The following is a 56378-nucleotide window of genomic DNA, read 5'->3' on the forward strand; positions in this document are numbered from 1 at the left end:
CTCAGTCTGGGCGCTGAGTTCCGTAACGAGGCCGACGGCGACGACGCCAAGGCCGCACAGCGTGTCGTGCGCCAATGGCTGGCGAAGAAAGGCATCATCGCGACGCACTTGGTGATGGAAAACGGTTCAGGCCTGTCACGCGCCGAACGGGTCAGCGCACGGGAGATGGCGCAGATGCTCCAGGCCGCGTGGAACAGCCCGTTTCAAGCCGAATTCATGAGTTCTCTGCCGTTGGCAGGCATGGACGGCACCATGCGCAAACGTCTGAAACGTACGGCCCTGCGCGGTGAAGCCCACATCAAGACCGGCACATTGAACACGGTTCGGGCGATCTCCGGATTCAGCCGCGACAGCAACGGCAATACTTGGGTAGTGGTCGCGATCCTCAACGACCCGCGTCCGTGGGGTGCTTCTTCGGTGCTGGATGAAGTGTTGGTCAGCCTGTACAACCAGCCGAAGCTGGCGAGCACGTCCATTTCGCTTCAGCAGTAATCTCCCGGGCCGGACTGTGCGCAGTCGTTCGCCGACGTGCGCACAGCCCGGTTGCCACCCCCCTGCCTACCCGTTGTGCGCCAACCCCGGCAAACCGGGAATCTGCTTGCGCAAGCCGATCAGATACGCCAGCAGCAGTAAACCGCGCTTGCTGACGGCATTGTCATGCACTTGATCGGACACTATCGCTATGCTCAGCGCCAAGCCCATCACAGGATTCACGCTGCCAATGAAGACGTCCAGCACCCAAACCCTCCGTCACTCCCTTCTCCTATCCGGGTTGCTCAGCGCACTGCTATCGGCAGCGCTGCCAGCCCACGCCGAAGACAGCAAACCCACGCGCGTGCGCGGCGCCATCACGGCGATCGAAGGCGATGCGCTGAAAATTCACAGCAATCGCGGAGAGGACCTGCAGGTCGTGCTGACCCCTGACACGCAGATTCGCGGCGTTACCTTGGCGCAGGTATCGGAGATCAAACCGGGCAGCTACATCGGCTCCGCCGCGGTGCCGCTGCCGGACGGTTCGCTGAAGGCGCTGGAGGTGCATGTCTTCCCGCCGTCGATGGCCGGCACGGGAGATGGCCATCGGGCCTTTGATCTGACGCCGGACAGCACGATGACCAACGGATCGGTCGGTGATCTGGTCGCCAGTAATGGCCGCACCATCACCGTGAACTACAAGGGCGGACAGAAGAAGATCGTCATCCCTGATGATGTGCCGATCGTCAACCTGGTGCCAGGTGATCGCAGCCTGCTCAAGCCCGGGGTGAAGGTGGTGCTGCAAGCGCAGAAAGGCTCGGACAACACGTTGACCGCGCTGTCGATTTCTGCCGGGGAAAATGGCGTGGTCCCGCCAATGTGATGCGTCCAATGTAAAGCGGCCGATGCGAACGGCTGCAGCGTTCAAACCCTGCGTGGGGCCGGCAGATGAAACCTCACCGCTCGGCACGCGCAGGTCATTGAATGCACAGTGAACTCAGAGACAGGTCGCGAGCACCGCACCACGCTGCTCGATCACCTTGGCGCCCGGTTTGGCGTAGAAATTGACCTTGGTCATGCCCGCCTTGCCCGCCACATCAGCGAAATACTCGCCTTCGGTGGTGTAGACCGTGAACGCGCCAGGCTCGCCTTTGGCCATGAACACGTCGGCCACGTCACCAAACAGCTGGACGTTGGCCCACGTGACCTTGATGCACTCGGCAACGGCGACCGCGGGTTTCTGGCTGGTGTAAACCTGCGCCGGGCCTGCCGAACGCGTTTGGTTCAGGCTCATGCAGCCCGTTAACATGATCAGTCCCACAGCGCCCGCCCAATGTTTCATACCAGTCCCATTCATCAAAAGTCCTTTTCGTTAAAAAAGGAGCGATGGTACCAGCAACCTCAAGCGAGCCCTATGGTAAAGCCGTCCGACCGTTCAATCATCCAGCCCGGCGGGCGGTGCAGCGGGCGCGGCTTTTCCGGGCTTGGCCGGCTTGCCCGACGGCGTTGCGGTCTTCGGCTCGGCGACCGGCGCAGGTTGAGCGGCGGCGGCCGCTTCTTTCTCGGCCATCGGCATCTGATCGATGGTGCCGAAAATCTCCTTCGGATCGATGGGGCCGTTGTGAGTCATTTTCTTCTCACCGTCCTTGCCCACCAGAATCACCTGAGCCTGCTTGTCTGTCTGAGCGCCAAGCTTGAGTTCGCGCACCAATGCCATGGTGGTCTGGGCGTCGAGGTCCTTGCCACCACGCTGACCGACCATATTGATGATGGTGTAAAGGACCATGTCACGCTTGGCGAAACCCTCCTTGTTGGCGGGTTCGTCCAGGCTTTTCTTCAGGCTCACCAACGTCGGGTCCACCGAACTCGACGCGATAACGATCAGCGGACGAGTCTTGCCGCGCTCCTGGGAAAGTGGGCCATCACCGTCGGCAGCCAGCAAGGGGCTCGACACGGCGAACAAAACGGCAAGGGTCAACGACCGGCTAAACATACACACCTCCTCTGGATTTCCATGCACTGATGATCGCGCATCATGGGAAAAGGTCCAGACGGTAGCCGGAAAAAAACCGGATTTATTTAGCGCTCTGCGACGGTTCGAGGGGTGAAATCGGGTCGAGACGTCCGGCCACAGGGGCTATGGCTGACTAGAGGAAGGCTGGCCTGACGCGGAGATTCAAGGCAATAAAATTTCAGGCAATAAAAAAGGACGAATCTTTCGATTCGCCCTTTTCGTCACCGCCCAGCAGAGCGGATTTGTTTGGTAGGCGCGATTGGACTCGAACCAACGACCCCCACCATGTCAAGGTGGTGCTCTAACCAACTGAGCTACGTGCCTGCTGTGGGTCGGCATTCTACGGATATTCAAATAGCTGTCAACGTCTTTTTCGCCCGGTAAGCCTATGAATATGCAAATTATTTAGCTGCGCAGTTCGGGCCGCCTGATTAGCCTTCGCAGTGGCTATCGATCAGCCCGGCATGCATTGCCATCAGCCGATGCGGCCACCTTTGTTATCACGCCGATGTCATAAGTTGGCCCTCTGCCGAGTCGACAGTGCCGCCTGTCGCCAGGATGGCACTACCCGCGGAGTTCAGGTGCCCAATCCACACAAGGAACCAAGACACGGAGATCACCTGATGAACAGATCCTTTGCTGTACTTGCACTGGGCTGTGCGCTGACATGCACCTCCCTTGCAGCGCTGGCTGGCGCGACATCGCCCGATATGGGCCCGCCACCGTCGCAAACCGGTATCGACCCACGCGTACAGGGCAGCGACCCGGCCCGCCAGGGCTCTGATGTGGACACGCAAACCAAGAAAGGCATCAGCATCGGCGGCGGGACGTCGATGAGCAACGGCACCGGCAATAATAACGATGCGGACCTGCCGGGTGGCGACACCACAAACGGCGGCGGCAGCAAAGGCTCGGGTTCGTCGAGTGCTGGCGGCGCGGGCGGTTGATTCCCGACCACGCACGGGAAACTGCAAAGGGCGCTTGAACAGCGCCCTTTTCGTGCCCGTCTCCCGCGCTTTGGTATAGTGCGTCGCCGCCGCGTCCGAGTCAGGGTCGCAGGACCGGCGTCATCAACAGTGGAGAGCGGCACCGTGGGCATGAAAAAATCAGCGCTGGAACTCAAGCGTGACCTGAGCACCATTGCAGCCAATCTGGAAAGCACTGCTGGCGAAATCAGCCGGTTGGCCGAACGGGTCAACGATGTCGATGTGGTCGCGGTGCTGCACTTGATGAATCAGCAGTACAAGGACGCTGACCGCCTGCGCGCTTATGTGGACGAGATCAGAGCGGGCCGTATTACCCGCGCCAAGCCGGAATGATCGGCAAGGGGAAACCCAAGAGATCAGGTTCGGGCAAAAAAAAAGGGTGACCCTGTCGGGCCACCCTTTTTCGTTACCGCCCAGCAGAGCGGATTTGTTTGGTAGGCGCGATTGGACTCGAACCAACGACCCCCACCATGTCAAGGTGGTGCTCTAACCAACTGAGCTACGTGCCTGCTGTGGGGCGGCATTCTACCGGGATTCGAATCGCTGTCAACTTCGTATCTTCGCTAAGCCTATGAATGTCCGAGCTATTTGCACCTGCGCTCACACATCGCGCCAAGTGATTGTGCCTGTGCCTCGGCAGCCAGTGCCTTGCCAGCGCCTCGTCGAGTCCCGCAAACCTACCGCGGCGGCTGGCCGGCCAATTTCATCTCAGGTAGGATCCGCCCATTCGTAAAAAATATAAAACAGGGGTTACAGGATGACGAACACGCCATACCCACAGTCCTACTATGCCGCTTCCGCCAATCCCGTTCCGGTTCGGCCTCGGCTGCAAGGGGACGTCGAGACCGACGTGGTCATCATTGGCGCCGGTTACACCGGGCTCTCCAGCGCCCTGTTTTTGCTGGAACACGGCTTCAAGGTCACCGTGCTGGAAGCCGCAAAGGTGGGTTTCGGCGCCTCGGGCCGTAACGGCGGGCAGATCGTCAACAGTTACAGCCGCGACATCGACACCATCGAAAAGAGCGTCGGGCCCAAGGAAGCGCAACTGCTCGGGCATATGGCCTTCGAAGGCGCGCAGATCATCCGCGACCGCGTCGCCCGATACCAGATCCAGTGCGACCTGAAAGACGGCGGTGTTTTCGCCGCGATCACGCCCAAGCAGATGGGCCATCTAGAATCGCAGAAACGTCTTTGGGAACGCTACGGCCACACGCAGCTGGAGCTGATGGACCAGCGCCGCATCCGTGAAGTGGTGGCGTGCGACCAATACATCGGCGGCATGCTCGACATGAGCGGCGGTCATATCCACCCGCTGAACCTGGCGCTGGGCGAAGCGGCGGCGGTCGAGTCCCTGGGTGGGGTCATTTACGAACAGTCGGCAGCGACCCGCATTGATCGCGGCGCCAGCCCGGTCGTGCACACCGCCGAGGGCAAGGTTCGGGCGAAGTTCGTCATCGTTGCGGGGAATGCCTATCTGGGCAATCTGGTTCCGGAACTGGCGGCCAAATCGATGCCCTGCGGCACACAGGTCATCACCACCGAGCCGCTGAGCGAGGAACTGGCGAGCACGTTGCTGCCCCAGGATTACTGCGTCGAGGACTGTAACTATCTGTTGGATTACTACCGGCTTTCCGGCGACAAACGCCTGATCTTCGGCGGCGGCGTGGTGTACGGTGCGCGCGACCCGGCGAACATCGAAGCCATCATCCGGCCGAAGATGCTCAAGGCGTTTCCGCAACTGAAGGACGTGAAGATCGATTACGCCTGGACCGGCAACTTCCTGCTGACCTTGTCGCGGTTGCCCCAAGTCGGCCGACTGGGCGACAACATCTATTACTCCCAGGGATGCAGCGGCCACGGCGTGACCTACACCCATCTGGCCGGCAAAGTGCTGGCCGAAGCCTTGCGCGGACAGGCAGAACGATTCGACGCCTTCGCCGGCCTGCCGCACTACCCGTTCCCGGGCGGGCAATTGTTGCGCACGCCACTGACGGCATTGGGTGCCTGGTATTACAGCCTGCGGGACAAGTTGGGGTTCTGACGGACCACGCCGGTAAGTCTCCCGGGCTCGGATGTCCGTCCCATTGTAGGAGCGCGCTTGCCCGCGAATGCCATCGATCTGGCGCTAAAGGGGCGACTGACCCACCGCGTTCGCCAGCAAGCCGGCTCCTACAGATCTCTGTATCCGACCAGAATTCATCGCTGATTAACGTCAGCGACTGACCTTGGCGTTCAGCGCCTTGACCGCCTCGCCCGCCGCCTGTTCCTGCCCGGCCTGGGCCAGATCATTGGCGGCTTTCAGCCAGCGCTCACGGTCCACCGGCACCGGCACCTGGCGCGGGCTCTGGATCAGCACGGCCCAGTTCCCCGCGTCGTTCCATTCCGAAGTAAACGAATCGAAGCTCGCCGTCACTCGCCCTGGCCCGGTGTAGATCAGCACCGTGCGCTTGTTCTGATCAAACCCGACCAGCACGCCGTAGCGCTGCTCTTTCCAGAACATGGAGCCGTCAGAAAACCGCACCATGACCGGGTACCCCGCAGACACTTGGGCCAGCAGGTCCGGGAGACCATGATCGACGGGATACACAACGAAGCCGTATTCGCGGGCCAGTTCCAGCATGCTGCGGTCAAGCTTGTCTTCAGCGCCCGGCAGTTTCAGCGGTTTTTCCAGCAGCCCCGGTGTGGTCTGTACCCCGTGCACCGTCAGCATGCTGGCCAGCGCGAACGGTGCGCTCTGGTAATCCTTGCCACGGAACGACGGCACTGCGTTGATTTCGACCCGGTCGGGCAGCGTCTTGTACATCGGCGGGTAGCCGGGCTTCCAGTTATGGGCATTCGAGCAGCCTGCCAAAACCAGCACGGCGGCGAGCGCCAGCCATTTGCGTCGACCTGCAACGCTATCCAATCGCGTCAATGCCCGCACGTTCTTCACTCACTTGACTGATGGCGACGGATCCCGAGATCCGGCCGGAACGCGGATGATAGAGCCGCCACCGGTTGCGGTATAGCCCGAAACGCTGTCAACGCGCGTGGATAGAACGAATCGGTCATGCAATTCCTACCATCGGTCAATTTTTGGCAACAACATGCAGACTAGACTGTCGGTTACTAAGAGACGAAGAGAAGAGCCGGAGGAAGCCATGAGCCTCGGAATGACCATTGTGATGTTGATCGCTGCCTGGCTGGCCGTTGCGGCCGCCATGTTGTGGGGGGTGATGCGGGTATCCCGTCGCCATCATCCGCATTATCGGGAAACCGAAGCCGCGAAATCCTTAGAGCGTGTACAGCGCAAAATCCATCATGTCACTGCGCACTGATGCCGTTGTGAATTGTTGATGTAAAGGACAAATGAAAACGGTCGGTAATGGCATTCCATTCCCGACCGTTTTTTATTGCCCTGCTTTCTGATACTCCGCCCTTATAGCCAGGCGGAGCTCACCTCAGCGTCAGACCTTCTGGCCCTGCTGCGCTTCAGCGTCCAGACGGCGCTGGCGGGACCGGCGAACCAGCATGTTCAGCACTTCAATCAGGGCCGAGAACGCCATGGCGGTGTACACGTAGCCTTTTGGAACGTGGGCGCCGAAGCCTTCGGCGATCAGCGTCATGCCGATCATGATCAGGAAGCCCAGGGCCAGCATGACCACGGTCGGGTTATCGTTGATGAACTTGGCGAGGGGCTCCGACGCCACCAGCATCACGACCACGGCGGCCACCACGGCGATGACCATGATCGGCAAGTGCTCGGTCATGCCGACGGCGGTGACGATGCTGTCGATGGAGAACACCAGGTCGAGCATCAGGATCTGACCGATAGCGGCCGCCATGCCCAGCGTAACGGTGCTGGAAGCGGCTTTCTCGGCTTCGCTCTTGATGTCGACACTGTGGTGGATCTCGGTGGTGGCCTTCCAGACCAGGAACAGGCCACCGGCGATCAGGATCATGTCCTTCCAGGAGAACGTCTGGCCGAACACTTCGACCACCGGCGCAGTCAGCTGGACAATCCACGCCACGGTGGTCAGCAGGCCCAGACGCAGGATCAGCGCCATGCTGATACCGATCCGGCGCGCCTTGGTGCGCTGATGAACCGGCAGCTTGTTGGTAAGAATCGAGATGAAGATAAGGTTGTCGATGCCGAGCACGATTTCCATGACGACCAGCGTCGCCAGAGCGATCCACGCCGTTGGGCTTGCAGCCAGTTCCAGAAGGTATTCCATATAAGCGAGTGTCCAGGATCAGTTCAGGGGATAGGGCGGCATTCTAGGGACGGAAACACTTCAGCAAAATTCGTATTTTTCAGGCGTATACTTCGGTTTTCCCGAAGTGACGGCGCCCATGCTCAATTACCGACAGCTGCATTATTTCTGGGTCGTGGCCAAGACCGGCAGTATCGTCCGCGCCTGCGAGCAATTGAACCTCACGCCCCAGACCATCAGCGGGCAAATCAGCCTGCTGGAGCAGACCTACGGCGTCGAGCTGTTCAAGCGTGTGGGCCGCCAACTGGAGCTGACCGAAACCGGTCGCGTCGCCCTGCCCTACGCCGAACAGATGTTCCAGCTCGGTGGCGAGCTCGAAGCGGTGTTGCGCGCGCAGCCCGACGAACAGCAAATCCTCTTTCGCGTCGGCGTCGCCGATGTCGTGCCCAAATCCATTGTCTATCGGCTTATCGCGCCAAGCATGGCGCTCAACGAACTGGTGCGCATCAGTTGCCGGGAAGACCAGCTCGAACGCCTGCTGGCGGACCTCGCCATTCAGCGCCTGGACCTGGTGATATCCGACAGCCCGATGCCCTCTCATCTGGACATTAAAGGCTACAGCCAGAAGCTGGGCGAATGCGGCGTGAGTTTTTTTGCCACCCGCGCCCTCGCGGCCCTCTACGGCGAGAACTTCCCCCACGGCATGCAAGGCGCGCCGCTGCTGGTTCCCGGCCAGCAGACGGTGGTACGCAGCCGTTTGATGCGCTGGTTCGCCGAGCAGAACATCCAGCCGAAAATCGTCGGGGAATTCGACGACAGCGCGTTGATGAAGGCCTTTGGCAAATCCGGCAGCGGGATTTTCATTGCGCCGAGCGTGATCGCCGATGAAGTGATCGAGCAATACGACGTTGAGCTGATCGGCCATACCGACGCCGTGACCGAGTCGTTCTATGCGATCTCGGTCGAGCGCAAGGTCAAGCACCCCGGCATCGTTGCGATTACCGAAGGCGCACGCCGCCAGTTGTTCCCGGACTAGACGTCGCAGGCTGCCGGGCGTGGGCGGACGGTCATCAGCAGCAGGGCCAGCAGGATCGACAACAGAATGATGCCGGCCGCCGCGAAGCCCAGACTGCCAAGGCCCAGATGATCGATCACCCGACCACCGATGATTGCGCCTATGCCGATGCCCAGATTGGCCCCGGCGATGTTCAATGAGGCGGCAAAGGCCGGAGCCTGTGGCGCGGCTTTCATCAGCCGGACGTGGCTGACCAGGAACAGCGCCGCCTGGGTCGCGCCCCACACGGCCAGCGCCAGTGCCAACGCAGGCAGGGAGTGCATGCTCGGCACCACCATGACCATGCCGCCGATCATGAACGTACAAAAGGTCAGGCTGGCAATCAGCGGGTGGCGATCCACCAGCCGCCCGCCCAGCGAATTGCCCAGCAAACCCACCGCGCCGAAGCCCATCAGGCACCAGCCGACCACCGTGCCGTTGAACCCGGCAAGGCGCTCCAGCATATCCGCCAGGTAGGTGTACGCGGTGAACATGCCGCTGAAGACCAGCACCGACAGCAGTACGTGACCCTGCATCAACGGGCTGCGCAGAATGCGGAACTGGCTGCGGAACGAGGCCTGATCCTTGTGCACGCTGCGGGGCAGGTAAATGAACAGCAGCAACGCTTTGGCGAACGCCATCACCGCGAGGATGGCGAAGGCGCTGCGCCAGCCGATGGCGTCCGAGATCAAGGTGCCGACGGGGATGCCGAACACGGTGGCGCAGACAATACCGAAGCCGATCTTGGCAATCGCGCGGCCGGCATGGTGCGGTCCGACGATGTCCACGGCGGTTTCGCTGGCCAGGGCCCAGAACACCGGCAACCCGAGGGCCGGGATCAGCCGCGCGGCGGCCATCACCCAGATATTCGGCGCCAGCGCTGCAACGACGTTTGAGACGCCGAACATGATCAGCACCGAAATGAACAGGCGCTTGCGCTCGAAGCGCGAGAAGTACGCGGTCAGGAACGGCCCGAAGCAGGCCACCGTGAAGGCGAACAGCGTGACCAGCAAGCCGGCCTGGGGAATGGTGACGGCCAGGTCACGGGCGATGGCGGGCAGCAGACCGACGATGACAAACTCTGTGGTCAGCACGGTAAAGCCCGCGGCCGACAGCAGGTAAATGGGGAAAAACATGAAATCTCCAGAACGACAAAACGACCAGTCCTCGCGGAGCGGTCGATCGGATGTGGCTTGAATCAGGACGCGGAGGGTAACAGCGCCGGGCGCTTGGGAGCCAGGCGCCGGACGAAACACATGTCGCTGCCCGCGCTCAGACGGGCAGCGAGGTCTGTCAGTAAGCGCCCATGTAGTCGCGTTTGCCGACTTCCACGCCGTTGTGGCGCAGCAGGTCATAGGTGGTGGTGACGTGGAAGAAGAACTGCGGCAGCGAGTAATGCAGCAGGTAGGTCTGGGTGTTCAGACGCTTTTCCTTGTCGGTGCCCGGGCGCAGCACGATCTCACGCGCCTCGTTGCCATCGACCTGTTCGGCCTTGATCGTGTCGAGGAACGCCAGCACTTTGGTCAGCAGCGCTTGCAGGTCGGCGAAGGTGGTTTCGGTGTCTTCGTACTTCGGCGGCTCAAGGCCGGCCAGTCGTGCGCCGGCGCCTTTGGCGAAGTCCACGGCGATCTGCACCTGACGCACCAGCGGGAACATGTCGGGGAACAGGCGCGCCTGCAGCAGGGCATCGGGCTGAATATTTTTGGCGGTGGCGTGGGCTTCGCCTTTGGCCAGAACGGCGCCGAGGGCGGTGAGCATTTGCTTGAAGACAGGAATGGAAGCGGCGTAAAGAGAAAGGGTCATGGCAGTTCCTCGGAAAATGAGTCGCACGGCGGCGGACGCGAACGCGGCTTGTCTTTTACCTCATCCACCCCCTACCCTCATAGCCTTTTCAACGCCTGGGGAATGGGTCATGTCTGACGAGCTGGATTCCGAAAACACCGTTGAAGCCTCGGATGCGCTGCAGCTGAGCAGCACCGAAGTGCGCATTCTGGGCTGCCTGATCGAGAAGCAGGCGACCAATCCCGAGACCTATCCCCTGACCCTCAACGCGCTGGTGCTGGCCTGCAACCAGAAGACCAGTCGCGAGCCGGTGATGAACCTGACGCCCGGCCAGGTGGGGCAGAGCCTGCGCGCGCTGGAAAGCCTGCAACTCACACGTCTGGTCATGGGCAGCCGGGCGGACCGCTGGGAACACCGCGTCGACAAGACGCTGGAACTGGTGCCGGCGCAACTGATCCTCACCGGCCTGCTGTTGCTGCGCGGCCCACAGACCGTCAACGAACTGCTGACCCGCAGCAACCGCATGCACGATTTCGAAGACGCCGACGCCGTGGTGCATCAGCTTGAACGGCTGATCGGGCGCGGGCTGGCGGTGTTGATCCCGAGACAGGCAGGCCAGCGCGAAGACCGCTACCTCCACGCACTGGGTGATCCGGCCGACAGGGAGACCATTCTCGCCGCCCGCGCGCAACCGGCGGAGCGCAGCAGCGGCGGCCATTCGGGCAGCTCAGGTGGTTCAGCACTCGCCGAGCGGGTCGAAGCACTCGAAGCCCGCATCGCCATCCTCGAAGAACGGCTGGCGAATCTAGACGGTTGAAGGCGGCCTGACAAGCTGGCACTGACACAACGCGTTCCCGGGCAAGCGCTCCTACAGGTTTTGCGTTCGCCCAAGACCATGATCGCTGCCGATATCCATTGTAGGAGCGCGCTTGCCCGCGAAGACGTCGTGTCAGAATTGAAAGTGTCGACTGACACAACGCGTTCGCGGGCAAGGTGGAACGCCACCCCGGTCACTCCTACAGGTTTTGCGTCCGCCAAAGACCATGACCGCTGCCGAGATCCATCGTAGGAGTGAGCTTGCTCGCGATCGCATTTTGCCACGCACAGATGCGTGTAATGGACGACCTTCTTCGCGAGCAAGGTGGAACGCCACCCCGGTCACTCCTACAGGTTTTTGCGTCCACCAAAGACCATGACCGCTGCCGAGATCCATTGTAGGAGTGAGCTTGCCTGCGATCGCGTTTTGCCGGGAAAAGATGCACGTATTTGACGACCGCCTTCGCGGGCAAGCGCGCTCCTACAGGTTTTGCGTCCACCAAAGATCATGAACGCTGCCGAGTTCCATTGTAGGAGTGAGCCTGCCCGCGATCGCGTTTTGCCACGCAGAGATGCATGTAATGGTCGACCGCCTTCGCGAGCAAGCTCACTCCTACAGGTTTTGAGTTCGCCCAAGACCATGATCGCTGCCGATATCCATTGTAGGAGTGAGCTTGCTCGCGATCGCATTTTGCCACGCACAGATGCATGTAATGGACGACCGCCTTCGCGAGCAAGGTGGAACGCCACCCCGGTCACTCCTACAGGTTTTTGCGTCCGCCCAAGACCATGACCGCTGCCGAGATCCATTGTAGGAGTGAGCTTGCTCGCGATCGCGTTTTGCCACGCAGAGATGCATGTAATGGACGACCGCCTTCGCGAGCAAGCTCACTCCTACAGGTTTTTGCGTCCACCAAAGACCATGACCGCTGCCGAGATCCATTGTAGGAGTGAGCTTGCCTGCGATCGCGTTTTGCCGGGAAAAGATGCACGTATTTGACGACCGCCTTCGCGGGCAAGCGCGCTCCTACAGGTTTTGCGTCCACCAAAGATCATGAACGCTGCCGAGTTCCATTGTAGGAGTGAGCTTGCCCGCGATCGCGTTTTGCCACGCAGAGATGCATGTAATGGTCGACCGCCTTCGCGAGCAAGCTCACTCCTACAGGTTTTGAGTTCGCCCAAGACCATGACCGCTGCCGAGATCCATCGTAGGAGCACGCTTGCCCGCGAAGACGGCGCGTCATTGGGTAAGCGGCAGACGCATCAGCCCCGCGAGAATGCCGCGGCTGTCTGGTACTGCTCCTCGCTCGGCGTCACGCCGGTGTAAAGGATGAACTGCTCCAGCGCCTGAATTGCCGCAACCTGGTCGCCGGTGATCAGGCGCTTGCCGAGGCGCTCGGCCTCGACAATGAACGGCGTGCGAGCCGGGGTGGCGACGACGTCAAACGCGGTGTCGGCCTGCTCGATGGCGGACACCTCAAACGCCAGCGCATCGGCCTGGTCGCCCGCCATCCCCAACGGCGTGACGTTGACCAGCAGCGGTGGGCGCTCACTGCCCAGTTCGGCTTGCCACGCGAAGCCGCAGGTCTGTGCGAGCGCCCTGCCCGCCGGCTCGTTGCGGGCCACGATCAATCCGTCGGTGAAACCGGCGTCGCGCAGGCCACAGGCGACGGCCTTGGCCATGCCACCGCTGCCGCGCAGGGCGAAGCGGGTACGCGGAACCTGATGGGTGTCGACCAGTTGGGCGATGGCGATGTAATCGGTGTTATAGGCTTTCAAGTGGCCATCGGTATTGACGATGGTGTTGATGGATTGAATGGCGGCGGCGGACGCATCCAGTTCATCGACCAAGGCGATAGAGGCCTCTTTAAAGGGCATCGACACGCCGCACCCGCGAATGCCCAATGAGCGCATCCCTGCGATGGCTGCCGGCAGGTCGTTTGGCGAGAAAGTCTTGTAATAGAAGTTCAAGCCCAACTGTTGATACAGGTGGTTATGGAAGCGCACGCCGAAGTTGCCCGGACGTCCGGCCAGCGACATGCACAACAGCGTTTCCTTACTGGCAGTGACCAACATGAAATCTCCCGAATGGTATTAGAAGACGCCTGGGGAAAGGCGTAGAATCGCAGCGCTCTGGCGCTCATTCTTCACGACCGCGCCAGCCATTGTCATGAAAGTTATCGAATACCTTACACAAAATTTACCCAACGGCTTCGCAGATATTTCCGAAACCGTTGTCTGAGAAGTTATCCCGTGGCAGTGCCTGAGCGTAACGCAGGCTCGCGACAACGGGACTGAACACCGAGGAACAGTCATGATTCGTCAGATCCCCAAAGTTGCCTTGTTGTTAGGCGCCCTCGCCCTCGCAGGCCAGGCTGAAGCCCATGGCGGCGGCCCGGGCTGGGGTGGAGCCGCCGTGATCGGTGCGGTCGTCGGCGGTGTTGTCGGCGCGGCAGTGGCGTCCGGTCCGGCTTATGCGGCACCCGCTCCCGTGTATTACTCGGCCCCGGCGCCCGTCTATTACGCGCCACCGCCACCGCCACCGGTTTATTACCAACCGGCTTATGTCGTTGAACGCCCGGTCGTCTACGGACCGCGTTACTACGGCCCGCCACGTTATTACGGCCCACCACCGGGCTACTACCACGGTGGCGGTCGCTGGTAACAGCGGTTTGCCCCCGGCCGGAGGGCTGTCGATTCAAGGTCGTCAGCCCTCGCCCAACAAAAACCCCGCCTCCCCGGCGGGGTTTTTGTTTCCAAAGCATTTATGTCGGCCCTCTGCACGGTTTTGCGCACGAGCACCCACCACTGTCCCTACCTGCTCATCAATGACGACTATCGAGAACGTTGATTTCTGCATCAACCGGTCGCGCCGTACAGTAGCGCCATAGATTGATGGAGGCACTTATGACCAAGGTTCAAATCATGTCGGTTGTCGGCAGCGCAGTACCCGCCCAGCTTCGTGAGCGCGGTCTGTTGGCGTGCTGGTACTTGATGCAGAACGGCGAGCCGGTCAGCGGTCCATTGCCTTCACTGCCGGTGGCGCAGGCGCTGTCGCAACAACTTGAATGCCGCTCGCTCAACAGCTGAAACCTTATTCGCTCTTCCTTGTGAATCGTGCGTTGCTCCGCACACCCCTTTAGCCCGCCTCTTTAATGACGCGGGCTTTTTTTTGCCCCAGGAATGGATGTTTTAGGGGCCGCGCTGCGCGTCAGGGCTGCAATAAAAGGCAATTCGACCCTTTTAAATACAGGCTTTTTGGATCCGCCACCTGAACCTGAGCCATACGACAGCGCTTTATTATCGAAACCCCACGCCAGCCCATCGACATCTTCAGAAACTTGCTCCTAAAATGCGCCGAACTTGTTGTCGTGCTTGAAGAAAGTCCGACGTTTTATGCTCTGTCCATCATTAAGTGAGCTTTGCTCTTGAAAATTCGCCCAACCGTCATCGGCCTATTATTTGCACTTACAGGCTGCGCACTTTCCACCGTCACACTGGCCAAAGAATCACCGGCCATCAATCGTGACCCGGCCAATCTGCACCTGGCCTCCGGCAGCGCCATGATTACCGACCTGCAAACGGGTCAGGTGCTGTATGCAAGCAACCCCGACATCGTCGTGCCGATCGCTTCGGTGACCAAGCTGATGACCGCGATGGTCACCCTCGACGCCAAGCTGCCCATGGACGAGATGATCAAGGTCGACATCTCCCAGACCGCCGAAATGAAAGGCGTGTTCTCCCGGGTCAAGCTCGGCAGTGAGCTGAACCGCCACGATATGATGCTGATCACCCTGATGTCGTCGGAAAACCGCGCTGCGGCGAGCCTGGCCCACAGCTACCCGGGCGGTTACCCGGCATTCATCCGGGCGATGAACGCCAAGGCCAAGGCGCTCGGCATGAACCATACCGTGTACATGGAGCCCACCGGGCTGTCGGTCTACAACGTTTCCACGGCGCGCGACCTGACCAAGCTTGCCCTCGCCGCACGCAACTACCCCATGCTGCGCGAGCTGAGCACCACGCCGGAGAAAACCGTGACCTTCCGCAAGCCGAATTACATCCTCGGCTTCAGCAACACCGACCATCTGGTGCGTAAATCCAACTGGGACATCAAGCTGACCAAAACCGGTTTCACCAATCAGGCCGGCCACTGCCTGGTGCTGTTGACCAGCATGGCCAATCGTCCGGTGTCCGTGGTGATTCTCGACGCCTTCGGCAAATACACCCACTTCGCCGATGCCAGCCGCATGCGTCTGTGGATGGAAACCGGCAAGAGCGGCCCGGCACCGGAAGTCGCGCTGCAGTACAAGAAAGAAAAGAATCAGGTGATGAGGCAGAAGGGTTTGCAGGCGTCGGAATAAGACCGCCCGCTACGCTCAGTGGGAACCCGCCGGGCTCCCGTTGACTACTGACTCGCCCGCGCCATGCGCTTGAGTATCACCACCATCCCCACGCCCAGCCCGGCCATGCCGATGAGCAACGCCGGGTAGCTGATCCACCACGGGATGGGCGTGGTCATCATGCTGTATTCCGACATCCCGCCAATCCCCGCCACCAGATTCAATGGCAAGAACACCACGTTGATCAACGTCAGCTTGCGCAGCAGGTTATTGGTGTTGTTGTTGACCAGATTGCCCCGTGCGTCCATCAGGCTGGCGAACACGGTGGAGTAGATATTCGCCTGTTTATGGCACTGCTCGTTCTCGATGATCATGTCTTCGATCAGCGCCAGACTGTCGCCGGAAAACTGATGCTTGTGGGCGTGATTGCGCAGGCGGGTCAGCACCGAGCCGTTACTGTCGATGGCGTTGATGTAATACACCAGGCTTTCGCTGAGGTTGAACATCTGTACCAGATGGCGGCTGTCCATCGACGCATTGAACTGCTGCTGCAGTTCCCGGGCGATCATCTTGATCACTTTGAGGTGACCGAGATAATGATGGATGTTGTGGAACAGCACCTCCAGCAACACGTCCAGCAGCGTGTGCATCGGCCGGTGGGGTCCCAGGTCGCTGATCTGCTTGCTGTCGGCGCAGATCAGCACCATGTGATGAGGGCTGAGCAGCACCCCGAACGACGACACGTCAAAGGAAAACGTGTCCTTGCCCGAGTAGTTTTCCGGGCGCTTCCAGATCATGAACAGCGCGTCCGGATGAAACTCGATGCGCGACACCTCGTCCGGATCCAGCGCCGAGGCCAGGGCGTGGTCGTCGAGGTTGAAGCGCTCCAGCAGCAGCGTCTTTTCCGCTGCGTCCGGGTCGCTGAACCACAGCACGCTCGCTTCGGCTTCAGGGCATTCCCGTAACCTGCCCGCCTCCAGGCGGTGGCCTTTGATCACCGGCCTAACCCGCCAGACCGCGACGTTTGATGTCGAGGCGGCGAATGAACTCTTCCAGCACCAGCGCGTACAGATCGTCCTGCAGCCAGGCGTCTTCAATACCCGCGTCGAGGTTGGGGTTGTCGTTGACTTCGATCACCACTACGCGATCCCCGGACTGCTTCAAGTCAACGCCATACAGCCCGTCGCCGATCAGGTTCGCGGTCTTCACCGCCAGATCCACCACCGCCCGCGGCGCATCGTGAACCGCGAGGGTGCGGCACTCGCCGTTGATCTCCGCGTCGATGGCCTTATGGTTGTAAATCTGCCAATGCCCCTTGGACATGAAGTACTGGCAGGCAAACACCGGCTTGCGGTTGAGAACGCCAATGCGCCAGTCGTATTCGGTGTAGAGGTATTCCTGGGCCAGCAGCAGTACCGAGTGTTCGAACAGCTCCCGCGCCGCTTCCTGCAATTGCTGCGCGTCCTGCACTTTGATCACACCTTTTGAGAAGCAGCCGTCGGGGATTTTCAGCACCAGCGGAAAGCCCAGTCGTGCCGCAACATGCTCCAAATCATCCGGTCGCTCCTTGTAGAGGATTTCCGTGGCCGGCATGCCCAGCTTATGGCTCTTGAGCAGGTCGGTCAGGTAGACCTTGTTGGTGCAGCGCAGGATCGACGCCGGGTCATCCATCACCACCAGCCCTTCGCTCTCGGCCTTCTTGGCGAAGCGATAGGTGTGGTTGTCCACGCTGGTGGTCTCGCGGATCAGCAGTGCGTCGTATTCGGCCAGGCGCGAGTAATCCTTCTTCTCGATCAGCTCCACGTCCACGCCCAGTTGCTGGCCGACGCGGATGAAGTTGTCCAGCGCCTTGCGGTTCGACGGCGGCAACGCTTCCTGCGGGTCATGCAGAATCGCCATGTCGTAGCGGTAGGTGCGAGGCGAACGGGGCTGGCGCCAGATCTTGCGACTGAAACTGTCGAGGGACTGGGCGAACTGGTCCTGCTGATGATCGCGCAACCGGGTCAAGGCGCCGGTCTTGATGCCGACGATGTGCCAGTTGTCGCGCTTGCGAAACTCCACGAGCAGGATCGGCGCCGGAAACGCTTCGAACAATTGCCGGGCCAGATCCTGCAACGGGGCGAGATCGGTCTGGCCGAAATACAGGCTCAGGGTGAAGCCTTCGGTTTCGTCATAGGGATGGTCCCGCAGCGCATGTTCGAGGCGCTTGTCGAGGTCATCCAGGGCCAGGCCGTAGAGGGATTTGCGGGTCAGCTCGCTGATGGTCTTCACCGACGGAATCACGTGGTGACCCCGGGCCTCGGCCAGCAGCGAGCAGTAATAACCGTGGCCCAGATAGCGGTAACTGCGGCACAGGTTGATCACCTGCACCCGCTGACTGGCATTGACCTGGGGCGGATTTTCCAGATAGTCCTGGGCGCTGATCAAGTGTTCGCTGGGCAAGTAAGACGACCAGTCTTCGAGCCGCTCCACGACAATCAACAGTTGGCTTCGGGTTGAAACAGGTTTCAGCAGATTGACATTAAAAGTTGCCGAACGCTGAGGTTGTGCTGATACTTCGTCGGTCTTCACCGGCACCGCATTCATGAGTTGATCCTTCGGGAAACAGTCCTTTCTATAAAACATGGCTTTGTAGAAATGTCCCGTTTCGTTACTCACTCTTTACGGTGTCGGACATGAACTTTATATACCGCCTCGCCCAGCCTGCCGATGTGGATGAACTGTTGGTGCTGGAAAACCAGTGCTTCGAATCCGACCGGCTGAATGCCCGCAGCTTTCACTGGATGGTCACACGGGCCAATGCGCGATTGATCGTGGCGCAGGGTGATCAGCCCGAACAACGCCTGGCCGGTTACGCGCTGGTGCTGTTTCATCGCGGCACGTCCCTGGGCCGGCTTTATTCCCTGGCGATCAGCGACGATGCCCGGGGTCAGGGCCTCGGGCAGCAACTTTTGGCCCAGGCCGAACAGCATGCCCTTGAGCGTGAGTGCGCCTATCTGCGCCTTGAAGTCCGGCCGGACAACGCTCCGGCGATTCGCCTGTACGAGCGCAACGGCTATCGCCTGTTCGACCGCATCGACGACTACTACGAAGACCACGCACCGGCACTGCGCTACGAAAAACGCATCCGCGAACACGCCACCGGCGTTGCCCGCCACGTGCCGTACTACCCGCAAACGCTGGACTTCAGCTGCGGCCCGGCGTGCCTGCTGATGGCGATGAAAGCCCTGCAACCGCCGCGCGTCATGCAGCGCCACGAGGAGCTGCAGATCTGGCGCGAGGCGACCACGGTGTTCATGACCTCGGGCCATGGCGGTTGCAGCCCACAAGGTTTGGCGCTGGCCGCATTGCGCCGGGGGTTCGAGGTCGGCCTGCAGGTGTCGGTGCGCGGGCCGTTGTTTCTCGCCGGCGTGCGCAGCGAAGAAAAGCGTGAAGTCATGCGTCTGGTGCACGAAGAGTTCAGCCGCGAACTGGCCGGCAGCGCGGTCCGTCAACTGGGCAGTGCGCCGCTCAATCTCTGGCAACTGCAACAGGACAACGGTCTGGCGCTGGTGCTGATCAGCAGCTATCGGCTGACCCGCTCCAAGGCGCCGCACTGGGTGCTGGTCACGGGGTGCGATGATGATTTCGTGTACTTGCACGACCCCGATATCGATCACAGCCAACAGCGTCAGGCCATGGACTGCCAATACATGCCGGTCAGTCATAAAGAGTTCGCCGGGATGAGTTGCTTTGGCGCCGACAAACTTCGCGCGGCCGTTGTTCTTTATCCGCAGGAGCGTCCGCAGGTGCAGGCGCCTATATAAACGGCGTCAGGCAAGGCGCTGTTTGCGTAAAGATCCCGTCGTATTGATTGCAGTTGCACCGGCAAACGGAATCAATAGGCGCCCGGCCTTTAGGCGATGGGTGGAGTAAGCGTGATGGATAACTCGGTGATCGGTCTGGTGATTGTTTCGGTGATAGCGGTGTTTGGCCTTTCGGCGTTTTACTTTGACTTCGTTCATCCGCGTCGCAAGCCACGCCTGGAAAAACGACGCAACCTGCAGAAATGAGCGAAGACGCCCCCGACGGATTATTTTTCTTGCCCCACTGGATCGCTCAAGGCGTAACGCCAACGACCCGCTAAGCTTGAAACGTTGACGCTTGCTTTGCACATCGCTCGGGGGAGTTGAAACATGCTCATCAAATGGGTACTGGCTGCGTTGCACCTGCTGGCGTTCGGTTTTGCGATAGCGGCGGTGCTGGCAAGGGGACGGGCGCTACGGCGATTGCGCACCGATGATCCGCGATCGTTCAGGGATGTGTTCGTGGTGGACAACATCTGGGGTGTCTCCGCCGGGATTCTGCTGATCACCGGGGCGTTTCGGGCGTTCGGCGGACTGGAGAAAGGCTCGTATTACTACCTGCATCAGCCCCTGTTTCACCTGAAAATGGCGGCGTTCGTCGCCATGCTCGCGCTGGAAGTGGTGCCGATGTTCGCGCTGATCAAATGGCGCATCGCATTCAAGAAGAACCAGCCCATCGATACATCCCTGTCGCGCCGGTTCGCACGGATCAGCCACATGGAAGCGCTGCTGATGGTCATCATCGTCATTGCTGCGACGGGCATGGCGCGGGGAATCTTGTTGAGTTGAACCTCAACGCGGCGCAAAACCGGCAGGAGCGCTTGCCCCGCGATGGTGTAGGAGCGTGGCTTGTCCCGCGATCTGGCGCAAAGCGGCAGCAAACCGATTGAATGCGCTGTGTCAGACAGGACCGGGGCCGTCTGATTTTACTGCCGCTGTGCGCCAGATCGCGGGACAAGCCACGCTCCTACAGGTTGGCGTCAGATCGCAGGACCCGCCACGCTTCTACGCAGATGCGCGTCAACTCACCCAGCAATACATCAAGGTCAGGTTCGCGCCCGAGATCAGTCCGAACAGCCCCCAGGCCAAGGTTTTGGTCAGGCGGCTGTTGGCGAACGGCCCCATCAATTGCGGGTCGCTGGTAAAGCGGATCAGCGGCCACAGCGCGAACGGCAACTGCAGGCTCAGGACGACCTGGCTCAGCACCAGCATCTTGCCCACTGCACCATCGCCAAACCAGATCACCCCGATAAATGCCGGAATCAACGCCAGCCCGCGTGTCGCCAGACGACGTTGCCAGCACGGGATCTTCGCTTTGAGAAACCCTTCCAGCACCACCTGGCCGGCGATTGTGCCGGTGAACGTCGAGCTCTGCCCCGCCGCCAGCAGCGCAACGCCGAACAGCACGCTGGCCACGGCGCCGCCCACCAGCGGGTCAAGCAAATGGTAGGCGTCCTGAATTTCGACGATATCGGTGTGGCCGGTGCCGTGGAACGCGGCAGCCGCCAGAATCAGAATGGCGGCGTTGATCACCAGCGCCAGGCTCAGGGAGGCGATGGTGTCGACCCGAGCGTAACGAATGGCGCTGGCCTTGCTTTCGACAGAGGTGCCGTTGACCCGGGTCTGTACCACCGATGAATGCAGGTACAGGTTATGAGGCATCACCGTCGCGCCGAGAATGCCAATGGCGATGTACAGCGGCTCCTGATTGCTCAGCATCTCCCACGACGGCTTGAGCCCCGCGACGACGTCCGGCCAGAACGGTTTGATCAGCACCAGTTCGATAAAGAAACACGTCGCGATGGTTGCGATCAGCCCCAGGACAATGGCTTCGAGACGCCGGAAATTGGCGCCCTGCAAGGCGAGCACGATGACGGTGTCGAACGCTGTCAGCGCCACGCCGGTGGTAATCGACACCCCCAGCAGCAAATGGAACGCCAACGCCGCACCCAGCACCTCTGCCAGATCGGTGGCAAGGATCGACAGCTCGGCGAGAATCCACTGGCCCATGCCGACCCGACGGCTGTAACGCTCGGAGGACAGCTGCGCCAGATCGCGGCCGGTGGCGATGCCCAGGCGTGAACACAGATTCTGCAGCACCATGCCTGACAGACTCGCCAGCACCACCACAAACAACAGCGAATAACCGAAGCGCGAACCGGCTTCGATGGCAGTGGCCCAGTTGCCGGGGTCCATGTAGCCGATGGAGATCAACAGGCCGGGGCCGACGAACAGCATCAGCTTGCGCAGGAAAGACGCATTGGCGGGAATGGCGACGCTGTCGGTGGTCGCCGACGGGCAAAATGGCGCGGTGGCCGTGGTCGGGAGTGTGTACTTCACGGGAATCCGAAACGTGGTGGCGGTCAGCCCCGGAGCTTAAACGCGCAGAAATGTTTTGTCTTGAATCTCTGGGGCACTAACATGCTGCGTCTCACCGATCCGGAAAAAACAATAATGCATGCCGCTTCTGATAGCCCTGATCACGCCCGCCCGACCCAGGACGGACTCGACCCGATACGCGCTGCGCGGATTTCCGCCCGCATCGACCGACTGCCCGCCGTCGCCACGATCTGGAAGCTGGTGGCGCTGCTGTCCATTGGCGGATTCTTCGAACTCTACGATCTGTTTCAGACCGCCTACATCAGCCCCGGCCTGATCCGCGACGGGCTGTTCGCCACCGGGGCGCAGGGCGTGTTCGGCTTTTCCGATCAGGCGGCGTTCGCGTCGGCGACCTTTCTGGGGCTGTTTCTCGGCGCCAGCCTGCTGAGCCCGATCGCCGACCGCTACGGCCGCCGCGCGATCTTCACCTTCGCGTTGATCTGGTACACCGTCGCCACGGTGCTGATGGGCATACAGACCTCGGCGCTGGGCATTATCTGCATGCGCTTTCTGGTGGGCATCGGCCTGGGCATAGAGCTGGTGACCATCGACGCGTACCTCTCGGAACTGGTGCCCAAGCGCATGCGCAGCTCAGCGTTCGCCTTCGCGTTTTTCGTGCAGTTCCTGTCGGTGCCGTCGGTGGCCTTGATGTCCTGGTGGCTGGTCCCCCAGGACCCGTTCGGCGTCGCCGGCTGGCGCTGGGTGGTGTTGGCCAGCGCCGTGTTCGCGCTGTTCATCTGGTGGCTGCGCTCGCGCCTGCCGGAATCACCGCGCTGGCTGGCGCAACACGGCCGCTTCAGCGAAGCCGAAAAGATCATGGATGACCTCGAAGCCCGCTGCGTCAAGGACCACGGCCAGGCGCTGGACGAACCGGAAACCCACAACGTCGCCGTCGAAGGCAAGGGCCGCTTCGCCGACGTCTGGCAACCGCCGTATCGCCGTCGCGCGCTGATGCTGATTGTGTTTCATGTGTTCCAGGCGATCGGTTTCTTCGGATTCGGTAACTGGCTGCCGGCGCTGCTGTCGGGTCAAGGCGTGAGCGTGACCCACAGTCTGGCGTATGCCTTCGTCATCACTCTGGCCTATCCGCTGGGGCCGTTGTTGTTTGTGAAGTTCGCCAACCGTTTCGAGAATAAGTGGCAGATTGTCGGCTCGGCCTTGGGCTCGATGATTTTCGGTACGCTGTTCGCGCAGCAGACAACGGCGGCCGGACTGATTTTTTGCGGGGTGATGATCACGTTCTGCAATGCGTGGTTGAGTTTCAGTTATCACTCGTACCAGAGCGAGTTGTTCCCGACCAATATCCGCGCCCGGGCGGTGGGGTTCTGTTATTCGTTCAGCCGTCTGTCGACGGTGTTCAGCAGTTTGTTGATCGGGTTGTTTCTGGATCACTTCGGCACGCCGGGGGTGCTGACGTTCATCGTGATGAGTATGTTGATTGTGATCATTACGATTGGCGGGTTTGGGCCGAAGACGCGGAATCTGGCGTTGGAAGATATTGCTCATTAGCAGCGGCGTCATTTTCACAGCAGCCAAGATCAAGAGCGTCTGCCTAAGGGCAGACTGTTTCGCCTTCGGCGAGTTACTTGGAAAAGCACCCCAAGTAACCAAGGGTGCTTGCTCCTGGTTGGGCCCTTCGTTCCTCAGGGTTCCTTCACTCCGGTCTCGCTCCGTGGGCACGCTGCCATCCGCCATCCATGGCGGGGGGCAGCTCTCGCCGCATCCATGCGGCTCGGCCCACTGCGCGAGACCTGCGTTCAGCCTGCACCCAAGTCGCGATTGGCGGTGACCGGACTTTTTGCGTATGAAGATCAAAAGCAGATCAAAAGCAGATCACAAGCAGATCAAAGGCTTCCCGGCTGAAGCCGGTCCTACTAACAGCACGGTGTGTCAGTTGATTGATCGTTCCCACGCTCCGCGTGGGAATGCATCCTTTGACGCTCCGCGTCACTTCACCGGCCTAAATGGGCGTCGTCTGCGGGACGCGGAGCGTCCGAGGCGGCGTTACCACGCGGAGCGTGGGTAAGATCCGTCGTCGTACCTGACAGAACGCATTTTTTCTGTAGGAGCCGGCTTGCTGGCGAACGCGGTCCGTCAGGTATGAATGCATCGACTGACAGAATGCATTCGCCAGCAAGCCGGCTCCTACAGTGTGAGCTGGGTACAGTCAGTGGGACCGGCTTCAGCCGGGAAGCCGTTGATCTGCTTTAAAAGCGCTTTTGATCTTCGTACACAAAAGGCTCAGTCACCACCAATCGCGACTTGGGTGCAGGCTGAACGCAGGTCTTGCGCAGTGGGCCGAGCCGCATGGATGCGGCGAGAGCGCCGTCAGGACAGGGATGTCCGTTCGGCGCGGGCCCACGGAGCGAGACCGGAGTGAAGGAACCCGACGAAGTCGGGCCCAACCAGGAGCAAGCACCCTTGGCTGCTCTTTAAAACCGAGAGGGGGGTGCTTTTCCAAGTAACTCGCCGAAGGCGAAACAGTCTGCCCCCAGGCAGACGCTCTTGATCTTAAGAATCGTGATCTTGATCTGAAAAACCTACCGAATCCCCAATCGCCTGGCCAGCCGACTCAAATTCGCCCGATCCACATTCAGCTCCCGCGCCACATCCGCCCATCTCCCGTCATGCCGCTCCAACGCCTCCCCGATCAACTGCTTCTGAAACCCGTCCACCGCCCCCTTCAACCCCTCGCCCGGCTGAATCACCGGCATGGCGCCATTCACACGCAACACAGCAGGCGCAGCCGCCCCTGACTCCTCAAGCCCCAACACATCCGCCTCGATCGTCAGAATCCGCGGCCGCTCCCCATGCACCGACAACGCCTTCAGCACCGCGCGGCTGATCAAGTGCTCCAGCTCCCGTACGTTCCCCGGCCATGGGTACGCCAACAGCATCGCCTGCGCGTGCGCACTCATGCGCAAACTGCGCAGCCCCATCCGTGCCCGGTTCTCCTCGAGGAAATACCCCGCCAGCAGCAACACATCGCGACCGCGCTCGCGTAACGGCGGCACCACCAGTGGATAAACGCTCAGTCGGTGATAGAGATCCGCGCGGAAGCGACCGGCGCGCACTTCTTCTGCCAGGTCACGATTGGTCGCGGCGATGATGCGCACGTCCACCCGATGCTCCTGATCGGAGCCGACCCGCTGCAACTGACCGCTCTGCAGCACCCGCAGCAACTTCGACTGCACCGGCAGCGGCAGCTCGCCCACCTCGTCGAGAAACAACGAACCGCCGTGGGCCAGCTCGAACTTGCCGCTGCGCCCGCTGACCGCCCCGGAGAACGCGCCTTTGACGTGACCGAACAGCTCGCTTTCCACCAACAGTTCGGGCAGCGCGGCGCAGTTGAGGCTGATCAGCGGCTTCGTCGCCCGCGCCGACTGCAGGTGAATGGCCTCGGCCACCAGTTCCTTGCCCACGCCGGTTTCGCCGGTAATCAAGACCGTCAGCGGGCTGTTGCCCACCAGCTGGATTTCCTGCTGCAAACGCTTGTGCACCGGGCTTTGCCCGATCAACTCACGGGGCCCGCGTCCGCCAGCGGCGCGTTTGTAAACCTCGGCCAGCTTGCGTTGATCCTCAAAACCGCGCGCCAGCTGGCTGATCCGTTCACTGGCCATGACCGTTGCCGCTGCAAGGCTGGCAAACGCCTGGAGATTACCGAGATCGACCCGGCCAAAGCGCGCCGGATCAAGGGAGTCCAGCGTAATCACCCCCCACAGCGTGTTCTGCACATACAGCGGGCAGCCGATGCAATCGTGCACTTCGAGGTCGCCGTGCACACCTTCGACCAGCCCGTCGTAAGGATCCGGCAGGTCGCAGTCGGTGGAAAAACGCGTGGGTTCGCGGTTTTGCAGAATGATATCCAGCCGCGGGTGCTCCCCCAGCCGGAATCGTCGCCCCAGGGAGTCCGGGCTCAAGCCCTCGACCGATAGCGGCACCAGCACCTCATCTTCCAGTTTGAGCAGCGCCACGGCGTCGCACGGGAATAGCTGGCGCAGCGAGCGCAGCAGACGTCGGTAGCGCTCATCGTCCGGCAGGTCCCGGGACAGGTCGGCGACCAGCGGAATCAGCGCCAGCAGCAATGGATGGGTCATGAAAGCTCTCGGTCATGGGATGGGGAGGGAGTGCGGGCCCGAGTCATTATGACTGCGATGTGAGTCGAAACGACAGCGCCGTCTACCCGTCTCCTGCCGTCCATCCCACAGCAGGCAGTTTCAACACAGCCAGGCAGAGATCGCCGAATTAAACACGGCACTAAACCGGCACGCCCGCGAAGTCATTAGTTGGTCGCCAATTCCCCGGCAGCGCCTGTCTCTTTCATGAGAAACGACCTCACGGACTTTCCTCGAAAACGCGCCATTTAATTCTGACGCCACCCCACCGACGTGACAGCCGAGGCCCTTTAATTTAAATGAAGTTGTGAAAATTCTATTTTGTTTATAGTCCGGTGACCCTACAGGAGCACTCACTATGGCCAGAATTCAGGGACGAGTTCTTGAAACTTCCCCTCCGTTGGTAGTTGATCTCGACGGCACGTTATTGCGCTCGGACCTGCTCATGGAAACGGCCATGGCGTTTATTCGAGGGCAGCCGCTGAAAGCCCTGAACATGCTCGGCTGGCTGTTCAAAGGCAAAGCCGCGCTGAAAGAAGGCCTGGCCCTCAACACCGAAATAGACGTCTCCGTGTTGCCCTACGATCCGCAGATCATCGAGATGATCCAGCGCGAACGAGACACCGGTCGCATGGTGGTACTGGCGACGGCAAGTCATGTAAGCCTCGCCGAGCGCATCGCCGAACACCTGCAGTTATTCGATCTGGTGCTGGCCTCCAATACCAACCGCAACTTGTCCGGCAACAACAAGCGCGACCTGTTAGTTGCGCACTTCGGTGAGGGTGGATTCGATTACATCGGCAACTCGAAAGATGACTTGCCCATATGGGACGTGTCCCGCCAGGCCTATGTGGTCAATCCCGACAGAGGCGTGGAAGCCAAGGTAAAAGCGCAAGTCCGCGTCGAGCCCACCATCCGCAGCAACACGCCCAACCTGCGGGACTGGCGCAAGGCCCTGCGCTTGCACCAGTGGCTGAAAAACGCCCTGATCTTCGTGCCATTGCTGGCCTCCCATCGCCTGGCGCAATTCGAGTTGATGCGCGACGGCGTCATCGCGTTTCTGTGCTTTGGCCTGTGCGCCTCCAGCGTCTACATCCTCAACGATCTGCTGGACCTGTGCGACGACCGCCATCACAAGAGCAAATGCAAGCGGCCATTCGCCAGCGGACGTCTGTCGATCAAGGCCGGGCTGGTGATGGTGCCGACGCTGCTGGCCATGGCCTTCGGCGCTGCGCTGTTGCTCCTGCCGTGGCAATTTTCAGCGGTGATGGCGGCCTACTACGGCCTGACCCTGACCTATTCGCTGAGGCTCAAACGCCTGATGGCCTGGGACGTGATTGCCCTGGCGATGCTCTACACCGCGCGGATCATCGCCGGCGTCGCGGCGTTCAGCCTGACCCTGACGTTCTGGATCCTCGCGTTTTCGATGTTCATCTTCCTCAGCCTGGCGATGGTCAAGCGCTACGCCGAACTGCGCGATGCCCGCGTCCGTGAGGTGAACACCCTGGCCCGGGGCCGCGGTTACCACCCCGGCGACCTGGACATGATCGCCTCGCTGGGGGCGTCGTCGGGTTACCTCGCGGTGATGGTGCTGGCGCTGTACATCCAGGACGCGAAAACCACCGAGCTGTACGTCACGCCGCACATCATCTGGCTGGCCTGCCCGCTGCTGCTGTTCTGGGTGACGCGGGTGTGGATGCTGACCCACCGCGGGCAGATGAACGAAGACCCGGTGGTTTTCGCCATCCGCGACCGCACCAGTCAGCTGATCGGTGCCGCGTTTCTGATGATGTTCTGGATCGCCGCATGAGCACGCCGTTGTATTCCTGGGGACGCTTCCCCCGCCGTCCGCAACGCGGTCACGGTTGCGTGTGGCTGGACGAACTGCCTGCGCAGATGGACCGGGTGATCGGCGCCCACCGCAGCAGCCTGCCCTACGGCAACGGCCGCAGTTACGGCGACAGTTGCTTGGCCGCCAGCGATGAAGTGCTGCACATGCGCTCGCTGGATCGGCTGATCGAAGCCGACTGGAGCACGGGTGTGATCAAGGCCGAGGCCGGCATCACCCTGGCCGAAGTGCTGGCCGTGGCCATCCCCCAGGGCTGGTTTTTGCCGGTGACACCGGGGACCCAGTTCGCCACCCTCGGCGGTGCCATCGCCAACGACGTTCACGGCAAAAACCATCATGTGCGGGGCACCTTTGGCCGCCACGTGCTGGGCTTCGGCCTGTTGCGCCACGGCGAGCCGGAGGTGATCTGCTCGCCTGCCGATCATCCAGCCCTGTTCGCCGCGAGCATCGGCGGCCTCGGTCTGACCGGGGTCATTCATTGGGCGCAGATTCAGCTGATGCCGATCCGGGCCAGCCAGATCGACACCACCACGGTGCGCTTCGCCAATCTGGCCGAGTTCTTTGCGCTGTCCGCCGAACTCGATGCGCGTCATGAGTACAGCGTCGCCTGGGTCGACTGCCTGGCGAAGGGCGCGGAGACCGGACGCGGTGTGTTCATCGTCGGTGATCACGCGCAGTACGGTTCCCTTGAAGTCGGCCAGCGCAAGAAACTCAGCGTGCCCCTGACGCCGCCGGTGTCACTGATCAATAAAGTGTCCCTGAGCGCCTTCAACACCCTGTACTGGCACCTGCACCCCAGCCAGCGCAAGCAGGGCCGCAGCACGTATGAACCCTTCTTCTACCCCCTCGACCGGATCCTGCACTGGAACCGGATTTATGGCCGTCGCGGTTTTCAGCAATACCAGTGTGTGGTGCCTGCGGCGAATGCCGAAGCGGCCATGGGTGAACTGCTGCGCACCATCGCCGACGCCGGCCAGGGTTCGTTCCTCGCCGTGCTCAAGCGCTGCGGCGATATCGCCTCGCCGGGCCTGCTGTCGTTCCCGCTGGAAGGCACCTCCCTGGCACTGGATTTTGCCCAGAGCGAGTCGCTGGAAAGCGTGCTGTTTCCGCGTCTGGACGACATCGTTCGCGCCGCCGGCGGCCGGTTGTATCCGGCCAAGGACGCCCACATGAGCGGCGCCGATTTCCGTCGCGCCTACCCCGCCTGGGAGCAGCTGGAAGCGCTGCGCGATCCCTCTCTGATGTCCCGTTTCTGGAGCCGTGTGATCTTATGAAAACTGCAGTGAAGAAAGTCCTGATCATCGGCGCCACCTCCGCCATCGCCAGCGCGTGCGCACGGTTGTGGGCCACGGAGGGCAGCGATTTTTTCCTCGTGGCGCGCAACGTCGAGAAGCTGCAGCAGACCGCCGCCGACCTCAAGGCGCGCGGGGCGACCAACGTCACGCTGCACGAGATGGACGCCAACGACATCGAGGCGCACCCGCTGATGATGGGGCGTTGCCTGACAGCCCTCGGCCAGATCGACATCGCCCTCATCGCCCACGGCACGCTGCCCGACCAGAAGGCCTGCGAGCGCGACGTACACATGGCCCTCAAGGAATTCGCCAACAACTGCACCTCGGTGATCGCCCTGCTCACCGTGCTCGCGATGCAGTTCGAAACCCAGCGCTGCGGCAGTCTGGCGATCATTTCTTCGGTGGCCGCTGACCGGGGGCGCCCCTCCAACTACCTCTACGGCAGCGCCAAGGCGGCGGTGTCGACCTATTGCGAAGGCTTGCAGGCGCGGCTGTTCAAGGTTGGCGTGCACGTCACCACCATCAAGCCGGGCTTTGTCGACACGCCGATGACCCAGGGCCTGTCGTTGCCGGCGGCCTTGCTGGCGCAACCGGCGCAGGTCGCCCAGCGCATCGTCAAGGGCATCGCCAACAAAGTGCCGACGCTCTACGCACCGGGTTTCTGGGCGTTGATCATGCTGGTCATTCGGTCGATCCCGCAGCCGGTGTTCAAGAGGCTGAATCTATGAGCGAAGCCGTATCTGAGCCTTCGCACCTGTCCGGCTGGCGCTATCGCGCGGTGGTGCTGTCGGTGGTCGGTTCGGCGCTGGGCTATCTGGGCTTTTCGCTGTGGGGCGGCTGGCAGGCGGTGGGCGCCGCGGTGAGCGAGGTCGGTCTGGTCGGCATCTTCATCGCGCTGTTCATGTCGTCGGTCAATTACGGCCTGCGCTTTGTGCGCTGGCAGACCTACCTGAAGGTGCTCGGCCATCCCATGCCCTGGCGGCCGAGCCTGAACATTTATCTGGCCGGCTTTGCCCTGACCACCACGCCGGGCAAGGCGGGTGAAGCGTTGCGCGGCGTGCTGCTCAAACGCTGGGGCGTGCCGTACCCGCAGAGCTTCGCGGCGTTTTTCAGCGAGCGGCTGTCGGACCTGTTCGCGGTGGTCTTGCTGACCTTGTTCGGCCTGTCGCTGTACCCCCAGGCGTGGCCAATGATCGTGGTCGGCGTGGCGCTGGTCGCGGTCGGGCTGGTGGTGCTGTCGCAACGTCGCCTGCTTGAGCGGATCACCGAAAAGGTTCCGGCCGGTGGCGGCAAGGTGCTCGGCCTGCTGCGCCATCTGCTGCAGGTGCTGGTGCATGCGCAGCAATGCCATCGCCTGCGCCTGATGCTCGGGCTGACCGCACTGAGCGTCGTCGCCTGGAGCGCCGAAGCCCTGGCGTTCGACTGGATTCTGAAATGGATGGGCGCGGACATCCCGCTGACCTTCGCGGTGTTCGTCTACGCCCTGGCGATGCTGGCCGGCGCGGTGAGTTTCATGCCCGGCGGGCTCGGTGGCGCGGAGGCGGTGATGGTCGGGTTGCTGGTCTGGAAAGGCATGGACAGCGCCGACGCCGTGGCCGCCACCGTGCTGATTCGCCTGGCCACGCTGTGGTTCGCCGTGGCCATTGGCGCGGTGATGCTGATCAAGCTCAAAAGCGAGGCGACGACGCCCCGGGCTCAACCGATTCAATAACGCTTTTCGACAGGATTAAAGGGACAGGAGTGCAAGTCATGGTGGCAGCAGTACGTTATCGAGCGTTGTTCGGCATTCCCCTGGTGTTGGCGGTGGCCGCCATCCTCTGGAGTTTTCTGGCCTCCAGCGGACCGATTCAGTGGATGGATAACGGCATCTTCATCGCCGACGCCTCGGAGGGCCGCTACTTCAGCGAAACGCTCGGGCCGCTGGATCACCCGTTGTACCTGTTCGTCACCACCGCATTGTTCGCGAATTTCGGCCCGCTGATGCTGAGTTTCATGAACTCGATGCTGCTGATCCCGCTGGGCTGGGCGATCTTCCGTCTGGCCAAGGGCGTCGGCGCGACGTCGCAGCAAGCCTTGCTGGCCATTGCCGCTGCGGTGTTGTGCCACTGCGTGTTCTGGGTCTCGACCAAGGCCGAGGTTTACCTGCTGCACACGCTGCTGGTGACCCTGGCGTACATGGTGCATTTCCGCGATAAATCGCGGCTGGGGCTGCTCACTGCGCTGTTCGTCATCGGCATGCTCACAGGCCTCGCAGCCGCCATTCATCAACTGACGTTTATCGTGTTGTTTCCGCTCTATGTACAGCTGCTCTGGCAGCACAGGGCGCGGGTTTTGCTGACGATTCCGGGTTTTGTGCTGGGCTTTGCAGTGGCAATACCCGGTGTTTTGCAGGAGATGCAGAACGGCCTCAGCCTCATCGATATCGGCCACCGTTACCTGATCGGCATCCCCGACAAAACCACCGAGCAAAGCTGGCAGGGTTCGTTGTTTCGCTTTGATGACATGTGGCACGAGAAGAACTCGGTGGTGCTGCTGATGCTGTCGCTGCTCGGCCCGCAACTGGTGGCGCTGGTGCTTTTCCCCAAGAGCCGGCGCTTGCGACTGTTGTGGTGCGCGGCAGTGCTGAACTTCCTCTTCGCGGTGTCCTACAACGTCACCGATCGCTTTACGTTTTTCCTGCCGGGCGCCGTGCTGTTGAGCATCATCGGCGTGATCCATGTGCAGGCGTGGCTGGCGCGACACAACGCCGCCGTTGTCGCTTACGCCCTGCCCTTCAGTGGCCCGGTGACGCTCCTGGCGGTGTACGCGATTTATGCCGGCGGCGTCGTGGCGTTGCCGACCCACAAGGAAGCGCTGCCTTTCCGTGACGATATCCATTACTTCATGGCGCCGTACCTGCGGGATCGTTCGGCGGAGGCGTTCGTGCACAGTTACGAAGAATCGGCTCCCGCAGGCGCGCTGATCGTCGCCGACTGGACGCCCAACGGCGCATTGCGTTCGGCCCAAGCCAGCGGCCTGCTCAAGGGCCGGACGATTGCGCTGTGCGAAGGCGCGCAGGATATCGAGTCATACCTCAACGGCCCCGGCGCCTTCCTGGCGCGGACCAGCTACTGCACGAGCATTTCGGATCGCTTTGATCTCCAGACGTTGGCGGTGGGATACGGGCTGCGCGCGAAATGACTAAACCGCGTTGATCGTGGATGACCGTTCGTCGGGACGAATGCACCTCTTGTGTTGCACGGTTGACCAATAGGTATCCATGACAACAAAGGGATTCACATCATGATCAAGACTAAATTGACTGCCCTGACACTCGCTGGCCTGATGGCTGTTGCTACCGGTTCAGCGTTCGCTGGCTCCACAGGCCCGACCGACCCGATCGACAAAAACGGTCCGAAGCCAAGCACCTCGACCAGCGGCCAGAGCAGTGACGGCAGCTCGCCAGGCACTTCGACCCCGGGCACCAAAGGCATGGGCAGCACCAACGGCACCAACCGCACCGACGCTGACGGCGGCGGGATGACCAACGGCAGCGGCATGGGCGGCAGTGGCGGCGGCACCGGTGGTGGCGCGAGCGGTTCCAGCGGCAGCAAATAAATCGCTCTGGTGACCGCTTGGCCTTGAGCGAGATGCGCCGAGCAGCACAGAATACGATGAAGGGCCGAATGTGATTCGGCCCTTTTTTCGTTTCCGACTTTTTGTTTTCGATTTTTTTCCGAAGGAAGGCGATTGGCCCCCTGATCTTTTGGTTGATTGGATGTGGGCGCATTGCATCAGTGGGCTTAGCGTAGGGCTTATCAATCGCTGCCGGATGATCCGCTCATGAAACCGCTCATACACCTCGCCGTCCCCCTCTGCTGTCTGGCCTTTGCCGGGCTATTGTCCGCCGGCAGCGCCCAGGCCCACGATGCAGAACACGAAAAGGTCACCGTGCTGGAAGAGCACCCGATGCTCAACGCGCCAGGTAAAAAAGCCATGGCGCTGACCGTCGAGTACACGCCGGGCCAGGCCTCCATCGCCCACAGTCACAGCGGCAGCGCGATCGCTTACGTGCTGGAAGGCGAGGTGATTTCGAGAGTCAACGACGGCAAAGCGATCACCTATAAGGCAGGCCAGACGTGGTACGAACCGGCCGGGTCGAAGCACTACGAATCGCGAAACGCCAGCGCGACGAAGCCTGCGAAATTGCTGGTGTTCATTCTGCTGGACGACAAGGCCGACATCCTCACGCCCCTGCCGAAGTGACGTTGAGGGTGATCCGACAGGCCTCTTCCCGGCTGAAGCCGGTCTCACCACAGGACCGCGTGCTGTCAGTGGGACCGGCTTTAGCCGGGAAGGCGTCGGATGCCGCACCGCATACTGGGTGGCGTACACACGCCCCATCAGCGACGCCAACCAATGTAGGAGCGCGCTTGCCCGCGAAGGCGTCGGCGTGTTCAGCACAAATAGCAGCTGATACACCGCGTTCGCCAGCATGCCGGCTCCTACAGTGATTCTGGTTAAATGGGGGATTTGCGTCGGCTGCAACACGTGTAGGAGCTTGCCCGCGAACGCGATATGTCAGACGCTAAAGATGCAGCGCATGCACTGGCCTCTTCGCGGGCAAGCGCGCTCCTACAGGTGTCCGCGCACTGTCAGGGGGGACTGCAGTGGTCAATCAAACTGGGCTTATCCCGGCTGAAGCCGGTCCCACTACGTGATGGGCTAAATTTTCCGCCGCCGCTGTCGATACGCTATTCGTAGAGCCCGAATATCGGGTCGGACCGAATCAGTGAAAGGCAAAAGTATGTACACAAACATTTTTCTGCTGGTAGAGCATGGCCGCGATCAAGGTGAAGTTTCTGTTTTGGGTTGGTTCGATGACGAACGCGCCGCGCAGGACACCGCCGAGGCCATGGAGTGGAAAGCGTATCGCGACGAAGCCAAGCGTCATCACCAGTGGTCGAGCAAACCCCTGCTGCCGCCGGACCAGAATCCTCATCGACGGTTCTGGGTCAAAGGCATCTCGAAATTCAGCCATACACCGGCACCCCGTTCATGGGCGGTGCATTGATCGCACGTTTGTAACGCTTCAGGGTAGCGGGCGTACGCCTGATGTGTCCCGCTACATCCATTCCCATCAGCCTGGACGGACGTCACGCACCTGAGATAGCGTGCGGCTACCACCGACTCCCAGGCGTCCACCCACATGACCGATCGTCAACTCATCGTCCCGGACAACATGCGCTTACTCGCCGAACGCGCGGGTTATGCCCCTGCCGTCAAGGTCGGCAAAACCCTCTACTGCGCCGGGCAGGTCGGTCGCACCCACGAGTTAGATGTCATTGAGGACCCGGAGCAGCAATTTCTCGCAGCGTGGGAAAACCTGCGGCGGGTACTGGAAGCGGGAGGATGCACCTTCGAAGACGTCGTCGACCTGACCACCTACCACATCGATCTACACGTCCATATGCCCGTATTCAGGGCGGTGAAGAACAGCGTCTTCCCCCGTGGCACTTGTGCGTGGACATGCCTGGGCGTCAGCGATCTTGCAAAGCCTGGCCTGCTGGTGGAAATCAAATGCGTCGCGGTGCAGCGCTGATCATGAAGGGGGTGCCTTGCGCGGGACATGCAAGGCGAAAGGGCTCGGACAACGCAGGCTGACCCGCCGGGTATTCCGACACGTCAGCCTGGCCATTCGCGTTACCGCGCGGTGATTTTCCAGGCGCGGTGGATTTTGCCGTTACGTGCAAAGTCCGGATCGACCGTGTGCTGGGTGATTTCCTCCACCGCGTAACGCCCCACCAGCGTCTCTTCGAGCTGGAATTTGCGGAAGTTGTTGGAGAAATACAGCACGCCGCCCGGCGCCAGGCGCGCCATCGCCAGGTCGATCAGTTGCACCTGATCGCGCTGCACGTCGAACACGCCTTCCATGCGCTTGGAGTTGGAGAAAGTAGGCGGGTCGATGAAGATCAGGTCGTACTCTTCGCGACTGGCCTCCAGCCACACCATCACGTCGCTCTGCTCCAGACGGTTCTTGTCCGAAAAGCCGTTCAGCGACAGGTTGCGGCGCGCCCAGTCCAGGTACGTTTTCGACAGGTCGACGCTGGTGGTGCTGCGCGCCCCGCCCTTGGCCGCGTGAACGCTGGCGGTTGCGGTGTAGCAGTAGAGGTTGAGGAAACGCTTGCCCGCCGCTTCACGCTGGATGCGCATGCGCATCGGCCGGTGATCGAGAAACAAACCGGTGTCCAGGTAATCGGTGAGGTTGACCAGCAGCTTCACGCCGCCTTCGTTGACCTCGTTGAATTTGCCCTGGGCGCTTTGGCGCTCGTACTGCTTGGTGCCGCTCTGGCGTTCGCGACGCTTGACCACCACGCGGCTCTTGTCGATGCCGAGCGCCTGGGGGATGGCGGCCAGGGCGTCGAACATGCGGATCGAAGCCTTTTCCGGGTCGATGGACTTCGGCGCGACGTATTCCTGAACGTGGACCCAGTCGTGGTACAGGTCGATGGCCATGGCGTACTCGGGCATGTCCGCATCGTAGACGCGGTAGCAATCGATGCCTTCGCGCTTGACCCACTTGCCCAGCGCCTTGACGTTCTTCTGCAAGCGATTGGCGAACATCTGCCCGCCTTCGCTCAGGCGCGGTTGCTCGATGACCGGCGCAGGGGCCGGCGTCGGCTTGATCGGGTTGCCATTCTTGTTGTACTGGCGCTCTTGCGGCTCGTCCGGCGCCTGATCGTAAGCGGCTTGATCACGCTCGGCCTGGCGCTGCTCGGGAGTGCGGCGCTCGCCAGTCACGAACTGATCCGGCAGCACTTTGATCAACAACAGCTTGCACGGCAGTGCGCCGTTCCAGAACGCGTACTGCTTGTGGCTGCGAATGCCCATGCGCTTGCCCAGGTCGGGCGCGCCGGTGAAGACTGCCGCTTCCCAGTTCAGACAGGCCTGACGCAGACGCTCGCCGAGGTTCTGATAGAGGTACAACAGGCTGGCTTCGTCGCCAAGGCGCTCGCCGTACGGCGGGTTGCAGATCACCAGACCGGTCTGGTTCTGGTCGGGACGCGGCTCGAACGTCGCCACTTCGCCCTGATAGATCTTGATCCACTCGCTCAGGCCGGCGCGCTCGACGTTGTTGCGGCCTGGCTGAATCAGACGCGGGTCGGCTTCGTAACCGCGAATCCACAGCGGCGGCCTGGCCAGACCCGCTTGCGCACGCTCCAGTGCTTCGTCATGCAGCTTGCGCCAGATCGCCGGCACGTGGCCCAGCCAGGCAGAGAAACCCCAGCGCTCGCGCTTGAGGTTGGGCGCGATGTCGGCGGCAATCATCGCCGCCTCGACCAGGAAGGTACCCACGCCGCACATCGGGTCAGCCAGCGCGCCGCCTTCAGCGGCAATGCGCGGCCAGCCCGAGCGGATCAGGATCGCGGCGGCCAGGTTTTCCTTGAGCGGCGCGGCGCCCTGCTGCAGACGGTAGCCGCGCTGGTGCAGGCTGTGGCCGGACAGGTCAAGGGACAGAATCGCTTCGCCCCGGTCCAGACGCAGGTGCACGCGCAGGTCCGGATTGAGTTTGTCGACCGACGGACGCACGCCGTCTGCCGTGCGCAGGCGGTCAACGATGCCGTCCTTGACCTTCAATGCGCCGAAATGTGTGTTGTCGATGCCCGAACCGTGACCGCTGAACTCCACGGCCAGCGTACCTTCAGCTTCAAGGTGGTCAGCCCACTCGATATCGTGCACGCCGTGGTAGAGGTCCTCGGCGTCCTTCATCGGGAAACGCTTGAGGACCAACAGCACCCGGTTGGCAAGCCGCGACCACAGACACAGCCGGTAGGCGGTCTCCATGTCGGCGGTGCCGCGGATGGCGGAAGTGTGTTCGCGGGTTTCCTCGAGACCAAGGGCGGTGGCTTCCTCAGCCAGCAAGCCTTCGAGGCCTTTGGGGCACGTGAGGAAAAGTTCGTAACGGTCCGACATGAGTATTCCAGAGCCTTGGGCTATAGCGGCCGGACAACGCATTGTCCGGCCCGATTCCAACAGACGCCTTTCAAGGAGGACGCCTGCGCGGCACACAGTTTGTGCCTGTCCCTCACACCGATACATTTCGAGTGCGACGGTCCGCCAGCACATGAGCGCCGACGTTTTGATGTTAAAAAACCACTATTCAGCACGACGGCGGCTGCAATAAAAAGTCACATCGCTGACCCTTCGTCGTTTTTCCGCTGACTGCAAACGGCCAGCACTCGCAATTGCGAAACACTTGCACTGCCACGGCAAAGCCCCGTTTAAAAGGGGTCCCCGCACAAAACACTTGTCAAACGAGTGGTTGCTTATGGTCGTAATGCCTGAATGGTTACGTTCTTATGACAAAACGATCATTCACAGCGCATCTTTCATTGGTTAGAAATCAACCAAGGTCATCGCCGCAACGGCGGTGGCATCAAGCCCGCGACGCCGGCAGCGGGCCGCTAAGGGCAGAAAATTTTCTGCCCGACCTCAATCTGAGGTCTCCAGGGACATTACAGTCAACAAACGAGGGCAACACCCTATGAGAAGACTTAAGCGTGATCCGATGGAAAGAGCATTTTCGCGCGGATACCAGTATGGCGTATCCGGTAAATCCCGTGAGCTTTGCCCATTTACTCTACCGTCAGTGCGTCAAGCCTGGATCAATGGCTGGCGAGAAGGACGCGGCGACAACTGGGACGGTATGACCGGCACTGCGGGCATTCACAGACTCAACGAACTTCACGCGGTCGGCTGACGCAACCCTCACGTTACAGCCTGACCTAAAGCTTCTTCGACATGCTTGACCGATTCACCATTACCACGCACGCCCCACCCGGGCGGCGGGCTCAAGCCCAAGAGGGGTTCCAGTCGGAACCCCTCTTTTCGTCCGGATGAAGCGGGATGGATCAGCGGGACATCGCCGCGATCGCGTCCACCGACTCGCGAATCAGCGCCGGCCCCTTGTAGATAAAGCCCGAATAAATCTGCACCAGACTCGCCCCGGCAGCGATCTTCTCGGCTGCGTGTCTGCCTTCGGTAATGCCACCGGCCGCAATGATCGGCAAGCGCCCGCCCAGCTCACCGGCCAGCACCTTGACGATGTGCGTGCTCTGCTCGCGCACCGGCGCGCCCGACAGGCCACCCGCTTCGTCGCCGTGGGGCAAGCCTTCAACCCCCTGGCGGCTGAGGGTGGTGTTGGTCGCGATCACCGCGTCCATGCCCGACTCCAGCAACGCGCCGGCAACCAGTACGGTCTCTTCATCGCTCATGTCCGGTGCAATCTTGATGGCCAGCGGCACGCGTTTGCCGTGAATCAGTGTCAGGGCTTCCTGGCGCAGACGCAGGGCTACGAGCAGTTGCTTGAGCGAGTCGCCGAATTGCAGGCTGCGCAGGCCCGGCGTGTTCGGCGAACTGACGTTGACGGTGATGTAACTGGCGTGGGCGTAGACCTTGTCCAGGCAGATCAGGTAGTCATCGACGGCGCGCTCAACCGGGGTGTCGACGTTCTTGCCGATGTTGATGCCCAGCACGCCCTTGTATTGCGCGGCCTGCACCCGGCTGACCAGATTGTCGACGCCCAGGTTGTTGAAGCCCATGCGGTTGATGATGGCTTCGGCGTGGGGCAGACGGAAAATGCGCGGTTTGGGATTGCCCGGCTGAGGCCGTGGCGTGACGGTGCCGATCTCGACGAAACCGAACCCCAGTTGCGAGAAGCCGTCGATGGCCGCGCCGTTCTTGTCCAGCCCCGCCGCCAGCCCGACCGGGTTGGGGAAGCGCAGGCCCATGACGGTCACCGGCAGCTGCATCGGCGCCTTGTTGAACAGGCCGTTTAGCCCCAGACGCCCGCCTGCTCCGATCAGATCGATGGACAGATCGTGGGAAGCTTCCGGGGAGAGTTTGAACAGTAACTGGCGGGCCAGGTTATACATGGGCGGGCGCGGCTCGATTGCGGCTGGGATCAGCGGCGGATTATAAACGCCGGCGCAGGCGAAGCGCGAGGCATGTCGAGAACTTTGCTGACTGACCTGCTCGCCGCTGGCATATCGCTTGCTTTAAGTGCTGTATCGACTCGATCCAATGGCGGAGCGAGACACAGGACAATGACGTCGCTGTCGCCGCGGTTCAATCGGGGCGAGGCGGCGTTTTTTTTGGACGATCGGCGGCGTTGAAAGGCGCGTCGGCCTCCACGCGGAATGGCACTCATGAATGACACGCTCACCCCCTCGCAGGCCTGGGTCAACGGCAGCGATGCACCGGAGCTGGCCAGCGTCGACCTCGGTTTCATGGCGCTCACCGACAGCGCCTCGCTCATCGTCGCCGCGACCCAGGGCTTCGCCCAGCCCTATGGCCTGCACATCAACCTGCACCGCCAGCCATCGTGGGCCAACCTGCGCGACAAACTGGTCAGCGGCCAATTGCATGCGGCCCACAGCCTCTACGGCCTGGTCTACGCCGTGCAACTGGGACTGGCCGGGCCGGCAAAGAACATGGCGGTGCTGATGGGGCTGAACCAGAACGGCCAGAGCATCAACCTGTCGCGGTCACTGCAGGAGGCTGGTGTGACCACTCCTGATGCACTCGATCGACGCACGCACCAAAGCGACTCAAAACTGACCTTCGCCCAGACCTTTCCCACCGGCAATCACGCCCTGTGGCTCTATTACTGGCTCGCGAGCCAGGGTATTCATCCGCTGCGCGATGTCGACAGCGTGGTGGTGCCGCCGCCGCAGATGGTCGAGCACTTGCAGGCCGGGCGTATCGACGGCTTTTGCGTCGGCGAGCCTTGGGGTGCCAGCGCCGTTCAGCAAAACCTGGGCTTCACCCTCGCGACGTCCCAGGCCATCTGGCCGGATCACCCGGAGAAGGTGTTGGCGTGCAGCCTGGAATTCGCCGAGCAGTACCCGAACACGGCGCGGGCGCTGGTGATGGCCGTGATTGAAGCCAGTCGTTTCATAGAAGAGAGCGCTGACAATCGCCGAAGCACGGCGCAGTTGCTCAGCGCCGCCGAGTACGTCAATGCTCCCGTCGGCGCCATCGAATCGCGGCTGCTTGGCGAATACGACGACGGGCTCGGCAACCGGTGGCACGACCACCACGCTATCCGCTTCCATGGCGACGGTGAGGTGAACATGCCGTGGCTTTCCGACGGCATGTGGTTCATGACCCAGTTCCGCCGCTGGGGCTTGTTGCGCGAAGACCCGGATTACCTCGGCGTCGCCCGCAGCGTCCAGCAACTGGGCCTGTACCGCAAGGCCGCCGAAGCACTGGGCGTCGCCGTGCCGCCGTCGCCCATGCGCAGCAGCCAGCTGATTGACGGCAAAATCTGGGACGGCAGCGACCCGGCGCGTTACGCCCGCAGCTTCAAGCTGCACGCGCTGGCCGATGCGGCCCTCGTTCATGCTGATCGCTGAGGAGACGCCAAGATGCTGCGAATCCTGCTGATCAACGACACCCCTAAAAAGGTCGGTCGCCTGAAAGCGGCGCTGACCGAAGCCGGTTTCGAGGTGATCGACGAATCCGGGCTGATCATCGACCTGCCGGCCCGGGTCCACGCCGTGCGCCCGGACGTGATCCTCATCGACACCGAATCGCCGGGCCGTGACGTGCTGGAGCAAGTGGTGCTGGTGACCCGCGATCTGCCACGCCCGATCGTGATGTTCACCGACGAGCACGACCCCGTTGTGATGCGTCAGGCGATCAAGTCCGGGGTCAGCGCCTACATCGTCGAAGGCATTCACGCCCAACGCCTGCAGCCGATTCTGGACGTCGCCATGGCCCGCTTTGAAAGCGATCAGGACCTGCGCGCGCAACTGCATGCCCGCGATCAGCAACTGGCCGAGCGCAAGCGCATCGAGATGGCCAAGGGACTGCTGATGAAGATGAAGCAGTGCAACGAGGAAGAGGCCTACACCCTGATGCGACGCCAGGCCATGAGCCGCCAGCAGAAGCTGATTCAGGTGGCAGAGCAGATCATCGCCATGAGTGAGCTGCTGGGCTGAGCGCATCCAGGCCCGGACGACCTCGGCGTGAATGGCTACACCCACTCTCTCTGTAGAGACCGGCTTTGGGTAGGCCGAAAGTTGGATGCCTTACCAAGGTCCACTGTAGGAACGCGCTTTCCCGCGAACGCGGTGTGCCTGTGACGAACCCATCGCCTGACACTCTGCCTTCGCGGGCAAGCGCGCTCCTACAGGTTGAGTGGCCGACGCCATTTGCTCGTTTGACGCATGCCTACTGCATGAGCCGGCTTGCTGCGGGCCGCGATCGGACGAACCCATTGTGGCAGCTGACGACTGAGCCGCTGACCCACCGCCCCCACTGCCCCACTGCATTCGCCAGCAAGCCAGCATCTGCCGGCTTTGGTCATTCCGAAGGTAGGGTGCCTCGCCGAGATCCACTGTAGGAGCGCGCTTGCCCGCGAACGCGGTATGCCTGTGACGAACCCATCGCCTGACACTCTGCCTTCGCGGGCAAGCGCGCTCCTACAGGTCCAGTGCCCGACGCCATTTGCTCGTTTGACGCTAGCCCATTGTAGGAACCGGCTTGCTGCGGGCCGCGATCGGACGAACCCACTGTGTCAGCTGACGCTGTGCCGCTGACCCACTGCATTCGCCAGCAAGCCGGCTCGAAAAAATGCGCAGGGCCTGCCGAATTCATCCCAACCCGGAGTCTGGCGCGCATTTGGCCCATGTATTGCTAGCTACACATCACAGGTAACCAACGGCGGTTGCCCACTCACGACAAAGACGTCGCACCCCTTCGCGAAAGCGTACAGGGCTGCGGCGTTTTTTCGTTTTTGCCCTGAGTACATCGGGGCGGGTGGAGTGCCGGTCTGGTGCTTCGCCTGCATGACCTGAACCGTAGCGGTGCGAGAGACATCTCCACCGAACACGAATCCCTGCAGATGAGGTGGTAGATGAACACGAGTTTCTGGAAAGCCGGCCATAAACCGACATTGTTTGCAGCGTTCCTGTATTTCGACCTGAGCTTCATGGTCTGGTACCTGCTCGGCCCGATGGCGGTGCAGATTGCCGCCGACCTGCACCTGACCACCCAGCAACGCGGCCTGATGGTGGCGACGCCGATTCTCGCGGGTGCGGTGCTGCGGTTCATCATGGGCATGCTCGCCGATCAGTTGTCACCGAAGACCGCAGGGATCATCGGCCAGGTTATCGTCATCGCCGCGCTGCTTGGTGCCTGGCAACTGGGCATTCACAGCTATGAACAAGCGCTGCTGCTAGGGGTATTTCTCGGCATGGCCGGCGCGTCCTTCGCGGTGGCCCTGCCGCTGGCCTCGCAGTGGTACCCGCCGCAGCATCAGGGCAAAGCCATGGGCATCGCCGGGGCCGGCAACTCCGGTACTGTGTTCGCGGCACTGATCGCACCCGTGCTGGCGGCCAGTTTCGGCTGGAACAACGTGTTCGGCTTCGCCGTAGCGCCGCTGCTGCTGACCCTCATCGCTTTCTCCCTCATGGCCAAAAACGCTCCGGAACGCCCCAAAGCCAAATCCATGGGTGACTATTTCAAAGCCCTGGGCGACCGCGACAGCTGGTGGTTCATGTTCTTTTACAGCGTCACCTTCGGCGGCTTCATCGGCCTGGCCAGCGCCCTGCCCGGCTATTTCAACGATCAATACGGCCTGAGCCCGGTGACCGCAGGTTACTACACCGCCGCCTGCGTTTTCGGCGGCAGCATGATGCGGCCACTGGGCGGCGCCCTCGCCGATCGCTTCGGCGGGATTCGCACGTTGTCCGGCATGTACGCCGTCGCGGCGATCTGCATCGCTGCCGTCGGTTTCAACCTGCCCAGCTCCTGGGCCGCACTGGCGCTCTTCGTCGCGGCCATGCTAGGCCTCGGCGCTGGTAACGGCGCGGTGTTCCAGCTGGTACCGCAACGCTTTCGCAAAGAGATCGGCGTCATGACCGGCCTGATCGGCATGGCCGGCGGCATCGGCGGTTTCCTGCTCGCCGCCGGGCTTGGCGCCATCAAGCAGAACACCGGCGAGTACCAACTGGGACTGTGGCTGTTCGCGTTCCTCGGCGTACTGGCATGGTTCGGTTTGATGAACGTCAAGCGTCGCTGGAGAACCACCTGGGGCTCGGCCGCCGTCACCGCCGCCCGTGTCTAGCCCATGAGCGTCAATCAACCACTGAAGCCGGTCGCGCCCACTGCGACCGGCTTGCAACTGCGCGTCGCCGAGTTCAGCGCGACCGGGCCGCGGGCGGAGAATCAGGACGCCATTCGCGTGGTCACCCCTGCTCCGGCGCTGGCCGCCAGCAAGGGTTACCTGTTCGCCCTCGCCGACGGCGTCAGCCAATGCGCCGACGGCGGCCTTGCATCCCGGGCCACGCTGCAAGCGCTGGCGATGGACTACTACTCGACGCCGGAAACCTGGAGCGTCGCCCAAGCCCTCGACCGCCTGCTGCTGGCACAGAATCGCTGGCTGCTCGCCAACGGCCTGTTGACCACACTCAGTGCGCTGGTCCTGCGCGGGCGTCGTTTCACCCTGGCCCATGTCGGCGACTGCCGCGTGTACCGATCGCACTCAGGCCTGCTCCAGCGAATCAGCCAGGACCACGTCTGGGAACAGCCGGACATGCAGAATGTGCTGAAACGCGCGCTGGGTCTTGATCAATACGTGGTCATGGATTACCTGGACGGCGAGCTGCGCCAGGGCGAGCGCCTGCTGCTGGTCAGCGACGGCGTGTGGGCAACGTTGAGCGATGACCGAATCAGCTCGATTCTCAACGAACAGACAGACCTGGATACGGCTGTCCGAACGCTGGTCAACGCCGCGCATCTCTCGGGCAGCGCCGATAACGCCAGCGCCTTGCTGGTACAGGTGGAGCAGCTGGGCTCGGACAGCCTGGGCGAAACGCTGCTGCAACTTCAGCAATGGCCTGTCCCGCCGCTCCTCAAGGCTGGCCAGACGTTCGAAGGCTGGCAGGTCGAAAGCCGTTTGAGCGACTCGCGACAATCCCTTCTGTATCGCGTACGCGACAGCCAGCAGCACCCGTGGTTATTAAAGACGCTGCCGCCCTCGCGGCTCGACGAGGCCGGCGCGGCAGAGGCCTTGCTGCTCGAAGAATGGTTCCTGCGTCGCGTCGCGGGTCGCTTCTTTCCAGAACTGCACCCGCTCGGCCAGCGCCAGCATCTGTACTACGTGATGCGTGAGTGCTCAGGCCAGACCCTGGCTGAAATCTTTGATCAGGAGGGGCCGATGGCGCTGTCGCCGTGGCTGAGTCTGGCCCGGGAGTTGATCGCTGCCGTTGGTCTGCTGCACCGGCGCAACATCATTCACCGCGACATCAAGCCGGAGAATCTGCTGCTAGAGCAGGCGGGAGGTTTGCGCATTCTGGATTTCGGGCTGGCCTACAGCCCGGGCCTGTCAGTGGATCAACGTAGCGACGTGCCCGGCACGCCCAGCTTCATGGCCCCTGAAGCCTTCGAAGGCGCGGAACCCAGCCCAGGCTTCGACCTGTATGCCGCCAGCGTCACGCTGTATTTCCTGCTGACCGGTCAATATCCCTATGGCGAGATCGAGCCCTTCCAGCGCCGCCGCTTCGGCAAGCCGCTGCCGGTCAGTCGCTACCGCCCGGATCTCCCGGAGTGGCTGGAGCAGCATCTGCAACGCGCCCTGCAGGCTGATCCGCTGAAGCGCTTCGAGACCGCCGAGCACTGGCTTGTACACTTTGAAAAGGGCGAACTTTCGCCGCTGAATAAGCGCCCGACGCCGCTGCTGGAGCGTGAGCCATTGCTGGTATGGCGCGCGATCGCCCTGCTGTCGCTGGTGATGAATCTGATCTTATGGGTGTTCATGCTCAAGCGCTAGTTCGAGCTTACTCGGTAAAACCCACTCGCTTAAATGGATCCATGTCTGGCCTGGGCAGGTCGGCGTACTCGTGCCAACTGAAACACACGCTCACCATAAGCCATCTGTTATCAAATCGCAGGCAAAGAAAAACCCGGCCTGGGCCGGGTTTTTCGTGAAGCGAGGCTAATTACTTAGCTTGGGCTTCTACTTGTGCTTCTACGCGACGGTTTACAGCGCGGCCAGCGTCAGTTGCGTTGTCAGCAACTGGGCGGGATTCACCGTAGCCAACCGAGTTTACGCGGTTAGCGCCAACACCGTACTGGTTAACCAGAACTTGCTTAACGGCGTTTGCACGACGCTCGGACAGCTTCTGGTTGTAAGCGTCAGGACCGACGGAGTCAGTGTGACCTTCAACAGTGGTGGTGGTTTGTGGGTACTGCTTCATGAAGTCAGCCAGGTTCTTGATGTCGCCGTAGCTGTTTGGCTTCACAACCGACTTGTTGAAGTCGAATTTAACGTCCAGCTCAACGCGTACGACTTCAGCAACAGCTGGGCAGCCGTTAGCGTCAACAGTCACGTTTGCCGGGGTGTCAGGGCACTTGTCAACGTTGTCGCAAACGCCGTCGTTGTCGCTGTCGGAGCACACTTCAGCTACTGGAGCCGGTGCTGCTTCAACTTTCTTCGAACCGCCGCCGAAGTTCACACCGATACCGACGCTTGGCGCCCACTCGGTGTCGCCTTGGTCGATGTTGTACTGAGCTTCAACGCCAGCACGGGCATAGAAGTTGTCAGTGAAGTACAGCTTGGCACCGCCGCCGATGTTGGCGAAGGTGGAGCGGTTACGACCGTTGCTGCCGTTCTGATCGATGCTCTGATCGGAGAAACCAGCCGAAACGTATGGACGCAGCATGTCGCCCGGGTTGTTGAAGTGGTACAGAGCGTCCAGAGCGGTGTTCGCGCCCTTGATGTTCTGGCCATTGTCGCTACGGACGTTGTGCACTTCGTCATAGCCCAGACGCAATTCAACGTCGTCGGTCAGGAAGTAGCCAACAGAACCGCCGAACAGGTTGCCGTCGTTTTTGAAATTACGAGCGCTGTCGAACTGTTCTTTCTTGGCGAAGCCTTCGATTTCGACTGCGCCTTGGCCTTGAGCCAGAGCGCCGAACGAAGTTGCGGCAACAATAGTACCAATGGCCAAGCCCAAGGTGTTTTTCAGTTTCATCCGTTAAATCCCCATCTGGTGATTGTAAAGCAGTCCCCCTTAGCGAGAGACAACTCGTCGGCAAGTCTATCAGAACTTGCCTGCTCGTTAGAGATATTTGCACCGAGTTAAGTTTCGGTAACGCCTGCAAATTTCTCACGTAATTTATCAAGTGCCCGTTTGTAACGCATTTTGGTGGCACTCAGGCCCATGTGCATGATGTCTGCGATCTCCTGAAACTCCAGCTCTGCGACGAATCGTAGCACCAGAATTTCCCTGTCGATCGGGTTCACATGCACAAGCCAACGATCAAGCCCGCCCTTTTCTTCTGGTTTTGGCGTCTTTTCTTCCGACGCTTCCTCGAGGGGGTCAAGACTCAAAGCGTCCAGCAACCGACGCTTTCGCCGCTCCTTCCTGTACTGCGTGATGCATTCGTTGTACGTGATGCTGTAGAGCCAGGTTTTGAACTTCGATTTACCCTCGAAGTTCTTCAAGCCATACAACACCTTAAGCATCACTTCCTGACAGACATCGTCAGCATCGCGATCGTTCCCCAGATACCGTGCGCAGACGTTAAAAAGTGTCCGCTGGTAACGACGCATCAGCTCTTCGTAGGCACGCGTCACATGAAACAGCTCGGCGTGCGAACGCGCAACCAGCTCCTCATCGGAGAGCTCGCGTGGGTCGTAGCGCAGAGAGGGCGTTTGAGCGTTATTCAAAACAAGTCGTGCCGACAGTCGGGTAGATGTCCGCCGCGCCCGGGAATCGCCCGGGTTTTGCGGCGGCATACATTAGCAGATTCGCCGGCTCAACGGCTGCTCACTCGCTGCTCGAGGAGGATCCGGTTGGACAAAGACACCAACTCGCCTTCCTCGGTCAGCAGGGTGGTCTTCACCGTGCCAATTTCTTCGATCTGCCCTTCGACCTCACCCACACGCACTTGTTGCCCTACCTGATACAACTCACGTACATAAATTCCTGCCAGGATCTGGCTCGCGATTTCGCGGCTTCCCAGTCCCATGGCCAGTGCAACGGCCAGACCAACGGTAATCAAACCGATAACAATTACATGGTTCAGCAGGTCGGTCTTGACCTCCAGCTGACTGATCGCCACCGATATACTGATGATGATCACCAGCCACTGGGCGATTCGCCCCAGGCCGGCCGAGTAATCCAGGCCTACCCCTTCGGCGGCGCCACGCACGATACCGTTGACCAACTGCGCCAGCAATACCCCGACCAGCAACACCAGTGCGGCGCCGAACACCTTCGGCAGGTAGAGCGCCAGCATGTCCAGCGTCGCGGAAACCCGCTCCAGTCCCAGCGATTCTGCCGCCGACACCAGAAAAATCAAGAGCACGAACCAGTAGACGATCTTGCCGATCAAGGTCGAAATCGGGACCTGAATGCCCGCGCGGCTGATCAGCTTGGTCAACCCGGTGCCGCCCATCAGGCGATCCAGACCGAGTTTGGCCAACAACTTGGACAGCAGGGTGTCGAGCAGTTTTGCAACCACGAAACCCAGAAGCACTACGACCAGCGCGCCGAACAGATTCGGGATGAAGTTCGCGACTTTGGTCCATAACGCAGTCATTGCAGTAACCAGGCTCTGCGTCCAGAGATCCAATTCCATATTCAATCAGCCTTGTCTTGTGCACCGGTACCGGTAAACGTAGTACCGGCACGTGTCGCCTTGCGGCGAGAAACGGGTGAAACGTGAGCGGAGCCGTTGTTCACGGCGATCATCAGAGCCTGCGTGCAACGCCCCAGAAGACTGAACAGATCACCAGCGCCCACCTGACGGTTGGCGGTCTTCAACACTCGGCCCAGAACGGCATCGTCGTCCCGGCTGCTGGACGAAGCGTTGAGCATGTCGCGCAGTGATTCTTCAAACGGGTCGTGCATAGGCACCTCACGCAATGTCACTGAAAGACGCAGCCAATTCTGTCTGAGTCACACGACACACCTCAACGCCTTCCGTTTTTTTACACTCACACCCAGCGCAATCGCTTGAACAACCACATTTGTCCCACCGCAACGGCCAGCATCAACAGGCAGGCGTACACAAATCCGTAGGGATTTTCCGACCCGGGGATGCCGCCCACGTTGATGCCCAACAAACCGGTCAGGAAGCTCATCGGCAGGAAGATGCCGGTGATGACCCCGAACCGATAGATGGTCCTGTTCATGCGCTCGTTGCGACGCCTGTCTTCGGCCTCAAGTACAAGCCCCACGCGCTCTTTGGTTAATTCCAGCTCTTCAAGATAGCGCGTCAGGCTGTTGTTCAATTCGTTCCAGTAATCCGCGTCATCCTCCACAAACCACGGCATTTTGCTGCGCGTCATCTGTGCGTAGATCTCACGCTGGGGCGCAAGGAACCGACGCAGTCCCGCCGCTCGCCTGCGGATATGAACCATGTTGCCGTGCTCGGGCAGATACCGCTCGTCGGCATCTATACGTTCTTCCATGTCATCGACCAGTTCGGTCAGCTCGCTGACCACCGCCTGGACCTTGTCGGTCAGAAACTGAGCGAGATACAGCAACAATTCCGATGCTGTTTTTGGGCCCTTTCCTTCATTCAATGACGCAATCAGCTCATCGGTTGCCCGCAGCGAGCGCAGGCGCAACGAAATAACGCGCTGGGCGGCAGCAAAAATCCTCACCGAGACCATGTCTTCCGGCTCGGCGCCCGGGTTCAGGTTGATCCCGCGCAGGAACAGCAGCAACTCGTTGTCCGGCAAGGCCAGCAGGCGGGGCCGGGTGTTCTCTTCCAGCATGAGGTCACAGACGAATTCGCTAAGACCACTGGTCTTGCGCAACCACGTCTGGGTCTGCGGGTGGCTGCGGTCCCAATGGAGCCACACACTTTCGTGGGGCTCCAGCTGCAGGCCATCCAGTGCAGTTCGGGGGATTGAACGCGCCCCGCCCTTTCCGTCCAAAACGAGGGCATGAACCAGCCCCCACTGCGCGTTTGTTTCGTCGAACATTCCAATCCTTGCTGAGTGAATCGCTAACGGCGTGAAGAATAATAAGGCCGGTCAGTCCGGCATCTTCAGTGCGCTGGGCGAGACGATGATGCCGTTGTTGTCGGCATAGATGAACTCTCCCGGCTTGAACGTCACACCGCCGAAGGTCACCACCTTGCCCACATCACCCAGGCCACGTTTTTCGGTTTTCAGCGGATGACTGGCCAATGCCTGCACACCGAGGTCGGTCTGTGCCAGGACATCGACGTCGCGCACGCAGCCGAAAATCACCATGCCCTCCCAACCGTTTTTCGCCGCCTTTTCAGCGATCATGTCGCCGAGCAGTGCGCAGCGCAGAGAACCTCCGCCGTCCACCACCAGGACTTTGCCGTGTCCGGGCTGGTCGGCTTGCTCGCGCACGTGAGAATTGTCTTCGAAGCACTTGAGCGTGACGATCTCGCCGCCAAATGAATCACGGCCACCAAAGTTGCTGAACATCGGCTCTACCACCTGAACCAGCTCAGGGTAGGCATCGCACAAGTCCGGGGTGATGTAATGCATGGGTAACTCCTGTCAGGAAAGCTCTGTGATGAGGGTAGACAGCCACTAGGATAGACGGCTACGAGAAGGCGGCTTGAACGACCAACCCTCCACGCGCATTGCATCCTTTATATAGCACCTCAGGCACAACCGAAAATCTGACCAACGAGTCGCCACCTGCCGTCCGGCCCCGGTGTCGAGAATGAATGCAGCTTATCGCCAACTCCTCGGCCAAGGAATGGCTGGGCCCGTGACAATCACGGAGTTGCCATCATGTTCAGCGTTGATTCAGGCTTTACCACCGCAACATGCCGGTTCAGCCAGTCCGCCACACGCGGCCAGACCTGTGTTTGCGCGGCTTTGCTGACCAGCATGGGCACGTGACCGAAGTCTTCGCTGAAGCCCTGTTCGCGGCCAAGGACGAGAAAGGTCCTGTCGTCGCTGCCAAAACGCTCGAAGAGCTGGCGGCAGGCCCATTCCGGGTCCTGATGATCGCCACCGCCAGCCACGCACAGCAGCGGGACCGTCACCTGTTGCAGCCCGGCCCACCAGTCATCCTTCTTGTGCCCGAAGCCGCCGAACAGGCCATGCCAGCGCATGCTTTCCAGAAGGACGCCCGTGGGCTCGTCTTCCGGGCCGCGTTTGAAACGCGAGCCTGACACGTGCTCGAAGCGCTTGAGCAGCAGCCGTGCAGCCCATTGCAGCGGCGGCACTTTGAGCGGCCAGTGGCCGCGGGTGACCTGACTGCCGAACAGCGCCACCGACGCCGCATCGTCCGCCGTTAGATACTGGCCGCCCAAGGCCGCGGCGAGGGTCGTGCCGCCGAGGGAATGGCCGATCCAGTGCGGCGCGTCGCCGGTCTGCTCGCGCACGAACGCGGCGATGGCCGGCAGATCAAAGCGCGCATAGTCCGCGACGCAATTGGTTTTGTACGCACTGTTGCGCGCCGACAGGCCATGGCCGCGCATTTCCGGGATCCACACATCGAACCCGGCACGGGCCAGATAGGCACCCAGACCGATGCCTTTGGGGGAATACCAGAAGCGCCGGTTGGAAAAGCTGCCGTGCAGCAGGACCACCGGCACGCCTCGGGCATCCGGGGCCGACACACGACCCAGCCGGGTGACGGCGATTTCGACGGTGAAATCCGGGCTGTTGCCGGGCTTCAAACGGTAGACGTCCTCGGTCAGGTCGCCACGACGCTCGGCACTGATCAGGGCCACGGGGAAGAGATGACTGCTGCTTTGCATGGTGCTTTTGCTGGACGCTCTCGATGGATGGGGGCTGGCAGTTAGGCGGGACAGCAGGTTGACGCTGCCAGCGCGCTGAAAATCACCCACAAAAAAGGGCGGATTCGTTAAAAACCGCCCTTTAGGGAAACCGGCCCATGGAAACGGGCCGGCATCTTACTCGATCTGCATCAGGTTGGAGCGTCCTCTTCGGACAGGAAGAACCAGGTCTCCAGTACCGAATCAGGATTGAGGGAAACGCTTTCGATCCCCTGCTCCATCAACCAGCGCGCCAGATCCGGGTGATCGGACGGGCCCTGGCCGCAGATGCCGATGTACTTGCCGGCCTTGTTGCAGGCCTGAATGGCGTAGGACAGCAGCTTCTTGACCGCAGGGTTACGCTCGTCGAACAGGTGGGCGATGATCCCGGAGTCACGGTCCAGGCCCAGGGTCAGCTGGGTAAGGTCGTTGGAGCCTATGGAGAAACCGTCGAAGAATTCGAGGAATTCATCGGCCATCAGGGCGTTGGACGGCAGTTCGCACATCATGATGACGCGCAGACCGTTCTCGCCACGGGCCAGACCGTTTTCGGCGAGCAAGTCGATGACCTGGCTCGCTTCGCCCAGGGTGCGGACGAACGGCACCATGATCTCGACGTTGGTCAGGCCCATCTCGTTGCGCACGCGCTTGAGGGCGCGGCATTCGAGCTCGAAGCAGTCGCGGAAGTTTTCACTGATGTAACGCGACGCGCCACGGAAGCCCAGCATCGGGTTTTCTTCCTCTGGCTCGTACAGCTTGCCGCCGATGAGGTTGGCGTATTCGTTGGACTTGAAATCCGACAGCCGCACGATGACTTTCTTCGGCGAGAACGCCGCCGCCAGGGTGCTGATGCCTTCGACCAGCTTCTCGACGTAGAACCCGACCGGGTCGTTGTAACCGGCGATGCGCTTGTCGACGCTTTCCTTGATGTCCTGGGGCAGGTTGGCGTAGTTCAGCAGCGCCTTGGGGTGCACGCCGATCATGCGGTTGATGATGAATTCCAGACGCGCCAGGCCGATACCGGCGTTGGGCAGCTGGGCGAAATCAAAGGCGCGATCGGGGTTGCCGACGTTCATCATGATCTTGAACGGCAGGTCAGGCATGGCGTCGACGGAGTTCTGCTTGATGTCGAAGCCCAGCTCGCCCTCGAAGATGTAACCGGTGTCGCCCTCGGCGCAGGACACGGTGACGCCCTGACCTTCCTGCAACAGCTCGGTGGCGTTGCCGCATCCCACTACCGCCGGAATGCCCAGCTCGCGAGCGATGATCGCTGCGTGGCAGGTGCGCCCGCCGCGATTGGTGACGATGGCGCTGGCGCGCTTCATGACCGGTTCCCAGTCCGGATCGGTCATGTCGGAGACCAGCACGTCGCCGGGCTGGACCTTGTCCATCTCGGACACGTCTTTGATGATCCGCACTTTGCCGGCGCCGATGCGCTGGCCGATAGCGCGGCCTTCCACCAGAACGGTGCCCTTCTCTTTGAGCAGGTAACGCTCCATGACGTTAGCCGAGGTACGGCTTTTCACGGTCTCGGGACGCGCCTGCACGATGTACAGCTTGCCGTCGTCGCCGTCTTTGGCCCACTCGATGTCCATCGGGCACTGGTAGTGCTTTTCGATGATCATCGCCTGGCGTGCCAGGTTGCTGACTTCCTCGTCGCTGAGGCAGAAACGCGCGCGGTCGGCCAGATCGACGTCGATGGTCTTGACCGATTTGCCGGCCTTGGCTTCCTCGCCGTAGATCATCTTGATCGCCTTGCTGCCGAGGTTGCGGCGCAGGATCGCCGGGCGACCGGCTTCAAGGGTGTTTTTGTGAACGTAGAACTCGTCCGGGTTGACCGCGCCCTGTACGACGGTCTCGCCCAGGCCGTAGGCGCCGGTGATGAAGACCACATCACGGAAACCGGATTCGGTGTCCAGGGTGAACATGACGCCTGCGGTGCCGGTTTCAGAACGCACCATGCGCTGCACGCCAGCGGACAGCGCCACCAGCTTGTGGTCAAAGCCCTGGTGCACGCGGTAGGAAATGGCGCGGTCGTTGAATAGCGAAGCGAAGACTTCTTTCGCCGCGCGGATCACGTTTTCGACGCCACGGATGTTCAGGAAGGTTTCCTGCTGGCCGGCAAAGGAGGCGTCGGGCAAGTCTTCTGCGGTGGCGGAAGAGCGCACGGCCACAGCGATGTCCGGGTTGCCCGCGGAGAGCTCGGCGAAGGCGGTGCGGATTTCGGCGTTGAGCTTCTCGGGAAATTCAGCCTCCATGATCCACTGACGGATCTTCGCGCCGGTTCTGGCCAGCTCGTTGACGTCGTCGACATCCAGCGCATCGAGAGCCTGATGGATCTGATCATTCAGCCCACTCTGCTCAAGAAAATCACGGTAGGCCTGAGCGGTAGTGGCAAAGCCACCGGGAACGGACACGCCTGCGCCCGCCAGGTTGCTGATCATCTCGCCGAGGGATGCGTTCTTGCCCCCTACGTGCTCAACATCATGTTTGCCGAGCTTATCGAGGGAAACTACGTACTCTACCAAGGTGATCTCTCCACTAACCGGTTATTGTTGGAAACGCTTTGGTGCGGGAATCGCGGCGATTGAAAACGGGTAGACTGCGGCCAGCCATGGCCTGCAAGCCGGCCTATCATATCCACAAATGGCCATCAGCTTAAGGCCCCGGGGCGCAAATGAAACGATCCGCTTTTTTCATCTCCGATGGCACCGGCATTACTGCCGAAACCCTTGGCCAGAGCCTGCTAGCGCAATTTGAAAACATTACATTCAACAAGTTCACGCGCCCCTATATCGACAGCGTCGAGAAGGCGCGGGCCATGGTGCAGCAAATCAACAAGGCCGCCGAGAAGGACGAAGCGCGCCCGATCATCTTCGATACCATCGTCAATCAGGACATCCGCGAGATCCTCGCGACCTCCGACGGCTTCATGATCGACATCTTCTCGACCTTTCTCGCCCCGCTGGAGCTGGAGCTTAGTTCACACTCTTCCTACTCGGTGGGGAAATCCCATTCCATCGGGCACAACTCCAATTACATGGAGCGAATCGAGGCGGTGAACTTTGCGCTGGACAACGATGACGGCGCCAGAACCCATTACTACGACAAGGCCGACATCATTCTGGTGGGTGTGTCGCGCTGCGGCAAAACCCCGACCTGCCTGTACATGGCCATGCAGTTCGGTATCCGCGCGGCCAATTATCCGCTGACCGAAGACGACATGGAGCGCCTGCAGTTGCCCGCTGCGCTGAAGCTGCACCGGGACAAGCTGTTCGGCCTGACCATCGACCCCGACCGTCTTACTGCGATCCGCCACGAACGCAAGCCCAACAGCCGTTACGCCAGCTACGCCCAGTGCGAGTTCGAAGTGCGCGAAGTCGAGGGCCTGTTCCGCCGCGAAAACATCCCGCACATCAATTCCACGCATTTTTCGGTCGAGGAAATCTCGGCGAAGGTGCTGGTGGAGAAAGGGGTGGAGCGGCGGTTCAAATAATCGCGCAGCCTCAAAACCGTAGGAGCCGGCTTGCTGGCGAACCGGGGCTTCACACCCCATTTTCAATGCCTGACTCACCGCGACCGCACTAAAGCGGTGGCCCATCATCGTTGAAGTAGCTGAGTAGCCGGTTCGCCAGCAAGCTGGCTCCTACGGATTTCGGCGCTCTATGAAACCGAGTTTTCAGCCCGGCACGCGCACCCAGCCTTCCATCAATACCCGCGCACTGCGGCTCATGATGGCTTTTTTGACCTGCCATTCACCGTCGACCAACACGGCTTCAGCGCCGACACGTAAGGTCCCGGAGGGGTGGCCGAAGCGCACGGCACTGCGCTCGCCACCGCCCGCCGCCAGGTTGACCAGCGTCCCCGGAATCGCCGCCGATGTGCCGATGGCCACTGCCGCGGTGCCCATCATCGCGTGATGCAGTTTGCCCATGGACATCGCGCGCACCAACAGGTCGGTGTCTTCGGTTTTGACGCGCTTGCCGCTGGAAGACAGGTATTCCGCAGGCGGCGCCACGAAGGCGACCTTGGGCGTGTGCTGACGCGTTGCTGCCTCCTCGACAGTGCCGATCAGCCCCATGCGCACGGCGCCGTAGACCCGGATCGTTTCGAACATGCTCAGGGCCTTCGGGTCGCTGTTGATTGCGTCCTGCAATTCGCTGCCGGAGTAGCCGATGTCGCGGGCGTTGACGAAGATCGTCGGGATGCCGGCATTGATCATCGTCGCCTTGAACGTACCGACGCCCGGCACTTCAAGCTCGTCCACGAGATTGCCGGTGGGGAACATCGACCCCCCTGCGCCCTCCTCGTCCGCCGCCGGGTCCATGAATTCCAGCTGCACTTCGGCCGCCGGAAAGGTCACGCCGTCGAGCTCGAAATCGCCGGTTTCCTGAACCGCCCCGTCGGTGATCGGCACATGGGCGATGATGGTTTTGCCGATGTTGGCCTGCCAGATGCGCACCACCGCCACGCCGTTACGGGGGATGCGCGCCGGGTCAACCAGACCGTTGCTGATGGCGAACGGGCCGACCGCGGCCGACAGGTTGCCGCAATTGCCGCTCCAGTCGACGAAAGGCTTATCGATAGCGACCTGGCCAAACAGGTAATCGACGTCGTGATCGGCTTTCTCGCTCTTTGACAGGATCACCGTTTTGCTGGTGCTCGACGTTGCGCCGCCCATGCCATCGATCTGCTTGGCGTACGGGTCGGGGCTGCCAATCACCCGCAGCAGCAAGGCGTCACGGGCCGCGCCGGGGGTTTGCGCGGCTTCGGGCAGATCGTCCCGGAGGAAAAACACGCCCTTGCTGGTGCCACCGCGCATGTACGTCGCGGGAATCTTGATCTGTGCTGTGAAAGCCATGAACTGTTCCTTCTTATTCTTTCCAATATAAAGAGCAGAGCGCGCGGCGGCTCAGGCGACGGCCGAAGATTCGAGGAAGTCCTGGGCGAAGCGTTGCAGCACGCCCCCGGCTTCGTAGATCAACACCTCTTCACCCGTGTCGAGGCGGCAGGTCACCGGCACCTCTACGCGCTCGCCGTTCTTGCGCTGGATGATCAGGGTCAGCGTCGCGCCCGGCGTACGCGGGCCAATCACGTCGTAGGTTTCACTGCCATCGATGGCCAACGTCAGGCGATTGGTGCCCGGTTTGAATTCCAGCGGCAGCACGCCCATGCCCACCAGATTGGTGCGGTGGATGCGTTCGAAGCCTTCGGCGACGATGACCTCGACACCCGCCAGGCGCACGCCCTTGGCGGCCCAGTCCCGGGACGAACCCTGGCCGTAATCGGCACCGGCAATGATGATCAGTGGCTGCTTGCGCGCCATGTAGGTTTCGATGGCCTCCCACATCCGCGTGACCTGGCCTTCCGGCTCGATGCGCGCGTAGGAACCCTGCTTGACCTTGCCGTTCTCCACCACCATTTCATTGAACAGTTTGGGGTTGGCGAACGTGGCGCGCTGG

The 56378-nt window shown here is 61.2% G+C and carries 54 protein-coding genes and 2 tRNA genes (2 of these 56 running past the window's edge); 30 read left to right on the forward strand and 26 right to left on the reverse strand.

Translation table 11 applies throughout. The features are described from left to right. Window positions 1-492: the 3' end of a D-alanyl-D-alanine carboxypeptidase/D-alanyl-D-alanine endopeptidase gene (dacB, locus tag ACQKEN_RS08280; RefSeq protein ID WP_427685011.1), read on the forward strand. 975 nt of this gene lie to the left of the window's left edge; only the last 492 of its 1467 coding nucleotides appear in the window; its start codon lies beyond the left edge, outside the window; the stop codon is at window positions 490-492. Window positions 493-558: 66 nt separating this feature from the next. Here dacB and ACQKEN_RS08285 read toward each other — a convergent pair whose 3' ends face one another. After that, the gene (locus ACQKEN_RS08285; RefSeq protein WP_427685013.1) at window positions 559-738 is read right to left on the reverse strand and encodes a hypothetical protein; all 180 of its coding nucleotides are present in this window, start codon (window positions 736-738) and stop codon (window positions 559-561) included. Here ACQKEN_RS08285 and ACQKEN_RS08290 point away from each other — a divergent pair. Further along, window positions 722-1354, forward strand: coding sequence for a DUF5666 domain-containing protein (locus tag ACQKEN_RS08290; protein ID WP_427685015.1), 633 nt, complete (start codon window positions 722-724; stop codon window positions 1352-1354). The genes ACQKEN_RS08285 and ACQKEN_RS08290 overlap by 17 nt on opposite strands. A gap of 114 nt (window positions 1355-1468) precedes the next feature. Here ACQKEN_RS08290 and ACQKEN_RS08295 read toward each other — a convergent pair whose 3' ends face one another. The 3 genes from ACQKEN_RS08295 to ACQKEN_RS08305 form a co-directional block, all read right to left on the reverse strand. Continuing rightward, complete coding sequence (locus tag ACQKEN_RS08295) at window positions 1469-1765, reverse strand: 2-oxoacid ferredoxin oxidoreductase (protein WP_282371397.1); 297 nt, start codon at window positions 1763-1765, stop codon at window positions 1469-1471. A gap of 141 nt (window positions 1766-1906) precedes the next feature. Beyond that, on the reverse strand, window positions 1907-2464 hold the full coding sequence (locus ACQKEN_RS08300) for a DUF4174 domain-containing protein (protein WP_427685017.1): 558 nt from the start codon (window positions 2462-2464) through the stop codon (window positions 1907-1909). 268 nt (window positions 2465-2732) lie between these two features. Next, window positions 2733-2809 (reverse strand) — tRNA-Val (locus tag ACQKEN_RS08305). Between the two features lie 299 nt (window positions 2810-3108). Between ACQKEN_RS08305 and ACQKEN_RS08310 the strand changes: the two genes are divergently transcribed. Together ACQKEN_RS08310 and ACQKEN_RS08315 are read left to right on the forward strand one after the other, a co-directional pair. After that, window positions 3109-3432, forward strand: a complete 324-nt coding sequence (locus tag ACQKEN_RS08310; protein WP_427685018.1) for a hypothetical protein — start codon at window positions 3109-3111, stop codon at window positions 3430-3432. A 150-nt stretch (window positions 3433-3582) separates the two neighbouring features. Further along, window positions 3583-3804, forward strand: a complete 222-nt coding sequence (locus ACQKEN_RS08315) for a hypothetical protein (RefSeq protein ID WP_237253429.1) — start codon at window positions 3583-3585, stop codon at window positions 3802-3804. 99 nt (window positions 3805-3903) lie between these two features. Here ACQKEN_RS08315 and ACQKEN_RS08320 read toward each other — a convergent pair. Beyond that, a tRNA-Val gene (locus ACQKEN_RS08320) sits at window positions 3904-3980 on the reverse strand. A 248-nt stretch (window positions 3981-4228) separates the two neighbouring features. Between ACQKEN_RS08320 and ACQKEN_RS08325 the strand changes: the two genes are divergently transcribed. After that, window positions 4229-5512 (forward strand): NAD(P)/FAD-dependent oxidoreductase, encoded by a 1284-nt coding sequence (locus ACQKEN_RS08325; RefSeq protein WP_427685019.1) that lies wholly within the window; start codon window positions 4229-4231, stop codon window positions 5510-5512. 171 nt (window positions 5513-5683) lie between these two features. On the opposite strand, the gene ACQKEN_RS08330 is transcribed toward ACQKEN_RS08325, so the two are convergent. Beyond that, window positions 5684-6385, reverse strand: coding sequence for a peptidase C39 family protein (locus ACQKEN_RS08330; RefSeq protein WP_427685020.1), 702 nt, complete (start codon window positions 6383-6385; stop codon window positions 5684-5686). Between the two features lie 226 nt (window positions 6386-6611). Between ACQKEN_RS08330 and ACQKEN_RS08335 the strand changes: the two genes are divergently transcribed. Continuing rightward, on the forward strand, window positions 6612-6788 hold the full coding sequence (locus tag ACQKEN_RS08335) for a hypothetical protein (RefSeq protein WP_427685022.1): 177 nt from the start codon (window positions 6612-6614) through the stop codon (window positions 6786-6788). A 129-nt stretch (window positions 6789-6917) separates the two neighbouring features. Here ACQKEN_RS08335 and ACQKEN_RS08340 read toward each other — a convergent pair whose 3' ends face one another. Then, entirely contained in the window at window positions 6918-7685 is a 768-nt protein-coding gene (locus tag ACQKEN_RS08340) for a TerC family protein (RefSeq protein WP_427685024.1), read from the reverse strand. Window positions 7686-7803: 118 nt separating this feature from the next. Between ACQKEN_RS08340 and nhaR the strand changes: the two genes are divergently transcribed. Further along, a complete protein-coding gene (gene nhaR / locus ACQKEN_RS08345) occupies window positions 7804-8700 on the forward strand; it encodes a transcriptional activator NhaR (protein ID WP_122538157.1) in 897 nt (298 codons plus the stop codon). On the opposite strand, the gene ACQKEN_RS08350 is transcribed toward nhaR, so the two are convergent. Both ACQKEN_RS08350 and ACQKEN_RS08355 read right to left on the reverse strand, forming a co-directional pair. Next, window positions 8697-9854, reverse strand: a complete 1158-nt coding sequence (locus ACQKEN_RS08350; RefSeq protein WP_427685026.1) for an MFS transporter — start codon at window positions 9852-9854, stop codon at window positions 8697-8699. The two genes, nhaR and ACQKEN_RS08350, sit on opposite strands and share 4 nt — an antisense overlap. 157 nt (window positions 9855-10011) lie before the next feature. Further along, complete coding sequence (locus ACQKEN_RS08355) at window positions 10012-10521, reverse strand: DUF1993 domain-containing protein (RefSeq protein ID WP_427685028.1); 510 nt, start codon at window positions 10519-10521, stop codon at window positions 10012-10014. Window positions 10522-10630: 109 nt separating this feature from the next. On the opposite strand from ACQKEN_RS08355, the gene ACQKEN_RS08360 reads away from it, so the two are divergent. Further along, entirely contained in the window at window positions 10631-11317 is a 687-nt protein-coding gene (locus tag ACQKEN_RS08360) for a YceH family protein (RefSeq protein ID WP_427685030.1), read from the forward strand. Window positions 11318-12579: 1262 nt separating this feature from the next. On the opposite strand, the gene ACQKEN_RS08365 is transcribed toward ACQKEN_RS08360, so the two are convergent. Further along, on the reverse strand, window positions 12580-13392 hold the full coding sequence (locus ACQKEN_RS08365) for a shikimate 5-dehydrogenase (RefSeq protein ID WP_427685032.1): 813 nt from the start codon (window positions 13390-13392) through the stop codon (window positions 12580-12582). A gap of 238 nt (window positions 13393-13630) precedes the next feature. Between ACQKEN_RS08365 and ACQKEN_RS08370 the strand changes: the two genes are divergently transcribed. The 3 genes from ACQKEN_RS08370 to pbpG all read left to right on the forward strand — a co-directional run bounded on the left by ACQKEN_RS08370 (window position 13631) and on the right by pbpG (window position 15680). Beyond that, window positions 13631-13981 carry a hypothetical protein gene (locus tag ACQKEN_RS08370; protein ID WP_427685034.1) on the forward strand — a complete coding sequence of 117 codons (351 nt, stop codon included), beginning with the start codon at window positions 13631-13633 and terminating at the stop codon, window positions 13979-13981. Between the two features lie 242 nt (window positions 13982-14223). Further along, window positions 14224-14406 carry a hypothetical protein gene (locus ACQKEN_RS08375; RefSeq protein ID WP_133770627.1) on the forward strand — a complete coding sequence of 61 codons (183 nt, stop codon included), beginning with the start codon at window positions 14224-14226 and terminating at the stop codon, window positions 14404-14406. Between the two features lie 338 nt (window positions 14407-14744). After that, on the forward strand, window positions 14745-15680 hold the full coding sequence (gene pbpG / locus ACQKEN_RS08380; protein ID WP_427685036.1) for a D-alanyl-D-alanine endopeptidase: 936 nt from the start codon (window positions 14745-14747) through the stop codon (window positions 15678-15680). Window positions 15681-15724: 44 nt separating this feature from the next. Here the strand turns inward: pbpG and ACQKEN_RS08385 are convergent, their stop codons facing one another. Both ACQKEN_RS08385 and ACQKEN_RS08390 read right to left on the reverse strand, forming a co-directional pair. Beyond that, window positions 15725-16657, reverse strand: a complete 933-nt coding sequence (locus ACQKEN_RS08385; RefSeq protein ID WP_427685038.1) for a magnesium transporter CorA family protein — start codon at window positions 16655-16657, stop codon at window positions 15725-15727. Window positions 16658-16661: 4 nt separating this feature from the next. Then, window positions 16662-18245, reverse strand: a complete 1584-nt coding sequence (locus tag ACQKEN_RS08390) for a RimK family protein (RefSeq protein ID WP_427685040.1) — start codon at window positions 18243-18245, stop codon at window positions 16662-16664. Window positions 18246-18334: 89 nt separating this feature from the next. On the opposite strand from ACQKEN_RS08390, the gene ACQKEN_RS08395 reads away from it, so the two are divergent. From ACQKEN_RS08395 to ACQKEN_RS08405, 3 genes are all read left to right on the forward strand, one after another. Next, on the forward strand, window positions 18335-19465 hold the full coding sequence (locus ACQKEN_RS08395) for a peptidase C39 family protein (protein WP_427685042.1): 1131 nt from the start codon (window positions 18335-18337) through the stop codon (window positions 19463-19465). Window positions 19466-19579: 114 nt separating this feature from the next. Continuing rightward, a complete protein-coding gene (locus ACQKEN_RS08400; protein WP_427685044.1) occupies window positions 19580-19711 on the forward strand; it encodes a hypothetical protein in 132 nt (43 codons plus the stop codon). Between the two features lie 123 nt (window positions 19712-19834). Further along, window positions 19835-20293, forward strand: coding sequence for a DUF2214 family protein (locus ACQKEN_RS08405; protein ID WP_122624181.1), 459 nt, complete (start codon window positions 19835-19837; stop codon window positions 20291-20293). 231 nt (window positions 20294-20524) lie between these two features. On the opposite strand, the gene ACQKEN_RS08410 is transcribed toward ACQKEN_RS08405, so the two are convergent. Continuing rightward, window positions 20525-21844 (reverse strand): Nramp family divalent metal transporter, encoded by a 1320-nt coding sequence (locus tag ACQKEN_RS08410; RefSeq protein ID WP_427685046.1) that lies wholly within the window; start codon window positions 21842-21844, stop codon window positions 20525-20527. A 114-nt stretch (window positions 21845-21958) separates the two neighbouring features. Between ACQKEN_RS08410 and ACQKEN_RS08415 the strand changes: the two genes are divergently transcribed. Next, window positions 21959-23392 carry an MFS transporter gene (locus tag ACQKEN_RS08415; RefSeq protein WP_427685048.1) on the forward strand — a complete coding sequence of 478 codons (1434 nt, stop codon included), beginning with the start codon at window positions 21959-21961 and terminating at the stop codon, window positions 23390-23392. 1031 nt (window positions 23393-24423) lie between these two features. On the opposite strand, the gene norR is transcribed toward ACQKEN_RS08415, so the two are convergent. After that, on the reverse strand, window positions 24424-25980 hold the full coding sequence (norR, locus tag ACQKEN_RS08420; RefSeq protein ID WP_427685050.1) for a nitric oxide reductase transcriptional regulator NorR: 1557 nt from the start codon (window positions 25978-25980) through the stop codon (window positions 24424-24426). A gap of 376 nt (window positions 25981-26356) precedes the next feature. Here norR and ACQKEN_RS08425 point away from each other — a divergent pair, with 376 nt between their 5' ends. The 9 genes from ACQKEN_RS08425 (at window position 26357) to ACQKEN_RS08465 (ending at window position 34723) form a co-directional block, all read left to right on the forward strand. After that, window positions 26357-27808 carry a UbiA family prenyltransferase gene (locus tag ACQKEN_RS08425; RefSeq protein WP_427685052.1) on the forward strand — a complete coding sequence of 484 codons (1452 nt, stop codon included), beginning with the start codon at window positions 26357-26359 and terminating at the stop codon, window positions 27806-27808. Beyond that, the gene (locus ACQKEN_RS08430; RefSeq protein WP_427685054.1) at window positions 27805-29121 is read left to right on the forward strand and encodes an FAD-binding oxidoreductase; all 1317 of its coding nucleotides are present in this window, start codon (window positions 27805-27807) and stop codon (window positions 29119-29121) included. The genes ACQKEN_RS08425 and ACQKEN_RS08430 overlap by 4 nt, the downstream gene beginning before the upstream one ends. Window positions 29122-29129: 8 nt before the next feature. After that, on the forward strand, window positions 29130-29870 hold the full coding sequence (locus ACQKEN_RS08435) for an SDR family oxidoreductase (RefSeq protein ID WP_122538674.1): 741 nt from the start codon (window positions 29130-29132) through the stop codon (window positions 29868-29870). Beyond that, window positions 29867-30853 (forward strand): lysylphosphatidylglycerol synthase transmembrane domain-containing protein, encoded by a 987-nt coding sequence (locus ACQKEN_RS08440; RefSeq protein ID WP_427685056.1) that lies wholly within the window; start codon window positions 29867-29869, stop codon window positions 30851-30853. Before ACQKEN_RS08435 ends, ACQKEN_RS08440 begins: the two co-directional genes overlap by 4 nt. A 38-nt stretch (window positions 30854-30891) precedes the next feature. Then, a complete protein-coding gene (locus ACQKEN_RS08445) occupies window positions 30892-32322 on the forward strand; it encodes a DUF2723 domain-containing protein (RefSeq protein ID WP_427685057.1) in 1431 nt (476 codons plus the stop codon). Between the two features lie 102 nt (window positions 32323-32424). After that, window positions 32425-32739 carry a hypothetical protein gene (locus ACQKEN_RS08450; RefSeq protein WP_427685059.1) on the forward strand — a complete coding sequence of 105 codons (315 nt, stop codon included), beginning with the start codon at window positions 32425-32427 and terminating at the stop codon, window positions 32737-32739. Window positions 32740-32964: 225 nt separating this feature from the next. Beyond that, window positions 32965-33387 (forward strand): cupin domain-containing protein, encoded by a 423-nt coding sequence (locus ACQKEN_RS08455; RefSeq protein WP_427685061.1) that lies wholly within the window; start codon window positions 32965-32967, stop codon window positions 33385-33387. A gap of 541 nt (window positions 33388-33928) precedes the next feature. Beyond that, window positions 33929-34195, forward strand: coding sequence for a hypothetical protein (locus ACQKEN_RS08460; RefSeq protein ID WP_427685062.1), 267 nt, complete (start codon window positions 33929-33931; stop codon window positions 34193-34195). Window positions 34196-34330: 135 nt separating this feature from the next. Beyond that, on the forward strand, window positions 34331-34723 hold the full coding sequence (locus tag ACQKEN_RS08465) for a RidA family protein (RefSeq protein WP_427685064.1): 393 nt from the start codon (window positions 34331-34333) through the stop codon (window positions 34721-34723). A 101-nt stretch (window positions 34724-34824) separates the two neighbouring features. Here the strand turns inward: ACQKEN_RS08465 and rlmKL are convergent, their stop codons facing one another. Beyond that, the gene (gene rlmKL, locus ACQKEN_RS08470; protein WP_427685066.1) at window positions 34825-37095 is read right to left on the reverse strand and encodes a bifunctional 23S rRNA (guanine(2069)-N(7))-methyltransferase RlmK/23S rRNA (guanine(2445)-N(2))-methyltransferase RlmL; all 2271 of its coding nucleotides are present in this window, start codon (window positions 37093-37095) and stop codon (window positions 34825-34827) included. Between the two features lie 571 nt (window positions 37096-37666). On the opposite strand from rlmKL, the gene rmf reads away from it, so the two are divergent. Then, entirely contained in the window at window positions 37667-37882 is a 216-nt protein-coding gene (gene rmf / locus ACQKEN_RS08475; protein WP_074887169.1) for a ribosome modulation factor, read from the forward strand. A gap of 151 nt (window positions 37883-38033) precedes the next feature. On the opposite strand, the gene ACQKEN_RS08480 is transcribed toward rmf, so the two are convergent. Beyond that, a complete protein-coding gene (locus tag ACQKEN_RS08480; RefSeq protein ID WP_427685068.1) occupies window positions 38034-39056 on the reverse strand; it encodes a quinone-dependent dihydroorotate dehydrogenase in 1023 nt (340 codons plus the stop codon). A gap of 273 nt (window positions 39057-39329) precedes the next feature. On the opposite strand from ACQKEN_RS08480, the gene ACQKEN_RS08485 reads away from it, so the two are divergent. From ACQKEN_RS08485 to ACQKEN_RS08500, 4 genes are all read left to right on the forward strand, one after another. Beyond that, the gene (locus tag ACQKEN_RS08485; protein ID WP_427685070.1) at window positions 39330-40538 is read left to right on the forward strand and encodes a CmpA/NrtA family ABC transporter substrate-binding protein; all 1209 of its coding nucleotides are present in this window, start codon (window positions 39330-39332) and stop codon (window positions 40536-40538) included. Window positions 40539-40550: 12 nt separating this feature from the next. Next, window positions 40551-41126 carry an ANTAR domain-containing response regulator gene (locus ACQKEN_RS08490; RefSeq protein WP_427685072.1) on the forward strand — a complete coding sequence of 192 codons (576 nt, stop codon included), beginning with the start codon at window positions 40551-40553 and terminating at the stop codon, window positions 41124-41126. A gap of 917 nt (window positions 41127-42043) precedes the next feature. Then, window positions 42044-43255, forward strand: coding sequence for a nitrate/nitrite transporter (locus ACQKEN_RS08495; protein ID WP_427685074.1), 1212 nt, complete (start codon window positions 42044-42046; stop codon window positions 43253-43255). A gap of 3 nt (window positions 43256-43258) precedes the next feature. Then, window positions 43259-44959 (forward strand): protein kinase domain-containing protein, encoded by a 1701-nt coding sequence (locus ACQKEN_RS08500; protein WP_427685076.1) that lies wholly within the window; start codon window positions 43259-43261, stop codon window positions 44957-44959. Window positions 44960-45128: 169 nt separating this feature from the next. On the opposite strand, the gene ACQKEN_RS08505 is transcribed toward ACQKEN_RS08500, so the two are convergent. The 8 genes from ACQKEN_RS08505 to ppsA form a co-directional block, all read right to left on the reverse strand. Continuing rightward, entirely contained in the window at window positions 45129-46163 is a 1035-nt protein-coding gene (locus tag ACQKEN_RS08505) for an OmpA family protein (protein ID WP_065988496.1), read from the reverse strand. A gap of 107 nt (window positions 46164-46270) precedes the next feature. Further along, window positions 46271-46861, reverse strand: coding sequence for an RNA polymerase sigma factor SigX (gene sigX / locus ACQKEN_RS08510; RefSeq protein ID WP_369304096.1), 591 nt, complete (start codon window positions 46859-46861; stop codon window positions 46271-46273). Window positions 46862-46950: 89 nt separating this feature from the next. Beyond that, entirely contained in the window at window positions 46951-47775 is an 825-nt protein-coding gene (locus ACQKEN_RS08515) for a mechanosensitive ion channel family protein (protein WP_037011040.1), read from the reverse strand. Window positions 47776-47777: 2 nt separating this feature from the next. Further along, window positions 47778-48047 carry a CrfX protein gene (locus ACQKEN_RS08520; protein ID WP_133770678.1) on the reverse strand — a complete coding sequence of 90 codons (270 nt, stop codon included), beginning with the start codon at window positions 48045-48047 and terminating at the stop codon, window positions 47778-47780. Between the two features lie 86 nt (window positions 48048-48133). Next, on the reverse strand, window positions 48134-49129 hold the full coding sequence (locus ACQKEN_RS08525; RefSeq protein WP_427685078.1) for a zinc transporter ZntB: 996 nt from the start codon (window positions 49127-49129) through the stop codon (window positions 48134-48136). A gap of 51 nt (window positions 49130-49180) precedes the next feature. Then, window positions 49181-49669, reverse strand: coding sequence for a ribonuclease E activity regulator RraA (rraA, locus tag ACQKEN_RS08530; protein WP_122534574.1), 489 nt, complete (start codon window positions 49667-49669; stop codon window positions 49181-49183). 236 nt (window positions 49670-49905) lie between these two features. Further along, window positions 49906-50898: an alpha/beta fold hydrolase gene (locus ACQKEN_RS08535; protein ID WP_427685079.1), complete on the reverse strand. Its 993-nt coding sequence runs from the start codon at window positions 50896-50898 to the stop codon at window positions 49906-49908. Window positions 50899-51068: 170 nt separating this feature from the next. Beyond that, entirely contained in the window at window positions 51069-53444 is a 2376-nt protein-coding gene (gene ppsA / locus ACQKEN_RS08540) for a phosphoenolpyruvate synthase (RefSeq protein ID WP_427685081.1), read from the reverse strand. Between the two features lie 149 nt (window positions 53445-53593). On the opposite strand from ppsA, the gene ppsR reads away from it, so the two are divergent. Continuing rightward, window positions 53594-54412, forward strand: a complete 819-nt coding sequence (gene ppsR / locus ACQKEN_RS08545; protein ID WP_074887131.1) for a posphoenolpyruvate synthetase regulatory kinase/phosphorylase PpsR — start codon at window positions 53594-53596, stop codon at window positions 54410-54412. 183 nt (window positions 54413-54595) lie between these two features. Here the strand turns inward: ppsR and prpF are convergent, their stop codons facing one another. Further along, on the reverse strand, window positions 54596-55777 hold the full coding sequence (gene prpF, locus ACQKEN_RS08550; RefSeq protein ID WP_427685082.1) for a 2-methylaconitate cis-trans isomerase PrpF: 1182 nt from the start codon (window positions 55775-55777) through the stop codon (window positions 54596-54598). A 51-nt stretch (window positions 55778-55828) separates the two neighbouring features. Further along, window positions 55829-56378: the 3' end of a Fe/S-dependent 2-methylisocitrate dehydratase AcnD gene (gene acnD, locus ACQKEN_RS08555; RefSeq protein WP_427685084.1), read on the reverse strand. The gene runs 2045 nt beyond the window's last position; the window shows 550 of its 2595 coding nt (coding positions 2046-2595); its start codon lies beyond the right edge, outside the window; it ends in the stop codon at window positions 55829-55831.

It is taken from the genome of Pseudomonas sp. NPDC078416, from assembly GCF_050268485.1.
GTDB lineage: Bacteria > Pseudomonadota > Gammaproteobacteria > Pseudomonadales > Pseudomonadaceae > Aquipseudomonas.

Coding starts and splice junctions, on each gene's coding strand:
- ACQKEN_RS08465 (WP_427685064.1), top strand. CDS start 34,331: ATGACCGATCGTCAACTCATCGTCCCGGACAACATGCGCTTACTCGCC.
- ACQKEN_RS08400 (WP_427685044.1), top strand. CDS start 19,580: ATGGATAACTCGGTGATCGGTCTGGTGATTGTTTCGGTGATAGCGGTG.
- ACQKEN_RS08355 (WP_427685028.1), bottom strand. CDS start 10,521: ATGACCCTTTCTCTTTACGCCGCTTCCATTCCTGTCTTCAAGCAAATG.
- ACQKEN_RS08405 (WP_122624181.1), top strand. CDS start 19,835: ATGCTCATCAAATGGGTACTGGCTGCGTTGCACCTGCTGGCGTTCGGT.
- ACQKEN_RS08495 (WP_427685074.1), top strand. CDS start 42,044: ATGAACACGAGTTTCTGGAAAGCCGGCCATAAACCGACATTGTTTGCA.
- ACQKEN_RS08415 (WP_427685048.1), top strand. CDS start 21,959: ATGCATGCCGCTTCTGATAGCCCTGATCACGCCCGCCCGACCCAGGAC.
- ACQKEN_RS08500 (WP_427685076.1), top strand. CDS start 43,259: ATGAGCGTCAATCAACCACTGAAGCCGGTCGCGCCCACTGCGACCGGC.
- ACQKEN_RS08300 (WP_427685017.1), bottom strand. CDS start 2,464: ATGTTTAGCCGGTCGTTGACCCTTGCCGTTTTGTTCGCCGTGTCGAGC.
- ACQKEN_RS08490 (WP_427685072.1), top strand. CDS start 40,551: ATGCTGCGAATCCTGCTGATCAACGACACCCCTAAAAAGGTCGGTCGC.
- ACQKEN_RS08525 (WP_427685078.1), bottom strand. CDS start 49,129: ATGTTCGACGAAACAAACGCGCAGTGGGGGCTGGTTCATGCCCTCGTT.
- ACQKEN_RS08425 (WP_427685052.1), top strand. CDS start 26,357: ATGGCCAGAATTCAGGGACGAGTTCTTGAAACTTCCCCTCCGTTGGTA.
- ACQKEN_RS08395 (WP_427685042.1), top strand. CDS start 18,335: ATGAACTTTATATACCGCCTCGCCCAGCCTGCCGATGTGGATGAACTG.
- ACQKEN_RS08290 (WP_427685015.1), top strand. CDS start 722: ATGAAGACGTCCAGCACCCAAACCCTCCGTCACTCCCTTCTCCTATCC.
- ACQKEN_RS08340 (WP_427685024.1), bottom strand. CDS start 7,685: ATGGAATACCTTCTGGAACTGGCTGCAAGCCCAACGGCGTGGATCGCT.
- ACQKEN_RS08445 (WP_427685057.1), top strand. CDS start 30,892: ATGGTGGCAGCAGTACGTTATCGAGCGTTGTTCGGCATTCCCCTGGTG.
- ppsR (WP_074887131.1), top strand. CDS start 53,594: ATGAAACGATCCGCTTTTTTCATCTCCGATGGCACCGGCATTACTGCC.
- ACQKEN_RS08430 (WP_427685054.1), top strand. CDS start 27,805: ATGAGCACGCCGTTGTATTCCTGGGGACGCTTCCCCCGCCGTCCGCAA.
- ACQKEN_RS08335 (WP_427685022.1), top strand. CDS start 6,612: ATGAGCCTCGGAATGACCATTGTGATGTTGATCGCTGCCTGGCTGGCC.
- ACQKEN_RS08440 (WP_427685056.1), top strand. CDS start 29,867: ATGAGCGAAGCCGTATCTGAGCCTTCGCACCTGTCCGGCTGGCGCTAT.
- ACQKEN_RS08375 (WP_133770627.1), top strand. CDS start 14,224: ATGACCAAGGTTCAAATCATGTCGGTTGTCGGCAGCGCAGTACCCGCC.
- ACQKEN_RS08310 (WP_427685018.1), top strand. CDS start 3,109: ATGAACAGATCCTTTGCTGTACTTGCACTGGGCTGTGCGCTGACATGC.
- ACQKEN_RS08515 (WP_037011040.1), bottom strand. CDS start 47,775: ATGGAATTGGATCTCTGGACGCAGAGCCTGGTTACTGCAATGACTGCG.
- ACQKEN_RS08480 (WP_427685068.1), bottom strand. CDS start 39,056: ATGTATAACCTGGCCCGCCAGTTACTGTTCAAACTCTCCCCGGAAGCT.
- ACQKEN_RS08450 (WP_427685059.1), top strand. CDS start 32,425: ATGATCAAGACTAAATTGACTGCCCTGACACTCGCTGGCCTGATGGCT.
- ACQKEN_RS08455 (WP_427685061.1), top strand. CDS start 32,965: ATGAAACCGCTCATACACCTCGCCGTCCCCCTCTGCTGTCTGGCCTTT.
- norR (WP_427685050.1), bottom strand. CDS start 25,980: ATGACCCATCCATTGCTGCTGGCGCTGATTCCGCTGGTCGCCGACCTG.
- rmf (WP_074887169.1), top strand. CDS start 37,667: ATGAGAAGACTTAAGCGTGATCCGATGGAAAGAGCATTTTCGCGCGGA.
- ACQKEN_RS08365 (WP_427685032.1), bottom strand. CDS start 13,392: ATGTTGGTCACTGCCAGTAAGGAAACGCTGTTGTGCATGTCGCTGGCC.
- rlmKL (WP_427685066.1), bottom strand. CDS start 37,095: ATGTCGGACCGTTACGAACTTTTCCTCACGTGCCCCAAAGGCCTCGAA.
- ACQKEN_RS08505 (WP_065988496.1), bottom strand. CDS start 46,163: ATGAAACTGAAAAACACCTTGGGCTTGGCCATTGGTACTATTGTTGCC.
- ACQKEN_RS08520 (WP_133770678.1), bottom strand. CDS start 48,047: ATGCACGACCCGTTTGAAGAATCACTGCGCGACATGCTCAACGCTTCG.
- ACQKEN_RS08315 (WP_237253429.1), top strand. CDS start 3,583: ATGAAAAAATCAGCGCTGGAACTCAAGCGTGACCTGAGCACCATTGCA.
- nhaR (WP_122538157.1), top strand. CDS start 7,804: ATGCTCAATTACCGACAGCTGCATTATTTCTGGGTCGTGGCCAAGACC.
- ACQKEN_RS08485 (WP_427685070.1), top strand. CDS start 39,330: ATGAATGACACGCTCACCCCCTCGCAGGCCTGGGTCAACGGCAGCGAT.
- ACQKEN_RS08370 (WP_427685034.1), top strand. CDS start 13,631: ATGATTCGTCAGATCCCCAAAGTTGCCTTGTTGTTAGGCGCCCTCGCC.
- ACQKEN_RS08295 (WP_282371397.1), bottom strand. CDS start 1,765: ATGAGCCTGAACCAAACGCGTTCGGCAGGCCCGGCGCAGGTTTACACC.
- ACQKEN_RS08325 (WP_427685019.1), top strand. CDS start 4,229: ATGACGAACACGCCATACCCACAGTCCTACTATGCCGCTTCCGCCAAT.
- ACQKEN_RS08390 (WP_427685040.1), bottom strand. CDS start 18,245: ATGAATGCGGTGCCGGTGAAGACCGACGAAGTATCAGCACAACCTCAG.
- ACQKEN_RS08460 (WP_427685062.1), top strand. CDS start 33,929: ATGTACACAAACATTTTTCTGCTGGTAGAGCATGGCCGCGATCAAGGT.
- ACQKEN_RS08350 (WP_427685026.1), bottom strand. CDS start 9,854: ATGTTTTTCCCCATTTACCTGCTGTCGGCCGCGGGCTTTACCGTGCTG.
- prpF (WP_427685082.1), bottom strand. CDS start 55,777: ATGGCTTTCACAGCACAGATCAAGATTCCCGCGACGTACATGCGCGGT.
- ACQKEN_RS08535 (WP_427685079.1), bottom strand. CDS start 50,898: ATGCAAAGCAGCAGTCATCTCTTCCCCGTGGCCCTGATCAGTGCCGAG.
- ACQKEN_RS08360 (WP_427685030.1), top strand. CDS start 10,631: ATGTCTGACGAGCTGGATTCCGAAAACACCGTTGAAGCCTCGGATGCG.
- rraA (WP_122534574.1), bottom strand. CDS start 49,669: ATGCATTACATCACCCCGGACTTGTGCGATGCCTACCCTGAGCTGGTT.